Origin of the sequence: Sphingopyxis italica, assembly GCF_011926545.1 — a bacterium.
GTDB lineage: Bacteria > Pseudomonadota > Alphaproteobacteria > Sphingomonadales > Sphingomonadaceae > Sphingopyxis > Sphingopyxis italica.
Genome location: NZ_JAATIT010000001.1, coordinates 405,969 through 460,617 on the forward strand (window position 1 = coordinate 405,969; position 54,649 = coordinate 460,617).

Annotated in this window: 55 protein-coding genes and 1 pseudogene (1 of these 56 running past the window's edge); 26 read left to right on the forward strand and 30 right to left on the reverse strand. The window is 65.7% G+C overall.

Translation table 11 applies throughout. The features are described 5' to 3' along the window. A pseudogene (locus tag GGR90_RS19360) lies at window positions 1-327 on the reverse strand (hypothetical protein); the annotation flags it as partial. A gap of 141 nt (window positions 328-468) precedes the next feature. After that, window positions 469-993: a hypothetical protein gene (locus GGR90_RS01725; protein ID WP_167918895.1), complete on the reverse strand. Its 525-nt coding sequence runs from the start codon at window positions 991-993 to the stop codon at window positions 469-471. A gap of 523 nt (window positions 994-1,516) precedes the next feature. On the opposite strand from GGR90_RS01725, the gene GGR90_RS01730 reads away from it, so the two are divergent. Continuing rightward, on the forward strand, window positions 1,517-2,206 hold the full coding sequence (locus GGR90_RS01730) for a helix-turn-helix domain-containing protein (RefSeq protein WP_167918897.1): 690 nt from the start codon (window positions 1,517-1,519) through the stop codon (window positions 2,204-2,206). 12 nt (window positions 2,207-2,218) lie between these two features. On the opposite strand, the gene queA is transcribed toward GGR90_RS01730, so the two are convergent. The 5 genes from queA to GGR90_RS01755 all read right to left on the reverse strand — a co-directional run bounded on the left by queA (window position 2,219) and on the right by GGR90_RS01755 (window position 5,866). Further along, a complete protein-coding gene (gene queA, locus GGR90_RS01735; protein WP_167918899.1) occupies window positions 2,219-3,253 on the reverse strand; it encodes a tRNA preQ1(34) S-adenosylmethionine ribosyltransferase-isomerase QueA in 1,035 nt (344 codons plus the stop codon). Between the two features lie 25 nt (window positions 3,254-3,278). After that, complete coding sequence (locus tag GGR90_RS01740; RefSeq protein ID WP_381448605.1) at window positions 3,279-4,082, reverse strand: peptidylprolyl isomerase; 804 nt, start codon at window positions 4,080-4,082, stop codon at window positions 3,279-3,281. Between the two features lie 87 nt (window positions 4,083-4,169). Next, window positions 4,170-4,676: a pantetheine-phosphate adenylyltransferase gene (coaD, locus tag GGR90_RS01745; RefSeq protein WP_167918901.1), complete on the reverse strand. Its 507-nt coding sequence runs from the start codon at window positions 4,674-4,676 to the stop codon at window positions 4,170-4,172. After that, entirely contained in the window at window positions 4,676-5,596 is a 921-nt protein-coding gene (locus GGR90_RS01750; RefSeq protein WP_167918903.1) for a polyprenyl synthetase family protein, read from the reverse strand. The genes coaD and GGR90_RS01750 overlap by 1 nt, the downstream gene beginning before the upstream one ends. Before the next feature lie 6 nt (window positions 5,597-5,602). After that, a complete protein-coding gene (locus GGR90_RS01755; protein ID WP_167918906.1) occupies window positions 5,603-5,866 on the reverse strand; it encodes an exodeoxyribonuclease VII small subunit in 264 nt (87 codons plus the stop codon). A gap of 281 nt (window positions 5,867-6,147) precedes the next feature. On the opposite strand from GGR90_RS01755, the gene GGR90_RS01760 reads away from it, so the two are divergent. The 4 genes from GGR90_RS01760 (at window position 6,148) to GGR90_RS01775 (ending at window position 10,026) form a co-directional block, all read left to right on the forward strand. After that, window positions 6,148-6,444, forward strand: coding sequence for a hypothetical protein (locus tag GGR90_RS01760; protein ID WP_167918908.1), 297 nt, complete (start codon window positions 6,148-6,150; stop codon window positions 6,442-6,444). 83 nt (window positions 6,445-6,527) lie between these two features. After that, window positions 6,528-8,771 (forward strand): phosphoribosylformylglycinamidine synthase subunit PurL, encoded by a 2,244-nt coding sequence (gene purL, locus GGR90_RS01765; RefSeq protein WP_167918910.1) that lies wholly within the window; start codon window positions 6,528-6,530, stop codon window positions 8,769-8,771. A 102-nt stretch (window positions 8,772-8,873) separates the two neighbouring features. Next, window positions 8,874-9,608, forward strand: a complete 735-nt coding sequence (locus GGR90_RS01770) for a DUF72 domain-containing protein (RefSeq protein WP_167918913.1) — start codon at window positions 8,874-8,876, stop codon at window positions 9,606-9,608. Between the two features lie 118 nt (window positions 9,609-9,726). Further along, on the forward strand, window positions 9,727-10,026 hold the full coding sequence (locus tag GGR90_RS01775) for an endonuclease domain-containing protein (protein ID WP_167918915.1): 300 nt from the start codon (window positions 9,727-9,729) through the stop codon (window positions 10,024-10,026). A gap of 68 nt (window positions 10,027-10,094) precedes the next feature. Here GGR90_RS01775 and GGR90_RS01780 read toward each other — a convergent pair whose 3' ends face one another. Next, window positions 10,095-10,874: a Coq4 family protein gene (locus GGR90_RS01780; protein WP_167918917.1), complete on the reverse strand. Its 780-nt coding sequence runs from the start codon at window positions 10,872-10,874 to the stop codon at window positions 10,095-10,097. A gap of 129 nt (window positions 10,875-11,003) precedes the next feature. On the opposite strand from GGR90_RS01780, the gene GGR90_RS01785 reads away from it, so the two are divergent. After that, window positions 11,004-12,242: a DUF418 domain-containing protein gene (locus GGR90_RS01785; protein WP_245198355.1), complete on the forward strand. Its 1,239-nt coding sequence runs from the start codon at window positions 11,004-11,006 to the stop codon at window positions 12,240-12,242. Here GGR90_RS01785 and GGR90_RS01790 read toward each other — a convergent pair. The 6 genes from GGR90_RS01790 to panB all read right to left on the reverse strand — a co-directional run bounded on the left by GGR90_RS01790 (window position 12,236) and on the right by panB (window position 17,774). Continuing rightward, the gene (locus tag GGR90_RS01790) at window positions 12,236-12,640 is read right to left on the reverse strand and encodes an Hpt domain-containing protein (RefSeq protein ID WP_209023527.1); all 405 of its coding nucleotides are present in this window, start codon (window positions 12,638-12,640) and stop codon (window positions 12,236-12,238) included. The two genes, GGR90_RS01785 and GGR90_RS01790, sit on opposite strands and share 7 nt — an antisense overlap. A 382-nt stretch (window positions 12,641-13,022) precedes the next feature. Then, complete coding sequence (locus GGR90_RS01795; RefSeq protein ID WP_167918919.1) at window positions 13,023-13,250, reverse strand: sulfurtransferase TusA family protein; 228 nt, start codon at window positions 13,248-13,250, stop codon at window positions 13,023-13,025. After that, complete coding sequence (gene der, locus GGR90_RS01800) at window positions 13,240-14,625, reverse strand: ribosome biogenesis GTPase Der (protein ID WP_167918921.1); 1,386 nt, start codon at window positions 14,623-14,625, stop codon at window positions 13,240-13,242. Before der ends, GGR90_RS01795 begins: the two co-directional genes overlap by 11 nt. 48 nt (window positions 14,626-14,673) lie before the next feature. Further along, window positions 14,674-16,023, reverse strand: coding sequence for an outer membrane protein assembly factor BamB family protein (locus GGR90_RS01805; RefSeq protein WP_167918923.1), 1,350 nt, complete (start codon window positions 16,021-16,023; stop codon window positions 14,674-14,676). A gap of 1 nt (window position 16,024) precedes the next feature. After that, window positions 16,025-16,798, reverse strand: a complete 774-nt coding sequence (locus GGR90_RS01810) for a tetratricopeptide repeat protein (protein WP_167918925.1) — start codon at window positions 16,796-16,798, stop codon at window positions 16,025-16,027. Window positions 16,799-16,910: 112 nt separating this feature from the next. Then, window positions 16,911-17,774, reverse strand: coding sequence for a 3-methyl-2-oxobutanoate hydroxymethyltransferase (gene panB / locus GGR90_RS01815; RefSeq protein WP_167918929.1), 864 nt, complete (start codon window positions 17,772-17,774; stop codon window positions 16,911-16,913). Window positions 17,775-17,901: 127 nt separating this feature from the next. On the opposite strand from panB, the gene GGR90_RS01820 reads away from it, so the two are divergent. From GGR90_RS01820 to GGR90_RS01830, 3 genes are read left to right on the forward strand one after another with little or no spacing between them, the layout of a single operon-like run. Next, the gene (locus tag GGR90_RS01820) at window positions 17,902-18,324 is read left to right on the forward strand and encodes a hypothetical protein (RefSeq protein ID WP_167918932.1); all 423 of its coding nucleotides are present in this window, start codon (window positions 17,902-17,904) and stop codon (window positions 18,322-18,324) included. 38 nt (window positions 18,325-18,362) lie between these two features. Next, entirely contained in the window at window positions 18,363-18,788 is a 426-nt protein-coding gene (locus tag GGR90_RS01825) for a hypothetical protein (RefSeq protein WP_167918934.1), read from the forward strand. Beyond that, complete coding sequence (locus GGR90_RS01830; RefSeq protein WP_167918936.1) at window positions 18,781-19,002, forward strand: helix-turn-helix transcriptional regulator; 222 nt, start codon at window positions 18,781-18,783, stop codon at window positions 19,000-19,002. The genes GGR90_RS01825 and GGR90_RS01830 overlap by 8 nt, the downstream gene beginning before the upstream one ends. Window positions 19,003-19,060: 58 nt before the next feature. On the opposite strand, the gene GGR90_RS01835 is transcribed toward GGR90_RS01830, so the two are convergent. The 4 genes from GGR90_RS01835 to GGR90_RS01850 are packed head-to-tail and all read right to left on the reverse strand — an operon-like array spanning window position 19,061 to window position 22,155. Continuing rightward, on the reverse strand, window positions 19,061-19,990 hold the full coding sequence (locus GGR90_RS01835) for an aldo/keto reductase (protein WP_167918938.1): 930 nt from the start codon (window positions 19,988-19,990) through the stop codon (window positions 19,061-19,063). Then, the gene (locus tag GGR90_RS01840; RefSeq protein ID WP_167918940.1) at window positions 19,987-21,075 is read right to left on the reverse strand and encodes a glycerophosphodiester phosphodiesterase; all 1,089 of its coding nucleotides are present in this window, start codon (window positions 21,073-21,075) and stop codon (window positions 19,987-19,989) included. Before GGR90_RS01840 ends, GGR90_RS01835 begins: the two co-directional genes overlap by 4 nt. Beyond that, the gene (locus tag GGR90_RS01845; protein WP_209023528.1) at window positions 21,072-21,422 is read right to left on the reverse strand and encodes an ArsC family reductase; all 351 of its coding nucleotides are present in this window, start codon (window positions 21,420-21,422) and stop codon (window positions 21,072-21,074) included. The genes GGR90_RS01840 and GGR90_RS01845 overlap by 4 nt, the downstream gene beginning before the upstream one ends. Before the next feature lie 55 nt (window positions 21,423-21,477). Then, window positions 21,478-22,155 carry a Crp/Fnr family transcriptional regulator gene (locus tag GGR90_RS01850; protein WP_342449874.1) on the reverse strand — a complete coding sequence of 226 codons (678 nt, stop codon included), beginning with the start codon at window positions 22,153-22,155 and terminating at the stop codon, window positions 21,478-21,480. A gap of 268 nt (window positions 22,156-22,423) precedes the next feature. Here GGR90_RS01850 and GGR90_RS01855 point away from each other — a divergent pair, with 268 nt between their 5' ends. After that, the gene (locus GGR90_RS01855) at window positions 22,424-23,797 is read left to right on the forward strand and encodes a class II 3-deoxy-7-phosphoheptulonate synthase (protein ID WP_167918944.1); all 1,374 of its coding nucleotides are present in this window, start codon (window positions 22,424-22,426) and stop codon (window positions 23,795-23,797) included. 108 nt (window positions 23,798-23,905) lie between these two features. On the opposite strand, the gene GGR90_RS01860 is transcribed toward GGR90_RS01855, so the two are convergent. Continuing rightward, the gene (locus GGR90_RS01860) at window positions 23,906-25,417 is read right to left on the reverse strand and encodes a M28 family peptidase (RefSeq protein WP_245198356.1); all 1,512 of its coding nucleotides are present in this window, start codon (window positions 25,415-25,417) and stop codon (window positions 23,906-23,908) included. Between the two features lie 92 nt (window positions 25,418-25,509). Further along, entirely contained in the window at window positions 25,510-26,346 is an 837-nt protein-coding gene (locus tag GGR90_RS01865; protein WP_167918948.1) for an HpcH/HpaI aldolase/citrate lyase family protein, read from the reverse strand. An 81-nt stretch (window positions 26,347-26,427) separates the two neighbouring features. Here GGR90_RS01865 and GGR90_RS01870 point away from each other — a divergent pair, with 81 nt between their 5' ends. Beyond that, entirely contained in the window at window positions 26,428-27,339 is a 912-nt protein-coding gene (locus GGR90_RS01870; protein WP_167918950.1) for an SPFH domain-containing protein, read from the forward strand. A gap of 1 nt (window position 27,340) precedes the next feature. Further along, window positions 27,341-27,787, forward strand: coding sequence for an NfeD family protein (locus GGR90_RS01875; protein WP_167918952.1), 447 nt, complete (start codon window positions 27,341-27,343; stop codon window positions 27,785-27,787). Here the strand turns inward: GGR90_RS01875 and GGR90_RS01880 are convergent. From GGR90_RS01880 to GGR90_RS01890, 3 genes are all read right to left on the reverse strand, one after another. Then, entirely contained in the window at window positions 27,784-28,314 is a 531-nt protein-coding gene (locus GGR90_RS01880) for a GNAT family N-acetyltransferase (RefSeq protein ID WP_167918954.1), read from the reverse strand. The genes GGR90_RS01875 and GGR90_RS01880 overlap by 4 nt on opposite strands. 31 nt (window positions 28,315-28,345) lie before the next feature. Further along, window positions 28,346-28,906, reverse strand: coding sequence for a hypothetical protein (locus GGR90_RS01885; protein WP_167918956.1), 561 nt, complete (start codon window positions 28,904-28,906; stop codon window positions 28,346-28,348). 134 nt (window positions 28,907-29,040) lie between these two features. Next, a complete protein-coding gene (locus GGR90_RS01890) occupies window positions 29,041-29,931 on the reverse strand; it encodes a metal-dependent hydrolase (RefSeq protein WP_167918958.1) in 891 nt (296 codons plus the stop codon). A gap of 58 nt (window positions 29,932-29,989) precedes the next feature. Between GGR90_RS01890 and GGR90_RS01895 the strand changes: the two genes are divergently transcribed. The 3 genes from GGR90_RS01895 (at window position 29,990) to GGR90_RS01905 (ending at window position 32,749) form a co-directional block, all read left to right on the forward strand. Next, entirely contained in the window at window positions 29,990-30,598 is a 609-nt protein-coding gene (locus GGR90_RS01895) for a TetR/AcrR family transcriptional regulator (protein ID WP_167918960.1), read from the forward strand. Between the two features lie 172 nt (window positions 30,599-30,770). Then, window positions 30,771-31,811, forward strand: a complete 1,041-nt coding sequence (gene obgE / locus GGR90_RS01900) for a GTPase ObgE (protein WP_167918962.1) — start codon at window positions 30,771-30,773, stop codon at window positions 31,809-31,811. A 155-nt stretch (window positions 31,812-31,966) separates the two neighbouring features. Next, window positions 31,967-32,749 (forward strand): MipA/OmpV family protein, encoded by a 783-nt coding sequence (locus tag GGR90_RS01905; protein WP_167918964.1) that lies wholly within the window; start codon window positions 31,967-31,969, stop codon window positions 32,747-32,749. A gap of 28 nt (window positions 32,750-32,777) precedes the next feature. Here the strand turns inward: GGR90_RS01905 and GGR90_RS01910 are convergent, their stop codons facing one another. Continuing rightward, the gene (locus GGR90_RS01910) at window positions 32,778-33,941 is read right to left on the reverse strand and encodes a helix-turn-helix transcriptional regulator (RefSeq protein WP_167918966.1); all 1,164 of its coding nucleotides are present in this window, start codon (window positions 33,939-33,941) and stop codon (window positions 32,778-32,780) included. Window positions 33,942-34,484: 543 nt separating this feature from the next. On the opposite strand from GGR90_RS01910, the gene proB reads away from it, so the two are divergent. From proB to GGR90_RS01930, 4 genes are all read left to right on the forward strand, one after another. Then, window positions 34,485-35,591, forward strand: a complete 1,107-nt coding sequence (gene proB, locus GGR90_RS01915; RefSeq protein WP_167918968.1) for a glutamate 5-kinase — start codon at window positions 34,485-34,487, stop codon at window positions 35,589-35,591. Between the two features lie 17 nt (window positions 35,592-35,608). Continuing rightward, window positions 35,609-36,505 (forward strand): NAD-dependent epimerase/dehydratase family protein, encoded by an 897-nt coding sequence (locus GGR90_RS01920; RefSeq protein ID WP_167918970.1) that lies wholly within the window; start codon window positions 35,609-35,611, stop codon window positions 36,503-36,505. Window positions 36,506-36,688: 183 nt separating this feature from the next. Next, window positions 36,689-38,674, forward strand: a complete 1,986-nt coding sequence (sppA, locus tag GGR90_RS01925; RefSeq protein WP_167918973.1) for a signal peptide peptidase SppA — start codon at window positions 36,689-36,691, stop codon at window positions 38,672-38,674. Window positions 38,675-38,772: 98 nt separating this feature from the next. Further along, entirely contained in the window at window positions 38,773-39,618 is an 846-nt protein-coding gene (locus GGR90_RS01930) for an AAA family ATPase (RefSeq protein WP_056369114.1), read from the forward strand. Between the two features lie 128 nt (window positions 39,619-39,746). Here GGR90_RS01930 and GGR90_RS01935 read toward each other — a convergent pair whose 3' ends face one another. Beyond that, window positions 39,747-41,144 (reverse strand): methyl-accepting chemotaxis protein, encoded by a 1,398-nt coding sequence (locus GGR90_RS01935; RefSeq protein ID WP_167918975.1) that lies wholly within the window; start codon window positions 41,142-41,144, stop codon window positions 39,747-39,749. Window positions 41,145-41,273: 129 nt separating this feature from the next. Here GGR90_RS01935 and GGR90_RS01940 point away from each other — a divergent pair, with 129 nt between their 5' ends. The 3 genes from GGR90_RS01940 (at window position 41,274) to GGR90_RS01950 (ending at window position 44,256) form a co-directional block, all read left to right on the forward strand. Continuing rightward, window positions 41,274-42,452: a vWA domain-containing protein gene (locus GGR90_RS01940; protein WP_167918977.1), complete on the forward strand. Its 1,179-nt coding sequence runs from the start codon at window positions 41,274-41,276 to the stop codon at window positions 42,450-42,452. A gap of 156 nt (window positions 42,453-42,608) precedes the next feature. Next, complete coding sequence (locus GGR90_RS01945) at window positions 42,609-43,415, forward strand: lipid II flippase Amj family protein (RefSeq protein ID WP_167918979.1); 807 nt, start codon at window positions 42,609-42,611, stop codon at window positions 43,413-43,415. Then, a complete protein-coding gene (locus GGR90_RS01950; protein ID WP_167918981.1) occupies window positions 43,408-44,256 on the forward strand; it encodes a DUF817 domain-containing protein in 849 nt (282 codons plus the stop codon). The genes GGR90_RS01945 and GGR90_RS01950 overlap by 8 nt, the downstream gene beginning before the upstream one ends. Here the strand turns inward: GGR90_RS01950 and GGR90_RS01955 are convergent. The 4 genes from GGR90_RS01955 to GGR90_RS01970 are packed head-to-tail and all read right to left on the reverse strand — an operon-like array spanning window position 44,253 to window position 48,287. After that, window positions 44,253-45,497 carry a M24 family metallopeptidase gene (locus GGR90_RS01955; RefSeq protein WP_167918983.1) on the reverse strand — a complete coding sequence of 415 codons (1,245 nt, stop codon included), beginning with the start codon at window positions 45,495-45,497 and terminating at the stop codon, window positions 44,253-44,255. The genes GGR90_RS01950 and GGR90_RS01955 overlap by 4 nt on opposite strands. Window positions 45,498-45,513: 16 nt before the next feature. Continuing rightward, window positions 45,514-46,524: a hypothetical protein gene (locus GGR90_RS01960; RefSeq protein ID WP_167918985.1), complete on the reverse strand. Its 1,011-nt coding sequence runs from the start codon at window positions 46,522-46,524 to the stop codon at window positions 45,514-45,516. A gap of 12 nt (window positions 46,525-46,536) precedes the next feature. Continuing rightward, window positions 46,537-47,742, reverse strand: a complete 1,206-nt coding sequence (locus GGR90_RS01965) for an exo-beta-N-acetylmuramidase NamZ family protein (RefSeq protein ID WP_167918987.1) — start codon at window positions 47,740-47,742, stop codon at window positions 46,537-46,539. Continuing rightward, window positions 47,739-48,287, reverse strand: a complete 549-nt coding sequence (locus GGR90_RS01970; protein ID WP_167918989.1) for a DOMON-like domain-containing protein — start codon at window positions 48,285-48,287, stop codon at window positions 47,739-47,741. The genes GGR90_RS01965 and GGR90_RS01970 overlap by 4 nt, the downstream gene beginning before the upstream one ends. A 41-nt stretch (window positions 48,288-48,328) precedes the next feature. Here GGR90_RS01970 and tyrS point away from each other — a divergent pair, with 41 nt between their 5' ends. Together tyrS and GGR90_RS01980 are read left to right on the forward strand one after the other, a co-directional pair. Then, window positions 48,329-49,555: a tyrosine--tRNA ligase gene (gene tyrS, locus GGR90_RS01975; RefSeq protein ID WP_167918991.1), complete on the forward strand. Its 1,227-nt coding sequence runs from the start codon at window positions 48,329-48,331 to the stop codon at window positions 49,553-49,555. Window positions 49,556-49,630: 75 nt separating this feature from the next. Next, the gene (locus tag GGR90_RS01980; protein ID WP_167918994.1) at window positions 49,631-49,972 is read left to right on the forward strand and encodes a PilZ domain-containing protein; all 342 of its coding nucleotides are present in this window, start codon (window positions 49,631-49,633) and stop codon (window positions 49,970-49,972) included. Here the strand turns inward: GGR90_RS01980 and recG are convergent. Then, the gene (recG, locus tag GGR90_RS01985; protein WP_167918996.1) at window positions 49,969-52,035 is read right to left on the reverse strand and encodes an ATP-dependent DNA helicase RecG; all 2,067 of its coding nucleotides are present in this window, start codon (window positions 52,033-52,035) and stop codon (window positions 49,969-49,971) included. The genes GGR90_RS01980 and recG overlap by 4 nt on opposite strands. Window positions 52,036-52,268: 233 nt before the next feature. Between recG and GGR90_RS01990 the strand changes: the two genes are divergently transcribed. Together GGR90_RS01990 and mfd are read left to right on the forward strand one after the other, a co-directional pair. Continuing rightward, window positions 52,269-52,529, forward strand: a complete 261-nt coding sequence (locus GGR90_RS01990) for a succinate dehydrogenase assembly factor 2 (protein ID WP_167918998.1) — start codon at window positions 52,269-52,271, stop codon at window positions 52,527-52,529. Window positions 52,530-52,796: 267 nt separating this feature from the next. Further along, a protein-coding gene (gene mfd / locus GGR90_RS01995) for a transcription-repair coupling factor (RefSeq protein WP_209023529.1) crosses the window boundary here: on the forward strand, window positions 52,797-54,649 show its 5' portion. It continues 1,636 nt past the right edge of the window; 1,853 of the gene's 3,489 nt are visible here — the first part of the coding sequence; it begins with the start codon at window positions 52,797-52,799; the stop codon falls past the right edge of the window.

The window sequence follows — 54,649 nt, forward strand, 5'->3', positions numbered from 1 at the left end:
GTTGCCAGCGTAGAACGAGCAGTCGCGGTTGACGGTGCCGCTCAGCGAGAATTCGACGTTGACCGTCGGGGTCGCCGTTTCGCTGTCGCTCGGAGCGTCAGCCTGAGCGCGGTAGCGGGTGCCGACGTCGGCAGGGAGCACGTAGTTGTCATAGAGACCGGCAACAAAATTGCTCGGGTTGGTGTCCGTTCCGCTGATCGTAACCGGACCAAAGAAGGGAACGTTGACGGTGCCGGTACCGGCATAGTGACGCTCGTTGGTCTGGGCGACGGCCGGCGTCGCGATAAGCGCGATGGCGGCGACGGTGCCACTAAGGATCTTCTTCATAATCTTCTTCCCTCTATTTTACCGCCTCCCCCCATATGCCGGGTGACGATGTCATATTGCACCGGTTGGTCGGAGTGCCGGGAGAGCATCGGTGCCTGCCCTTCCGGCATAACTCCGCCCGCGCAACCGCAGGCGAATTGCTTAGATCGGAGAGACGGTGATCGTGATCGTCTCCGAATAGTCGCCGGCGAGCAGCCCGGCCTCGCCCGAAGGCTCGCCCAGTTCGACCGCCAGACGCATGCCGTCGGTGGCGATGCCGCCGTTGCTGGAAATGACGCCGCCGGCCAAAAGCTGACGGCTGTTGAAGGACCGGCTCATCACCTGCCGCGACGGGTATCGCACCGGCATTTCGACGGCCAGATTATAGGGGAGGACACCGCTGTACGGGCCCTGCCCGTTCGGCATCGTCGTGTGGGTCAGGCCGCCGCGAGCGCCCTTGATCGTCATCGTGAACGGGATATTGCAATCGAACGCAACGCGCGTTTCGATGCCCAATCCGCGGCGTTCGAGATTGCCGAAATCCATGTCGCCGATGCTGCCCATCGCGCAATGCTGGCGGATGGCACCGCTGACCGCGATGTCGAGCGACCGGACGTTCTGAATTTCTTTCGCGTTCGCAGGCACGGCGACAGCCGCCGCGGCGAGCGCAAAGAGCATGAATCTCATCTCAACCCCCAAAAACCAAAACGGTTTCCGGCCCCGCTTTGCGGATGACCTTTGGGCATCCCCCGATGCCCAGGGGAGTCGCGACCCGACTCACCCCCCTTCCGTTAAGAAAAACTTACTACAGAGCTTAAGTTAGGTTCACACCCATAAAATGGTGCCGATTGAAGAATCACACAGCGCCGATGCCGTTTAACTTCCACGGAAATACCGAATTTAGGCGGTTAGCGACGGTTAACTGCACCCCTGCGAAGGCGAGCCCGCGGCCGATAGCGTCCAAAATCGGGACAGTGCGCCGGAAAAGTTTAACTTCTCTATTCGATATAAGTTAAGTTTTAATGGGCAGTAAAGTGAAAATCGTTGAAAATCTGCGGCAACGTGGTGATTGACCGGTCGTAATCGGCGCACGGTTCGGCTCGCCCGCGCAGGATCGATCTTGCTGAGCCATATCCCGGGGCGCATGGCCCCGCAGTGTGCCCCCGCCATTAACCACTCCACAACCGATTGCCCCGCATAGGGCTGGCCCATGCCCATTCACGCGATGATCGAACAGGAAAAGGGTGCCGACGGCGCCCGCGCCGCCACGCGCGTGCACATGCGATTGGAAACCTCGGGGTCGCTGGGCGGCCGTCAGGGCTCCACCGTCTTGATCCACAATCTGTCGGCCACCGGCATGCTGATCGAAACCGCCTCCGATCTCGACATCGGTCAGCGGATCGCGGTGACCTTGCCCGAAGCGCCCGACTGCATGGCCACCATCGTGTGGCGCAGCGAGGCGCTTGCCGGCTGCCGTTTCGACCTTCCGCTCTCGCGCGCCGCGCTGAGCGCCGCGCAGCTGCGCAATCCGCTCCCCCAGGACGTCGATCCCGCCGGCGGCGCGGCGGACAGCGAGATGCTGGCCGAACGGCTGCTTCGATTGCGGCAGGAACGCGGCCTCAGCCGCGTCGAGCTGTCGAACCGTACGGGCTTCAGCAAGCCGAGCATCTGGGCTTGGGAAAACGGCAAGACGATGCCGCGGCGCAGCAACCTGATCGCGCTGGCCGACGCCTTTGGCATATCCGAACGCGAACTGCTCGTCGGCGAGCTCGCCGCCGCGTCCGCCGATCCGTCGTTGACGGCAAAGCGGCTGCACGCGCTGATCGAAACGAGCCGCGACGAAATCGCCCTGCTGGCTGGCGTAAATCCCGGCGCGGTCCGGATCACGATAGAATATTAGGGTTCTGGAGCCCTAATATCCCTTAGGCAGCAGCAGGCTCGCATCGCCATAGCTGTAGAAGCGATATTCCGCTTCGATGGCGTGGGCGTACGCCGCCTGCATCGTCTCCAATCCCATCAGCGCACTAACCAACATGAACAAGGTCGAGCGCGGCAGGTGGAAATTGGTCATCAGCCCGTCGATCGCCTTGAAGCGGTAGCCGGGGGTGATGAAGATCGCGGTATCGCCCGCGAAGGGCGCGATCGTGCCGTCGTCCTGCGCGGCGCTTTCGAGCAGGCGCAGGCTGGTGGTGCCGACCGCGATCACGCGGCCGCCCTTCGCACGCACCGCGTTCAGCCGCGCCGCGGTATCGGCGTCGATCCGCCCCCATTCGGCGTGCATGAGATGGTCGTCGGTGTCGTCGGCCTTGACCGGCAGGAAAGTGCCCGCGCCGACATGCAAGGTCAGCGTCTCGCTTCCGATCCCCGCCGCCGCCAGCGCATCGAGCAACCCGGGCGTGAAATGCAGCGCCGCGGTCGGCGCCGCGACCGCGCCGTCTTCGCGCGCGAACATCGTCTGATAATCGCTGCGGTCGTCCGCGTCGGTCGCCCGCTTGCCCGCGATATAGGGCGGCAGCGGCATCGTGCCGGCGCGTTCGAGCAGCAATTCGACCGGCTCGTCGCCGGCAAAGGCGAGGATGAAGCTGCCGTCGGCCAGCCGCTCTTCGGCGACCGCCACGACCCCCGCGCCGAAATCGACGCGCTCGCCCACGCGCAGCCGCTTCGCATTGCGGATAAAGGCCTGCCAGCGGCGGAGGTCGACGCGCTTGTGCAGCGTTGCGCCGATTTTCGCGTCGCCACGCCGCCCTTCGAGTTGCGCCGGAATGACGCGCGTGTCGTTGAAGACAAGGCAGTCGCCGGGGCGCAACCATCGGGGCAGATCAGCGACGCCGGCATCGACCATCTCGCCGCCGTCGACGACGAGCATCCGCGCGGCATCGCGCGGGCGCGCGGGGCGCAGCGCGATGCGTTCATTGGGTAAATCGAAATCGAAGGCGTCGACGCGCATGACGGTTCGCGCGCCTCCCCGGGGATTACTGGCTGATCGGCGCGTCGAGCTCGTCGACCGTCACGGTGGGCACCACGGCCGGCGCGGGCACCGTCTCGGTCAGCATTGATGCCGGGGGGATCGGCTTGTTGTCGGCGGCGACCGAGACCTGGACCATGCGCGACATAACTTCGGGCGGCTCGCCCTTATGGATCGCATCGACATATTGCATCCCCGACACGACGCGTCCGAACACCGTGTAGCGGCGGTCGAGCGAGAAGCGCGGCTGGAGCATGATGAAGAACTGGCTGTTCGCGCTGTCCTCGCTCTGCGCGCGCGCCATCGACAGCGTGCCGCGCAGATGCGGGGTCGGGTTGAATTCGGCCTTGAGGTCGGGAAGCTGCGACCCGCCCTGCCCGGTCGCGCTCGGGTCGCCCGTCTGCGCCATGAAGCCGTCGATCACGCGGTGGAACTTGATCCCGTCATAGAAGCCCGCGCGCGCGAGCTGCTTGACGCGCTCGACATGGTTCGGCGCGACGTTGGGATAGAGCTGGATCACCACGCGCCCGCCCGTCGAGAGGTCGAGGTTGAGCATATATTCGGGGACGCCCATATATTGCTCGGCCGGCATCGCGGGGGCCGCGGGCGCTTCGGCCGCCGGCGCTCCGTCCTCCGCCGCATCGCCTGCGGGCGGCGTTTCGACGGGCGCGGGCGGCGGCGTTTCGACCGGCGCCGGCTGGCTCGTTTCGGGATTCGGCGAGGGCGCGGGCGGCGCCTCCTGCGCCACGGCCGCCGTCGCAAGACCGAACGCCATCGCCGTGAGAATCATGGGGCGGAAGGAAAATTTCATGCTGGATCGGCCCTTGTGTAACATTCCGGAATTGCGCCCCGTCCGGCGCGCCCTAGCGGGAAAAAGCTGAACGCTCAATGGATGGTGTCACCCTTCGCCTTGGCGAAGGCCGCGTTCGGCGATGCGCGCCCTGACCGCATCGCGCACCGCGGGCGTCACGAATTTATGGATGTCACCGCCAAAGATCGCGATTTCCTTGACCAGCCGCGACGCGATCGGCTGCAGGCCCACGTCCGCCATCAGGAATATCGTCTCGATCCGGTCGTTGAGTTGCTGGTTCATCCCCGCCATCTGATATTCATATTCGAAGTCCGCGACGGCGCGCAGCCCGCGGACGATGACGCTCGCCCCCTCGCGCTCGGCAAAGTCCATCAGCAGCGAGTTGAAGCCGACGACGCGGATGTCGCCCTCGATCGACGCGACCTCGGCCTTCACCATCGCGATGCGTTCGTCATCGTCGAACATCGGCGACTTGGTGATGTTCGTCGTCACCCCGATGACCAGCCGGTCGACCAGCTTCGCCCCGCGCCGGATGATGTCCATATGCCCGAGCGTGATCGGGTCGAACGTCCCCGGATAAACCCCCACCCGCATCAACGGTCCCTTTCCACGACATAACGCGCGATCGCGCGCAAAAGTGCTGCCTCTTCGCCGAAGCTCGCCAGATGCTGGGTCGCCTGTTCGACGAGCAGCCCCGCCTGTTCGCGCGCACGTTCCAGCCCCATCAGCGTGACGAAGGTCGCCTTGCCCGCGGCGTCGTCCTTGTGCAGCGCCTTGCCGGCGCGTTCCTCATCGCCCTCGACGTCCATGATGTCGTCGGCGATCTGGAAGGCGAGCCCGATATCGCGCGCATAGCCGCGCAAGGGCCGGCGCCCCTCGGCCGGAATGCGCGCCAGGATCGCGCCTGCCTCGACCGAAAAGGCGATCAGCGCGCCGGTCTTCAATTGCTGGAGCCGCGTCACCGTCGGCAGATCGAAGTTCGACGTCTCGGCGGCGAGGTCCATCATCTGCCCGCCCGCCATGCCCGCCGGTCCCGCCGCGCGCGCGAGTTCGCAGCACAGCTCGCCGCGCACGAAGGGGTCGGCGCTCGTCACCGGGTCGCAGAGCCATTCGAACGCGAGGGCATGGAGCGAATCGCCCGCGAGCACCGCGGTCGCCTCGCCGAACGCCTTGTGCACCGTCGGCTTGCCGCGGCGCACATCGTCATCGTCCATGCACGGCAGATCGTCGTGGATCAGCGAATAGACGTGCATCGCCTCGACCGCCGCGCCGACGCGCAACGTCAGGTCGCGATCGACGTGGAACAGGTCGCCGGCGGCGCGGACGAGCAGCGGGCGCAGCCTTTTGCCGCCCGCGATCGCGGCGTGGCGCATCGCTTCATAGAGCGGCCCGCGCGGATCGGCGGGCACCGGCAGCAGCTGGTCGAAGAGCCGGTCGATCCCGGCGACGACCTCGGCCTGCGTCGTCAGCAGCAATTGTGTGCCCCGCGAAAGCTGATCGTCGGCAAGCGCCATGGCGGATCAGCTTTCGCCGAAGGGGGTGGTTCCCGTAGGCCGGCCGTCGGCGCCCAGGCTGACCTGCTCGATCCGTGCCTGCGCCGCCGCGAGCCGCGCTTCGCAATGGCCGCGCAGCGCATGGCCGCGTTCATAGAGCGCCACCGATTCCTCGAGGCTGACGTCGCCGCTTTCGAGCCGCCGCACGATCGTTTCGAGCTCGCCCATCGCGGCTTCGAAAGAGAGCGAGGCGATGTCCGCGGCGGCTGTGCTGTCGGGGGTATCCGTCATGGCCCCTGCTTTGGCCCCTTCGCCCCCTTGCGGTCAAGTGCGGTCGAGTTGTCGTCCCACGCGGTGACCGGTTCGGTCGTCTTTGCCGTTGCCGCAGTTGCGGCGGCTTTGGGGTGGGGAGCGGACGACGGCCGATTTCGGCCGGTGGCGGACATTCACCTCCGCGCAATCACGCTTCGGTTTTTTGCAATTGCCGCGCCCCGTCCCCGCACCCATGTTGCACCGCACAAGAAGAGAGGGGCTCGAAGGCAAGTTTTGTTCCATCGACAAGGACTTGCACCATGAAAAATTATATTCTCTCCGCCCTCGGCCTGCTCGCGCTGGCGCCGACCGCCGCGCTCGCCAAGGACGAACCGGTCAAGCGTTTCGAACATGAAGGCGCGACCTATAGCTATACCGTCACCAAGGTCGGCGACACCCGCGTGATCCACGGCGTCGAGGAGCGCACCGGCAAGCCGTTCACGCTCCGCGTCGGCGCGCGCCGCGTGCGCGGCACCGTCGGCTCGCAGCAGGTCAGCTTCACGCTGCGCGACGTCGAGCCGCTCCAGATCGAGACGGCCACCCTCGCCGCGCGCTGAACCCTCTCTCCGACCGCAGACCCCATGATGTTTTCGCATCATGGGGTCTGTTCGTTTTGAGCCTACCCGGCTAAAGGCGCGCCATGACTCAGACAGCGCCCGCCATCACCCCCGAAATCGTCACCGAGCATGGGCTTTCTCCGGAAGAATATGATCGCGTCCTCGCCGCGCTCGGGCGCGAGCCGAACCTTGTCGAACTCGGCATCTTCTCGGTCATGTGGTCCGAGCATTGCAGCTATAAAAGCTCGCGCCTCCACCTCAAGAAACTGCCCACCGAGGCGCCGTGGGTGATCTGTGGCCCCGGCGAAAATGCCGGCGTGATCGACATCGGCGAAGGCGAAGACGGCAAGAAGCTCGCGGCGATATTCAAGATGGAGAGCCACAACCACCCGTCGTACATCGAACCCTATCAGGGCGCGGCGACCGGGGTCGGCGGCATCCTGCGCGACGTCTTCACCATGGGCGCACGCCCGGTCGCGAACCTCAACGCGCTGCGCTTCGGCCGCCCCGACCACCCGAAGATGAAGCATCTCATCTCGGGCGTCGTCCACGGCATCGGCGGCTATGGCAATTGCGTTGGCGTGCCGACGGTCGGCGGCGAGGTCAATTTCCACAAAGCGTATGATGGCAATATCCTCGTCAACGCGATGACCGTCGGCGTCGCCGAACAGGACAAGATCTTCTATTCGGCCGCATCGGGCGTCGGCAATCCGATCGTCTATGTCGGCTCGAAGACCGGCCGCGACGGCATCCACGGCGCTACCATGGCGTCGGCCGACTTCGGCGAGGATGCCGAGGAAAAGCGCCCGACGGTGCAGGTCGGCGATCCCTTCACCGAGAAACTGCTGATCGAGGCGTGTCTCGAACTGATGGCGTCGGACGCGATCGTCGCGATCCAGGACATGGGCGCCGCGGGCCTCACCTCCTCGTCGGTCGAAATGGCGTCGAAGGGCGGCGTCGGCCTCCATCTCAAGATGGATGACGTGCCGCAGCGCGAGACCGGCATGACGGCGTATGAGATGATGCTGTCCGAATCGCAGGAACGCATGCTGATGGTGCTGAAGCCCGGCCGCGAGGATTTCGCCGCAGCGATCTTCCACAAATGGGAACTCGACTTCGCGGTCATCGGCACCGTCACCGACACGGGGCGCATGGTGCTCGAGCATAAGGGCGAGATCGTCTGCGACATCCCGCTCGCGCCCCTCGCCGACGACGCGCCGCTCTACGACCGCCCGCATGTGCCCACGCCGAAGCAGGCTGACCTCACGAACGTCCCCGAGACGAAGGACGTCGCCGCCGATCTCAAGACCTTGATGGGCACCCCCGATATCGCCAGCCGCCGCTGGATCTGGGAACAATATGACAGCCAGGTCGGCGCCGACACGGTGCAGACCGGCGGCGACGCCGCCCTCGTCCGCATCCACGGCACCAATCGCGCGCTCGCGATGAGCACCGACTGCACCCCGCGCTATTGCTACGCCGACCCCGTCGAAGGTGGGAAGCAGGCGGTCGCCGAGACTTGGCGGAACATCAGTGCGGTCGGCGCCACGCCCTTGGCGATCACCAACTGCCTCAATTTCGCCAACCCGCAGCGCCCCGAAATCATGGGGCAGATCACCGGCTGTCTCGACGGCATGGCGCAGGCGTGCCGCGCGCTCGACTATCCGATCGTGTCGGGCAACGTCAGCCTCTACAATGAATCGAAGGCGACCGGCGGCGGCAGCGCGATCCTGCCGACCCCCGCGATCGGCGGCGTCGGCGTGATCGAGGATTGGAACAAGGCGGTCGGCATCGGCTTCAAGCGCACCGGCGACATCGTCCTCGCGGTCGGCGAACGCGCCGGCCATCTCGGCCAGTCGGTGTGGTTGCGCGAAATCCATGGCCGCGAGGAAGGCCCGCCGCCGCCCGTCGATTTGAAGGCCGAGAAGCGCACCGGCGACTTCATCCGCAAGGCGATCAACGCGGGCTGGATCACCGCCTGCCACGACGTCTCCGACGGCGGCATGGCGGTGACGCTTGCCGAAATGGCGCTCAAGTCGAACATCGGCGTGCTCGTCAGCGAAGAACAGCCGTTCGGCGTCGCCGAAAGCTTCTTCGGCGAGGATCAGGGACTCTATCTCGTCACCGTCTGCGACACCTGCCTCGCCGACTTCCTCGACGCCGCGGGCCGCGCCGACGTGCCGGTCGACCCCGTCGGCCGCACGATCAAGGACCGCATCGTCTTCGAACTGCCGGGCAGCGACCATCAGGTGACGCTCACGGAACTCCGCGAGGCGCATGAAGGCTTCTTCCCGAACCTGATGGGCGCCGACGCGGCGCTCGCTTAACGCGCCCACCGTCATTCCGGCAAAGGCCGGGATCTCGCCGGTGCGGCGTTGCGCGACGATGAGATACCGGCCTCCGCCGGGATGACGGAAGGTGAGAGATCTATGAGCATCCATGTCGGAATCGGGGGTTGGACCTTCGAACCGTGGCGCGGCCCCTTCTACCCTGCCGGCCTCGCGCAAAAGCGCGAGCTCGAATATGCCGGCGAGCATCTGACTGGCATCGAGATCAACGGCACCTATTATGGCAGCCAGAAGCCCGAAACCTTTGCTAATTGGGCGGCCGCAGTGCCCGATGGCTTCCAGTTCAGCGTCAAGGCGTCACGCTTCACCACCAATCGCAAGGTGTTGAAGGAAGGCGCCGGGTCGATCGAGAAATTCCTGACGCAGGGGCTGACGCGACTCGGCGACCGGCTGGGTCCGATCCATTGGCAATTCATGGCGACGAAGAAGTTCGTGCCTGACGATTTCGCGGGCTTCCTCGACCTGCTTCCCGATACGCAGGACGGCCTGAAGTTGCGCCACGCGATCGAGGTGCGCGACGAAAGCTTCCGCGATCCGGCCTTTATCGACATGCTTCGCGAGCGGAACATGGCGGTCGTTTATGCCGACAGCGACGAGTTCCCGTGCATCGACGAACAGACCGCCGATTTCACCTATGCGCGGCTACAGCGATCGCAGGAGGATGTCGAAACCGGCTATGACGCCAAGGCGCTCGACGGCTGGGCAAAGCAAGCGCGCGACTGGGCGAAGGGCGACCGCGGCGTCTATCTCTTTTTCATATCGGGCGCAAAGGTCCGCAACCCGGCGGCGGCGCAGGCGCTGATCGCGAAGCTATGATAGATCCTCCCCTTCGCGCAGCGATGGGGAGGGGGACCGCCGCGAAGCGGTGGTGGAGGGGTCAAGCGTGCCGACAAGCAATCACGCCTATAAGAGCGCCCGACGGTTACGCCGCAAAATGTCGCTGCCCGAAGTGCTATTATGGCAAATCCTGAGGAAGCAACCCGGCTACGTCAAATTCCGGCGCCAGCACCCGATCGGGCGCTATGTGCTCGATTTCTATGTGCTGGAATTGAAGCTCGCGATCGAGATTGATGGCGTTGGCCACGACATGGGTGATCGCCCCGAGCGCGATGACTCACGCGATCAATGGCTCGAATCGCAAGGGATAAGGATGCTGCGTATCGCCGCGAAAGATGTTCTCGCCGACCCCGCCGGAGTCGCGGACAGCATAGTGCGGGTTTGCACCGAGAGGTAAAACCCCTCCACCACCGCTTCGCGGCGGTCCCCCTCCCCAACGCTTCGCGTTGAGGAGGATCTTGGGGATCACGCCATCGCAGCCTCAGCCGCGAGGAAGTTATACGGGTCGATCCCGCGGTTGCGGTAGGCGCGGTGCGCTTCCTTATAAAGCGTCGGCTCGCCGATCCCCAACCGCGCGCGCGCGGCCTCGAGCGGTTCGGCGAGCAGCGCGCGGATATCCTGCTCGATGATCGCCTTCGACGCCCTGCCGTGGCGCTGGCCTTGGCGGATCGCGCCGAACACCGGCGCGTCGCTCTTGACGCCGCGCTTCACTTCATAACCGCCGGCATAGGCGATGAAGGCGTTGCCGTAATTGCCCGTCTGGCCATAGGTGAAGCCGAGCACGCACTGTTCGCCGAGCGCGTCGCGGCCATAGCCGGTCAGGATGTGGAACAGGTCGTGCGTGTCGCGCAGGCGGTTCGAATACCATTGCACCTGATCGTCGAACTTGGGCCGGCCCATCTTGTCGCTTTCGGCGACGAGGCCCGCGGCCGAAAGGCCCTCGCGGCGCATGAAGGTGACATAGGCGTGGCCGACGCTGCCTTCGGGGAGCTGGTCGATCCAGGCGTGATCGTCGAGCAGATCGGGAAGATAAGGCTCGCTCGCCATCAGCCGCTGACCCTTCTCGCTTTCGACGAAGGCGCGCGCATCGTCCATGAAGCCCTTGCGCGGCAGATTTTCGAAGATGTGGAAGACCTGTTCGGTGTCCTCCTTGTCCTTGATCAGCTTGCGGAAGTGCTGGAACGCCTTGAATGGGCGGAACTTCTGGGGCTGGCGGTCGGGGTGGGAGAAGATGGTGGGGGTCATGGGTCGTTCCCGTTCGAATCATTTGATGATGCCGAAATAGCATTACTGACATCGATGTCAATAGTTGGTTAAAGCACTGGACGGATGATCGGCCCAACCGTTATAGGCGAATAATACAGTGGAGGGCATATGAACGAGACCTGCGAAGCCATGTCGAACCGCCTCGTCACCCTCGACGCGCTGCGCGGCTTCGCCGTGATGGGCATTTTGGCGATGAACATCGTCGCCTTTGCGATGCCCGAAATGGCCTATGTTTCACCGAAGGCCTATGGCGGCGAAACGCCATCGGACATCGCCGCCTGGGCGCTCGGCTTTGTTCTCTTCGACGGCAAGATGCGCGGGCTCTTCTCGATCCTGTTCGGCGCGAGCATGCTCCTGATCGTCGACCGCGCGGAGGCGGGAGGCCAAGACCCGGGGTCGATCCACTATCGCCGCATGGCGTGGCTCGCGCTGTTCGGGCTCAGCCATTATTTCTTCATCTGGTGGGGCGACATCCTCTTCCTCTACGCCGCCGTCGGCTGCATAGCCTTCCGCTTCCGCGCATGGGAAGCGCGCCGGTTGATCAAATGGGCGCTCGCCCTCTTCACGCTCGGCGTTGTCCTGACGTCGCTTTTCTTCGGAGCCCAACTCGCGGTTGGAAATGCGGCCGACAATCCCGCGTCGCCGATGGCCGAGACCGGACGCGAGGTTCGCGCCGAATATGCCAAGATCGACGGCGAAGTGACCGAGGAACTCGCGCTCTATCGCGGGCCCTATCTTCCCATCCTGAGCGCGCGGCTCGATACCGCGATCAATCCGTTCGTCGGCGTGCTGATGACGATGTTCGAGACGCTGCCGCTGATGATGCTCGGCATGGCGCTGTTTCGAAACGGCTTCCTGACGGGTGCGTGGGCGGCCGCCGATTACCGGCGGACGGCGTGGCGCTGGCTGCCGCCGGGCGTGCTGCTGACGCTGCTCGTCGGCTGGCTCCAATGGCGCTCGGGTTTCGATTATCTCGTTGCGGTCAATGCGTTCATGGGCTGGGCGGGACCGGGACGATTGATGATGACGGTCGCCTATGCCGCGCTGCTCATATTGCTGATCCGGCGCGCCGCCGCGAGCGCGTGGATCGTCCGCGTCGCCGCCACGGGGCGCGCGGCCTTTTCCAACTATCTTGGCACCAGCATCGTGATGACGACGATCTTCTACGGTTATGGGCTCGGCCTGTTCGGCGACGTCGATCGCTGGACGCTCTACCTAATCTGCGCCGGCATGTGGGCGGCCATGCTGCTATGGTCGAAACCCTGGCTCGACCGCTTCCTTTATGGTCCGCTCGAATGGCTGTGGCGCAGCCTTGCCCGAGGCAAGCCGCAACCGATGCGTCAATGACTGACGGCGCGGCCGAAGCTCGTCGGACGGCGCTGGACGAGCGGGTTCGCCTCGCGCTCCAGCGCGCTTAGCGTCTCTTCGAACAGCCGGCGCAGGTCGACGACGCGCGGCAGATATTCGTCGGGGCTGGTCTGGCTTTCAACGCAGGCCCGCGCGAACATCTCGATATCCTCGGCCAGCGCGCCGAGTTTCTCGCCGCCGAACTGGCGCGCTTCGCTCTTCAGCGTGTGGGCGGGCATGACGAGGCCGCGCGCGTCGCGGGCGCGCATCGCCTCTTCGATCGCGGCGACCGATTTGGTGCCGTCCTCGCGAAAATAGCCGAGAATCCGCACGAAAGCGGCGCCCAACTGGGTACGCGTCGCGCGAAACTCGTCCCAATCGACCAGGATTTCGTCCAATGCTTTAGTCCCTTGGTGTTTTAGGGTCAGGACCCGTTGATTGCGCGCTCGAGGCGTCGAAATGGCAAAGATATCGTCTTCGGGCGGCTGCCGCGGGTAGCATCGCTACCCGCAAGGTCACTCGGAGGCGAGATCGAAGCCATTTCGGCGTCCCTTCGGGATTTGATCGATTTTGTCCATGGTTGCGTCGGCAAGACTTGGAATATTTTCATATGCCTACGCCTTGCCTCCTAACCCTGAACAAAATCGCTTCAAACCTCGAACGTGCAATCAACGGGTCCTGACCCTCGTTCGGCCGTGGTCCCAGCCGGTCCATGCCCAACTTGGGTAAAAAAGACGTTACGGTGACAGAAATCGCGCGATCAAAACGCCCCGTTTTGGGTCAGCGCCGCCGCACGCGCCAGTGCCCCTCGCCGGCCGAAGCCGCATCGCCTTCGACCAGCCAGCCATGTTCGTCCGCCAAAGCATCGACTTCGCGCCCCGCCTGCGGATCGTCGGCGATCAGCAGCACCTCGCGCGCATCGCGCATCGCGCGGGCGAGGCGCAGCGCGGGCCAGGGACAGCGCATCCCGCGCGCATCGACCACGACGGCCGCAACCTCACTCGTCATAGGGGTTGCGCGAATTGCGGAAATTCAGCCGCACCGGCACGCCCTGGAACCCCAGTTCCTTGCGCATGCCATTGACCAGATAGCGTTCATAGCTTCCGGGCAAGCTATCGGTCCGCGAGCCGAAGACAACGAAGGTCGGCGGCCGCGTCCGTGCCTGCGTGATATAGCGCAGCTTGATGCGCTTGCCCCCCGGCGCCGGCGGCGGATTATTCTCGACCGCGCCTTCGAACCAGCGGTTGAGCCGCGCGGTCGACACGCGGTTCGTCCAGATTTCGCGCTGCTCGAACGCGGCGCGCACCAGCGTATCGATGCCCTTGCCCGTCGCGCCCGAAATGCTAAGCACGGGCACGCCCTTGACTTGGCTGAGCCCGTCGTCGAGCGCGTTGCGGACGCCGTTGAACAGCGCCGAGGGGTCCTCGGCGACATCCCATTTGTTGAGCGCGACGATCAGCGCGCGGCCTTCCTGCAATACCCGGTCGGCGATGCGCAGGTCCTGCGCCTCCAGCCCCTTGGTGGCATCGAGCAACAGCACGACGACTTCGGCGAAATCGACCGCGTGCAGCGCGTCCATCACCGACAATTTTTCCAGCTTGTCGACCACCTTGGCGCGCTTGCGCATGCCCGCGGTGTCGAACAGCTGGATTTCGTGGACCTCGCCGTCCTTTTCCCACTGCCAGTCGACGCGAATCGAATCGCGGGTAATTCCGGCCTCCGGCCCCGTGATCAGTCGGTCCTCGCCGATCATACGGTTGATCAGCGTCGACTTGCCCGCATTGGGGCGCCCGACGATCGCGAGCTTCATCGGGCCGAGCGGTGCGTCCTCATCCTCTTCGCTCTCGATCGGCGCAAGAGCTTCGGCTTCCTCGGCGTCATATCCCTCGACGATCGGGCGCAGCGCGTCGAACAGGTCGACGACGCCCTCGCCATGTTCGGCGCTGAGTGCGATCGGATTGTCGAAACCGAGCGAATAGCTCTCCATCAGGCCGTTTTCGCCCTGCTTCCCTTCCGCCTTGTTGACGAGGAGGATGATCGGCGTGTCCTCGCTGCGCAGCCAACGCGCGATTTCCTCGTCGAGCGGGGTCACCCCGGCGCGGCCGTCGATCATGAACAGCGCCGCGTCGGCCCCGCGCACCGCCTTTTCGGTCTGCACGCGCATCCGTCCGGGCAAGGTGGCCGCGTCATAATCCTCGAAACCCGCGGTATCGACGATGGTGAACTTCAGGCCGAGCAGCTCGCCGTCGCCCTCGCGCCGGTCGCGCGTCACCCCCGGTTGGTCGTCGACGAGCGCGAGGCGCTTGCCGACCAGCCGGTTAAACAGCGTCGACTTGCCCACATTGGGCCGGCCGACAATGGCGATCGTCGCGTGTCGCGACATTACATTATTCCCTGTATCCAATCGGGCCGCCTCGGCCCGGACGCCGTATCAGCGCCAGGCCGTGATCTTCCCGTCGTCCGACAATATATACAAAATATTGTTCGCGACGATCGGCGACTGCGACAGCGACGAATCGAATTCGGTCGATGCCAGCAGTGATCCGTCGGTCGGCGAATATTCCGCCAGCGTCCCTTCGCTGTTGACCGCGATCAGCCGGCCGCCGGCCAGGATCGGCCCGGTCCAGCGGATCGGGTCCTTCTTCTTCTTTTCGGTTTCGACGCGGAAACGCGCGAGCTGCTGGAGCCAGCGCACCTTGCCGCTACCACGCGCGACGCACAGCAGCTTGCCGTCGTCGGTCATCGCATAGACCCACTCGCCGACCACATAGGGGGTCGAGATACCGGCGATCGAGATTTCCCAGCTGCGCTGGCCGGTGACGAGCTCATAGCTCGCCATGCGGCCGCCCTGGCCGAGCGCGAAAACATGGCCGCGATCGATGACCGGATCGGCATCCACGTCGGTGAGCGTCGAAACCGACAGCGCCATCGACGTGCGCGCGAGCGCGTCTTCCCACAGGTCGCGGCCGTTCTCGTAGCGATAGGCCTGCACCTCGCCCGACGAGAAGCCGGCGACGATCGTCCCCTGCCCCGCTGCCGGCGACGCCGCGCCGAACACGCTGCCGGCCTCGGTCGATGCCGTCGCCTGCCACTGCACCGCGCCGCTCGCGGCGTTGAGCGCGTAAATCTGGTTGTCCTGGCTGATCACATAGACGCCGCCGAACGCGATCGTCGGCGCGCCGCGCAGCGGGCCGGTCGGCTTCACTTTCCAGATCACCGACCCGTCGGCGACGTTGAGCGCCGCGACGTCGCCGACGCCGCTCGTCGCATAGACGACATTGCCGTCGACCGCGGCCCCGCCGCCAAACAACGAATCCTCGAAATCCTTGCCGGTGCTGCCGATCGCCGCGCTCCACAGCTTCGCGCCGGTGTCGGCGGCAAAGGCCGACACCACCGCGTCGGTATCGACGACGAACAGCCGGTTGTCGGCGACCACCGGCGACGAGGCGAGGCGCTGCTTGTTGGTGCTTCCCGAGATGCTCGCTTCCCACAGCTTCGCGCGCGTCGCGCCGAGCGCCGGATGCCCCATCGATTTCGACGCATTGCCGCCCGATTGGGCCCAGGCGGCGTTCACCGCCGGCTCGGGCAGCACAACCGCGATCGCGGCGGTCGCGGGGTCGACCTTGATGCTGTTGTCGTTCGACAGGATCGACACGCGTTCGCCGATCGTCGGCGTCTTTGGCGGACCGTCCCCCTTGAACACCCCGCACGCCGCGAGCGGCAGCGCCAGCAGCGCCGCATAGAATCCGTAGCGCGCGCTGCGCAAATTATCTGGCCGCATATTAATTGGCTTCCTCAGTCTTGGCGGCTGCCGCTGCTTTTGGCGCGGCATTGCCTTTCTTTTCGGCGGCGGCGCTTTCCGCCGCCCGGTCGGTGACCGCATCGACGCCGAGCATGCCCGCCATCTGTACCGAGCGCGATTGCAGCGATCGCGGCACATCGGGCAATTTGGCGATGCGGCCATAGAGCGCGCCGGCCTGGTCGAACTGGCCCAGCTGATAATGCGCCGTCGCCGACAGCTCGGCGGCGCTCGCGAACCAGCTCGACGCCGGGTCCTTCGCATCGACCATCGGCTTCATCCGCGCGATCACCGCCTCGGGCTTCAGCGTGTCATATTCGAAGGCGGTCTGACGGATCAGCGCGAGGTCGCGCAGCGCCTGGTCGAGCTTGGTGTCGGCGGCGACCTTGGCCATCAGGGCGGCGGCGGCTTTCAGGTCGCCGGCCTGCGCCTTGATGTTCGCTTCCTGCATCTGCGCGACCGCGCGATAGGCGGGGCCGCCTTCGGCCGCGATCTTCTGCAATTCGGCGGTCGCGGCGCGCGGCTGGTTGGTGCCCAGCTTTTCGAACGCCGCGATCAGTTCCTCGGCCTGTTCGCCGCGTGCGGCATCCTGCCGGTGATCCCAGAACAGATAGCCGCCGAACGCCAGCAGCGCGGCGAAGAGGCCACCGATGATCCACCGGCCGTAACGCTGCATGATCGTGTCGAGCCGGTCCTTGCGGACGGCTTCGTCGACTTCCTGCAACAGCGCGGCGTCATTCGTCGGGCTCAGGGCCAATCAAACCTCCATAAACTCAAGTGCGGCGCTGGGCCGGCCCGCTTCCTTAGCGATGGCACAGGGAAAGGCCAAGCGTTTCACTTTGGGTCGCCGCCGCGCCGTCAGCCAGGGCTCAGCCTGCGTATGTCTGATCCTCGGTCGGGAATGAACGGGACCTGACTTCGTCGGCATAGTCCTTGACCGCGCTTTCGACGACGCCGGCCATGTTCCCGAAACGCTTCACGAATTTCGGGACGCGTTCGAACATGCCGAGCATGTCGTCGGTCACCAGCACCTGGCCGTCGCACTGCGCCGAAGCGCCGATGCCGATCGTCGGGCAATCGACCTTGTTCGTGATCTCGATCGCGATCGATTCGAGCACGCCCTCGATCACGATCGAAAAGGCGCCGGCCTGCGCGACGGCGACCGCATCCTCGACGATCGAGCGCGCTTCTTCGGCGCTCTTGCCGCGCACGCCATAGCCGCCGAGGATGTTCACCGCCTGCGGCGTCAGCCCGACATGGCCCATCACCGGAATGCCGCGCTGGGTCAGGAATTCGATCGTCGGGGCGAGCACCTTGCCGCCCTCGACCTTCACCGCCGCGGCGCCGGTTTCCTTGAGCAGCCGCGCGGCGTTGTCGAACGCCTGCTGCGGGCTGCCCTCATAGCTGCCGAACGGCATGTCGACGATCACCGCGGCGTGATAGCTGCCGCGCACGACCGCGGCGCCGTGCAGCGCCATCATGTCCATCGTCACCCCGACGGTGTGCGGCAGGCCATAGATCACCTGCGCCAGCGAATCGCCGACGAGCAGCATGTCGCAATGCGGATCGAGCAGCTGCGCCATGCGGACGGTGTAAGCGGTCAGCATGACGATCGGCTCGCCGCCCTTGCGCTGGCGGATGCGCGGAACCGTCAGGCGTTTCATCGGCTGCGGCGTCGGGTTCGCGCGGCTGGTCGATGTGTCGAGGGTGAGCGTTTTGGGGAGCGTGGACATGGCGCGGTGGCTTAGCGGCTAAAGGTCGGGCGCGAAAGCGGCAAAGCCTCTCGATGTTACCTAGAATTGACTCTATGTTAAAAATATCTGACATAGAGTTCGAAACACATGACATGGAGCGCGACGAATGTCCTTTCGGGAAAAGATTCACTGGGCGACGCTGGTGACGATGATTCTGGCCTTCGGCTGGTATTTCCTCGTTTATCCGTGGCGGATCGTCGGAAGCCCGGCGGGGGTGATGGCCTCCGCCGGCATGCTGGTGCCCGTGACTATCGCGATCATCGTGGCGATGACCGTGGCGACCGCTTTTCTGGCGATCCGCAGCCCGCGCGAGGCCGACGCGCGCGAGGATGAACGCGATCGCAGCTTCCATATGCGCGGCACGCACTTCGGCTATTATCCGCTCGTCGTCGGCATCTGGATCAACATCCTCCTGATCTTCTGGGGGATCGGCCAAACCGCGCAGCTCAATTTGATGATCGCGACGCTCGTCGTCGCCGAGATCGTGCGGATCGGCACCCAGCTCTATCTTTATCGCCGGGGCCATTGACCATGGCCTATCTCATCGCCGATGCCGGAGACCACCAAATGAATTTCCGTGAAAAGACCGCCTGGCTGAACGTCATCGCCATGGTCGCCGCCTACAGCCTCTATTTCGGGCTTCTCCTCTTCGGGCATCCCGCCGGGCGCGAAGTGTTTCCGATGCTGTGGCTGTTCGGATCGATCGCCGTGGCGCATGCGCTCACCGTCATCGTCGGCACCGTCATCCTGTCGGCGCAGGCACCGAAGTCGGAGCGTGCGCGCGCCGACGAGCGCGACCGGGCGATCCGTCGCCGCGGCGCGACAATGGCCTATTATGTCCTGCTGGTGGGGATGATGGTCGTCGGCGTCTACATGCCCTTCATCGAGAGCGGGGTGCCGCTCGCGAATGCCGGCCTGTTCGCGATCGTCGCCGCCGAGCTGGTGAACAGCGCCGTCGTGCTCGTCAGCTACCGGAGGGGCTGGCATGGCTAGGCCGCCCTTCACCAACGACATCCGCACCCTGCGCTTTCTGGCCGGCGAAATGACGCAGGGCGATCTCGGCGACCGCGTCGGCGTCACCCGTCAGACGATCGCGGCGATCGAGCAGGGCAAATATTCGCCGTCGCTCGAGGTCGCCTTCCGCATCGCGCACGTCTTCGGCAAGCCGCTCGAGACGGTCTTTCAGTGGGAGGGCAACGGAGATTGAGACAGCGCGGCCGCGCGGCCCGGACCGGCGCCTCCCCCCGGTGGCGCCGGTCCGCGCTTCAGGCTTGGCTCAGCGCCGCGAGTTGCTCGTCGTTGAGGTCGAGATCGAGACTGTCCATCAGCTCGTCGAGCTGTTCGACCGTCGTCGCGCTGGCGATCGGCGCGGTGACGCCGGGCTGTGCAGCGACCCACGCGAGCGCGATTTGCGATAATGTGGCGCCGGTTTCGGCGGCAATGCCATCCATCACCGCAAGCACCGCCGGCCCCCTTCCTTCCAGATAGGGTTTGACCCGCGCGCCCCGCGGGCTCTTGCCGAGGTCGTCGGCACTTCGATATTTGCCCGACAGATACCCCGAGGCGAGGCTGAAATAGGTGACGACTCCCAGCCCCTCGGCGATGCACAGCTCCTGCAACGCGCCTTCATATTGGTCGCGGTCGAGCAGGTTGAGTTCGGGCTGCATCGCGGTGAAACGCGGCAGGCCCTTTTCGTCCGCCACCCGCAGCGCCTCGGCCAGCCGTTCGGCCGAATAGTTGGACGCGCCGATCGCGCGCACGATGCCTGCATCGACGAGTTCGGCCAAAGCGCCCAGCACTTCATCGAGCGGCACGTCGGGATCGTCCTTGTGGGCGAAATAAAGGTCGATGACGTCGGTGCCGAGCCGCTCGAGCGAACCTTGAGCCGCGTCGCGGATGCGGTCGGGCTTGAGGCCGCCGGGCATCATGCCGACTTTGGTCGCGATCAGAACCCGGTCGCGCGCGCCGCTTTCCTTCAGCCACGCGCCGATCATGCTTTCGGACTCGCCGCCCTTGTGCCCCGGAACCCACGCCGAATAGACGTCGGCGGTGTCGACCATCCCGCCGCCCAGCTCGACGAAGCGGTCGAGAACCGCGAAGCTCGCCTCACGATCCGCCGTCATGCCGAAGACGTTGCCGCCGAGGACGAAAGGCCGGATCGACAGGCCGCTTTGGCCCAGAGCATGTTCGGTCATTTCGAAGCTCCTTTTGCAACCGCGACGACCGCCTCGCGCGGGTTGTCGCTGAACAGGCCGTCGACGCCGGCGGCAATATAGGCCTCGATCTCGCCCGCCAAATCGCCATGGCCCGCAGGATTGATACTGCCCTTCTCGCCGAGCGGGAGGAAGTAATTTTCGCGGCGAAACGTCCAGGGATGCACTTTGAGCCCGGCGGCGTGGGCGTCGCGCACCAGCGCGGTGGGCTTGCCGAGCCGGCCGAGCGTTCCCCGCGGGATCACCATCGCCTTGTTCGGACCGATGCCGTCGGCATAGCCGGCGATCATCTTGAGCCCCGCGGGCGACGCCATGGCGGCATAGCTGGTGCCGGGCCGGTCGGCGGGCCCGCCGCCCGCGTCCATCAACTGGATCAGCGGCAGGTCGCTCTTGGCGCGCAGGTCGATCAGATTGCCGACCTCGAAGCTCTGGATGAACACCGGCGCGCTGCGGCCGCGATAGCCGAAGCGGCCCAGCAGCGCCAGCAAAGGCGCCTCGTGCGGCAGGCCGATCGATACGAAATAGCCCGGATGCTTGGTTTCGGGATAGACGCCGACGGGCTTTTCGCCCGCCCCTTTGCGGCCCTTGTTCACTTCGGCGAGCAGCGTCAAAATCTCCTCGAAGGTCGGGATTTCGAACCGCCCGTCATAGTCGGTACTGCGCAGCCGCGGCAGCCGTTCGCGCGCGCGCAGCGTCTTCAATTCGGCGAGGGTGAAATCCTCGGTGAACCAGCCCTCGACCTCCTGTCCGTCAATCGTCTTCTCCGTCTTGCGGCCCGCGAACTCGGGATGATCGGCGACGTCGGTGGTCTCCGAAATCTCATTCTCGTGCCGCGCGACGAGCACGCCGTCCTTGGTCAGCACGAGGTCGGGCTCGATGAAGTCGGCGCCCTGCTCGATCGCGAGCCGGTAGCTCGCCAGCGTATGTTCGGGCCGCTCGCCCGATGCGCCGCGATGCGCGATCACGATCGGCGGCCGCCCGTCGACGGTGGGCTGCGCGGTCACGTCGTCAGCCGTACAGCCAGCGGACAGCATCAGCGCCGCCGCCGCCAGAATCGACCGGATCATGCCGCAAAACGCGCCTGCCAGTCCGCGGCCGAAAAGCCGACGCTGATAATATCGCCCGCTTCGACCACCGGGCGGCGGATCATCGCCGGCTGATCCAGCATCATCGCCTTTGCCGACGCCGCATCAAGCCCCTGCTTCTGCTCCTCGGGCAGCTTGCGAAAGGTCGTCCCCGCCTTGTTGAGCAGCTTTTCCCAGCCGAGCGCGTCGACCCAGCCCTGCAGCCGCGCGGCGTCGAGCCCGTCCTTGCGAACGTCGTGAAAGCGATAGGCGACACCCTGCTCGTCGAGCCAGCGCCGCGCCTTCTTCACCGTGTCGCAGTTCGAAATGCCATAGAGAATCATCGCCATAGATCGAAGCCTAGCAGGCACGGCTTACAGATTCGAGGCCGCGCAGCAGCCGCGCTCAAGAAATCGGCGGCGGGTCCGCGATGCGCGTGTTGGCACTGGCCAGCTTGCCGCGCAGCGCGCGCGCGAAGCCCTCGTGAAGCGCGCCCGCGATCGCCGGATTGGCGGCGAGATAGGCGCGCAGCGCCGCCGCCGGGACGAACCACAGCCGCGCATTGCTGCCCAGCACGACCGTTCCCGTCGCATGGGCACCGTCGAGCGCGGTCGCTTCGCCGATCAGCGCGCCGCCCGATAATTTTCCGACCTCGATGCCGTCGCGCAGCACCGCCGCCTGTCCCTCGGCAAGATAGAAAAGGCTCGGTGCCGCCTGATTCTCGCGAATGAGTATTTCGCCGCGCTTCGCCGAAATCCAGTGCCCCTGATCGATCAGGTCGCGCGCCGCCACCGCTCCCAGCCCGGCGAAGTGCTCGCGGCGCAGCGCCTCTTCCTCGGCCGAAAACCGTATCTTCGTCCCGCGCAGCCACAGGCGCGCCAATATGCCGATATTGACCGCCAGAATCGCGAGCACGAGCAGGCTATAAATGAGGTCGGATCCACGAAAGAGCGTCAGCGGCAGCGCGACGAGCGCCGCGGCGGCAAGGCCGATGCGCGCATAGTCGATGCGCACGACGAAGCTCGTCGCCAAAAGGAGCAACAGCGCCCCATAGAGGAACCAGGCGGAATCGAAATTCGTCACAGCCAATCGCTCGCATCCCGACCCGCCCCGCTCGTTGGGGCCTCGGTCACTGGGTGGTTGACGTTACCGATAGCCAAAAACCTTGAAAACGCGCGCCCATCGCCGCTCCAAGGTTCGCAATAAACTATCAGTTCCTGGCCCTGAAGAAAAGCATAGGTGCGCAAATGTCACGATAATGCTAATTTTCGGGATCGCTCGTGCCGGAAACATTGCTTCGGGCGGGCATCCGCGCCATGGGGCGCAGGATTCGAACCGAGAAGACAGGCAGATGACGAAAAATTGGCAACCGCATAGCTGGCGTTCGCACGAGGCCCGCCAGCTGCCCACCTACCGCGACGCGGCCGCGCTCGCGGCCGCCGAACGCGAACTCAGCAATTATCCGCCGCTCGTCTTCGCGGGTGAAGCGCGCGAGCTGACGAGCGAACTCGGCCGCGTGGCGGAGGGCAAGGCCTTCCTGCTCCAGGGTGGCGACTGCGCCGAAAGCTTTGCCGAATTCCATCCGAACAATATCCGCGACACCTTCCGCGTCCTGCTTCAGATGGCCGTGGTGCTGACTTTCGCGTCGAAGATGCCCGTGGTGAAGCTCGGCCGCATGGCGGGCCAGTTCGCCAAGCCACGCTCGGCCGACCTGGAAGACGTCGATGGCGTGTCGCTGCCGAGCTATCGCGGCGACATCATCAACGACATCGCGTTCGAGGAAGCGGGCCGCGAGCCCGACCCGCAGCGCATGGTCAAGGCGTATAACCAGTCGGCGGCGACGCTCAACCTGCTGCGTGCCTTCGCGAACGGCGGCTATGCGAATCTGCAACAGGTCAACGCCTGGACGCATGATTTCATGGACCGCAGCCCGTGGGCCAAGAAATATCAGGAAACCGCCGCGCGGATCTCCGAAGCGCTCGCCTTCATGGAAGCGTGCGGCGTCACCCCGGAAACCGTCCCGCAGATCAAGGGCACGAGCTTCTACACCAGTCACGAGGCGCTGCTGCTCCCCTATGAGCAGGCGCTCACCCGTCAGGACAGCCTGACCGGCGGCTGGTACGACACCTCGGGCCATTTCCTGTGGGTCGGCGATCGCACCCGCTTCGAAGGCTCGGCGCATATCGAATATCTCCGCGGCATCGGCAATCCGGTCGGGATGAAGTGCGGCCCCAGCCTCGAGCCCGACGCGCTGCTGCGCCTGCTCGACACGCTCAACCCGAACCATGTCGCGGGCCGCATGACGCTGATCACGCGCTATGGCCACGACAAGATCGAGGCGCATCTGCCTAGGCTGGTGCGTGCGGTGAAGGAATCGGGCCATCCGGTCGTCTGGTCGTGCGATCCGATGCACGGCAATGTCATCAAGACGCCCAACGGCTACAAGACGCGTCCGTTCGATCGCATCCTCGCCGAAGTGCGCGGCTTCTTCGCCGTCCACCGCGCCGAGGGCACGCATGGCGGCGGCATCCATATCGAAATGACCGGCCAGAATGTCACCGAATGCACCGGCGGCGCGATGGACGTGACCCAGATGGACCTCGCCGACCGCTATCACACGCACTGCGATCCGCGTCTGAACGCGGGGCAATCGCTGGAACTGGCGTTTCTGCTCGCCGAGATGCTCAATCAGGAAATGGCGGATCGGGCGAAGCAGGCGGCTTGACTAGCTAAAGGATCGTGGTCCCCGCGAAGGCGGGGACCCATCACATGCCGCTGAAATCCGAAACCACCGGAGATGGGTTCCCGCCTTCGCGGGAACACACGTTCCTTTTTATTCGGGTTCGCCCTTCCACCGCTTCGTATCGGCAAACGCCCGCCCCAGCGCGACATGCAGGTCGGCATCCTCCGCCGCGCCGCCAAGCGGGATATTGTCGGAGAAATTGTCCGCCGGGCGATGATAATCGCTGCCGAGGAAGGCTTCGAGCAGCTTCATATCCGAGAAGCTGCCGCCGACCATCAGCGAGGTGACGCCCTTCGCCCCCAGCGCCCAGCCGTCCTGCCGCTGGATGAAGGCATCGGCCTCGCCATCCTCGTCGAGCGTGCGGCCGAGCTTGGTCGCCACGTCACGCACCACCGCGTCATAGGCGGGCTTGCCGCGCCCGATCGTCGCGACCGGCGTGCCGCGCGGCGAAATCGCGATTGTGTCGACATTGAGCGCGACGGTGATGTCGGACAGCGGCACGACCGGATGATCGGCGAAATAACGCGCGCCGAGCAGGCCCTTTTCCTCCGCCGTCGTCGCCATGAAATAAATGTCGCGATCGGGCCGTGCCCCCTTGCCCAGCCGCTTCGCGACCTCGATCAGCACCGCGATCCCGCTCGCATTGTCGACCGCGCCGTTGCAGATGCGGTCGGTCTCGCCCTCGGGCGCGCAGATGCCGAGATGGTCCCAATGGCCGAGGAAGAGCACCGCCTTGCCGTCGGGCTTGGCACCCGGCAGCTTGCCGATGATATTGTGGCTGGCAAAGGGGCGGACGGACGACCCTGCGGTGAAGTCCGCGGTCACCGGCAGCGCGGCACCCTTATAGTCGGGCGATTTGGCGGCCTCGCGCAGCGCGGCGCCATCCTGTCCCGCCGCCTTGAGCAGCGCATCGCCGGCTTCGGGCGAGAGGAAGCCGCTGACCGGCGCGCCCGACTTTGCGCTGGCGAGGCGCACATATTTGCCGCCGAGGCTTTCGCGCAGCGCCGGCCACGGCACCGCACCGTTGGAAATCACCAGCACCGCCGACGCACCCGCATCGGCGAGCATCTGCCGCCGCTCGCGATAGCGCGGCAGCTTGTCGCCGAAGGGTGCATTGTCGAACAACATGATGGCAAGCTTGCCCCTGACGTCGGCATTGACCTTGCCGGCGCCGTCGATGCCATAGCCGACAAAGAGCGCGGGCACGTCGGCGAGCGCGACCGACGCATCGCGTCCGGTCACGATGATGCCCTCGTCACCGCCCAGCGCGAGATCGCGGCCCGCTGCCCGGAACTTCGCGGTGCCGCCGGTCGCCTGCGTCTCGACGAAAGGCACCGGCTGAAGCCACGGCGTCATGCTCTCCGGCACGGGTTCGAGCCCGGCCTTCGCCCATTCGCCGACGACATAGGCGATCGTGCGGTCCTCACCATCAGTGCCCGGAGCGCGTCCTTCGAACGCGTCGTCCGCCAGTATCTTGATATGCGCGGCCAGCTCGGCCTCGGTGACCGGGGCATCGCCCTTGGCGGGCGCGGCCGCGACGGCGGGGGCGAAGGAAAGCAGGGCGACAGCCGCGATCGCGGCGCGGAAGGAGGCGGTTCTCATGGACGCGCCGCATGGCATGTCCGCGACATCCCGGCAAGGCGGTTCGTCGAACGACGAACGGCGGGTCCCCTCCCGCAAGCGGGAGGGGAGATTCAAGCGCGCCCCGCCCGCTCGAGCAAAGCCCGCGCCGCCGCGACGTGCATATCCTCGATCATCCGCCCTTCGTGCCGCTGCGCGCCGCCGGTTGCCGCGGCGACGAGCGCCTCGGCCGCCGCGATCTCGCGCGCCGATGGCGCGAAGGCGGTATTGCACGGACCCACCTGCGACGGGTGAATCAGCGTCTTGCCGTCGAAGCCGAGCCGCCGCCCTTCGGCGGCTTCATTCGCGAAACCCGCACCGTCGTCGATCGTATTGTAAACGCCGTCGAAGCACCACACCCCGCCCGCGCGCGCCGCGAGTATGATCGCCTGGATCGCATGGCTCATCGCGCCGCGGTCCATGCCGTCGGGCAGCTTCAACTCGTGCGCCAAGTCATTGAGCCCGGCGATCAGCCCCGCCACCGCCGTGTCGGCGGCGATCTCACGCGCCGCATAAATAGCCGCCGGCGTCTCGATCATCGCGAGGACCGGCAGGCCAAGGCCGCGCAGCGGGTCGAGATCGGACGGCGCATCGACCTTCGGCAGCACCACGGCGTCGAGCGTCAGGCCGGCAATCGCCGCGACATCGTCCGCCTGCTCGGCGCTGCCCGTCGCATTCACCCGCACCGCGACGCGCTTGCCGGGAAAGCCCGCAGTCACCGCCGCGCGCATCGCCGCGCGCATCGCCGCGCGCGCCTCCGTCTTGCGGTCGGCTGGCACGGCATCTTCCAGGTCGATGATCAGCATGTCGGCGGCAAGCCCGCCCGCCTTTTCGAGCGCACGCGCGTTCGATCCGGGAACATACAGCAGCGAGCGCGGCGCATAGCCGGCTGGATAGTCACTTGGGGTCATGCGCTTTTCTGTGGCGCAACCCCGCCGTTGCCGCAATAAGGAAGCGGGTTTGCAAAGATGCAATTGCAGAGGGGATGATCGATGGAATTCGCACTCGCACTGGTGGTTCTGGCGCTGGTGTTCCTGATCTGGGCGCTGACGCCCGTGCGGCAGGGCTTTGCCTATACGATCGAACGCTTCGGCCGCTACACGCACACCGCGCAGCCCGGGCTCAACTTCATCATGCCGATCTTCGACCGCGTCGGTCGCAAGGTGAACATGATGGAACAGGTGCTCGACATCCCGGGGCAGGAAATCATCACCAAGGACAATGCGATGGTCGCGGTCGACGGCGTCGTCTTTTTCCAGGTGCTCGACGCCGCGAAAGCCGCCTATGAGGTCAGCGATCTCTATCTCGCGATTATGAACCTGACGACCACCAACCTGCGCACCGTGATGGGGTCGATGGACCTCGACGAAACGCTGTCGAAACGCGACGAGATCAACACGCGGCTGCTCCACGTCGTCGACGATGCGACGACGCCATGGGGGGTCAAGATCACCCGCGTCGAGATCAAGGACATCCGTCCGCCCGCCGATATTTCGAACGCGATGGCGCGCCAGATGAAGGCCGAGCGCGAGAAGCGCGCCAACATCCTCGAAGCCGAAGGCATGCGCGCCTCCGAAATCCTGCGCGCCGAGGGCGAGAAGCAGGGCCAGATCCTGCAGGCCGAGGGCCGCCGCGAGGCCGCGTTCCGCGACGCCGAAGCCCGCGAACGCGAAGCCGAGGCCGAAGCCAAGGCGACGCAGATGGTGTCGGACGCGATCGCGAGCGGCAACGCGCAGGCGATCAATTACTTCATCGCGCAAAAATATGTCGAAGCGGTCAGCCAGTTCGCGACCAGCCCGAACGCGAAGACGATCCTCTTCCCGGTCGAGGCGACGCAGTTGATCGGCACGCTGGGCGGCATCGGCGAACTCGCCAGGGACGCGCTCGAACGCAAGGGAGCCTGACATGCCCGACTGGCTGGCCAACATGGAACCGCATTGGGCGTGGCTGTCGCTCGGCGTGCTGCTTGCGGCGGCCGAGATCGTCGCGCCGGGCTTCTTCCTCATCTGGGTCGGCGCCGCGGCGGTCGTCACCGGCGTCATCGCGTGGGTCGTGCCGCTCAGCGTCCCGCTCCAGCTCGGCATTTTCGCGGCGCTGTCCTTCGTTGCGCTCTATGGCGGGCGCCGCTGGCTGAAAGCGAATCCGATCACGACGACCGACCCGCACCTCAATCAGCGCGGCGGCCGCCTCGTCGGCGAGGTGCTGACGGTGACCAAAGCGATCGAGGACGGCCGCGGCCGCGCCAAGGTCGGCGACGGCGAATGGCCGGTGCGCGGCCCCGACGTGGCCGAAGGCACCAAGGTCCGCGTCGTCAGCGCCGACGGCGGCGTGCTGGTGGTCGAGCCGGCCTAGCCACCCCGCGGCCGCGAATAGATCGCCACCACATGCCCCAGCGCGTCGCTGTCGCCGATGCGCCGGAAACCGAGCTTCGCCGCCACCCGCTCCGACGCGTCATTGCCGAGGTCGATGATGCAGCGCACGTCGCCCGCATCGAGGTTCGCATCGGCCCAGCCGAGCGCCGCGGTCATCGCCTCGGTCGCATAGCCCGCGCCCCAGTGATCGGCGTCGAACGCCCAGCCCGCCTCGGGTCGCCCTTCGAGTTCGGGGATGCCGCGGCAGAAATAGCTGAGCCCCCCCATGCCGATCAGCGCGTCGCTCGCCCGGTCGGCGAACACCCAGTAACCGAACCCCATCACCGGCCACAGCCCCGCCGAGCTCAGGAACTTGCCCCAGCTGACATCGGGCGCGCGCGGTTCGCCGCCGATGAAGCGCGTGACGCGCGCGTCGGCCCACATCGCGATATGAACGTCCTTGTCGGCAAGGCGTCCGGGGCGCAGGCGCAGGCGGTCGGTTTCGATTGTGGGAGGTGCGGTGAACATCGCCCCGCTGTGCCGAAGCGCGGCAAGCCGGTCAATCGGGGTCGAGATAATGATCGAACAGGTCGTGCAGAACCGCTGTGCCGTCGACCTGCCGCTTCGCGCGCAAAACGCCCAGCCCGTCGACTCGCGCCAGCACCTCCACATGGCGCAGTATGGCATGATAATGCGGCTCGCTGTTGAAATCGCGGAACAGGAAGACGCAGTCGGGCTTGCAGTGAATGATCGCCTGCAACAGGCAGGCGACCCGGAAACGCCCGGCGATCGACACCGCGTCGGGGCTGCCGCCCATGCCGCGCCAGATATGGCTGTGATAGCGCGGCCAGTCGCGGATGCGGCTTTCGCCGGCGGGATAGCCCCCCTCGCCCACCGGTCCGACGTCGATGTGGACGGGGGTGAATTCGACCGCTTCGCGCGCCACCTCGGCCTGTATCCGGCCGAGCCGGGCGGGATCGCCATCGACGCTGACGATCCGCCGCACCTGCCGCGCCGCGACCAGCGTGGCTTCGCCGCAACCGAATTCGAGCAGCGAAGCCAGCCCCGCAAGCTGCAGCTCGATCTGCGCGATTTCGGCGGCGGTTAGATGTGGTCGCATGGTCCCCTCCCCACGCGCTCAGCGATATGGGACGGGCGCCGCGGCGTCCAGCCGCGATCGACACATTATCGCCGCGAAGGCGGGCTCCCGGAGAGGGGAGAGAGAAGACCGCTCCGGGCGCCCGCCTTCGCGGGTCAGGCTGCCGCAGCAGCCAGCTCGGGTTTCGATGAATGCGCCGGCATGATCGCGTCGGCATAGTCGCTTTCATATTTGCCGATCAGCGCCCGGTCGTCGTGGTTCCACGGATGAAAGCCCGGCATGAAATAGGAAAGCCAGGGAAAGAAGCTCTTGCGCAGCACGCCCGGCGTGCCGAGCAGATACCACCAGATGCGCGCCGTGACGCGCCAGCCGGTCAGCCCGTCCTGTTTGAGCAGCGCCTTCATCCCCTTGACGCGCTTGGGCCAGAAACGCGAGGTGACGAGCAGCATCATCACCGCCTTGGCGCGCCAGCGCCGGAAGCGGCTCCAGTCCTTCGTCGCGTGCAGCCAGGTGTCGTAAGCGACGCCCTTATGCTCGATCTCCTCGATCGCGTGCCATTTCCACAAGGCGGCCCATTCGGGCTCGGCGCCCGCGTACATGCTGTCTTCGCGCAGCATCACCGCCGCCATCATCGCGGTATAATGTTCGAGCGCGATCGTCGCCATCAGGTTGACGATCTGCGGCCGCGTCTTGATCAGGTCGAGCACCTGATTGACGTCATCCTCGAGTTCCGAAAGATCATAGCCCGCCTCGGCCGCCTTCTTGTTGAAGACGACATGCTCGCGGCTGTGGATCACTTCCTGCTGGGTAAAGGCCCGGATTTCGCGCGCCAGCTTTTCGGGAACGCCGTCGCGGTGCGCCTTCACCGCCTCGATGAACATCGCCTCGCCGCGCGGAAAGGTCACCGACAAGGCGGTGTGAAAGGTCGAGGCGATCGGATCGCCGTTCAGCCACCAGCGCCCCTGCCGGTCGTCGCGGCCGAAACGCATATCGCGCGGGGTGATCGAAAGATCGGCGGGGGTCGGCGACCGGGAAAGGCTGGACATATGGTTCATACCGTCGAAAAGGGTTGCTGGGGCCAGAAAATAGGGTTTACTTACACATATGTCAATAGTGAAGAAGCGTTTGAGTCCCGAGGAAAGCCGGTCGGCGGCGCTCGAGGCCGCGCGTCACATCCTCATCGAAATGGGGCCGGCGGCGGTGACTTTGAAAGCCGTCGCGGCGCGGATCGACCGCACCCACGCCAACCTGCTCCACCATTTCGGCAGCGCCGCCGGGCTGCAAAAGGCGCTCGCCGCCTATCAGGCCGAAACCGTGTGCGCGACGATCGGCCGGAAAATGGCCGAATCGCCGCCCGGCGAACGCAACGTCCGCGAGATCGTCGATTTGGCCTTCGACGCCTTTAATGAGGGCGGCGCGGGGGCGCTCGCGACCTGGATGGCGGCGACCGGCAATGACGATGCGCTCGACCCGATCGTCGATGCGATCCACCGCCTGATCGACGGTATGGCCCCCGACGCGCATGAAAAACGCCTGATGCACGAAGACACGCTCGCGCTCGTGCTGATGGCATTGGGCGACGCCCAACTCGGCGGACCGATGGCCGAGGCGCTCGGCCTGCCGCGCGACACCTCGCGCGTGCTCGCGACCGAACTCATCACCGGGCGCATCGCGAAATTCTGGGCCGAACATGGCGGAAAGCCAGGCGCCTAAGCCGCTGGCAATTTTATTGCGCACACGCTAAGACGCCGCCTTCCCCAAGCTCCGTTCGCATCGAGCGAAGTCGAGATGCCCCTCGGCCGTGCACCCCGATGGGTGTCTCGACTTCGCTCGACACGAACGGAACTTGATGTGTAATCAAGTTTACGCCCTAAAGGCCCCCGCCATGCACTTTCTCGACCAAGCCAAGATTTTCATCAAGTCCGGCGACGGCGGCCCCGGCGCGGTGTCGTTCCGGCGTGAGAAATATATCGAATATGGCGGCCCCGACGGCGGCAACGGCGGCAAGGGCGGCGACATCATTTTCGAAGCGGTCGCGGGTCTCAACACGCTGATCGACTTTCGCTACACCCAGCATTTCAAGGCGAAGCGCGGCACCCCCGGCGCGGGTCGCGATCGCACCGGCGCGGGCGGCCCCGATCTCGTCATTCAGGTGCCGATCGGCACCCAGATCCTCGACGATGACGAGGAGCGCAGCCTGCTCGCCGACCTCACCAAGGAAGGCGAGCGGCTCGTCTTCCTGCGCGGCGGCGACGGCGGGCGCGGCAACGCCAGCTACAAGACTTCGACCAACCGCGCGCCGCGCCAGCACGGCCCCGGCTGGCCGGGCGAGGAAATGTGGGTGTGGCTGCGGCTGAAACTGCTCGCCGACGCCGGTCTCGTCGGCCTGCCCAACGCCGGCAAGTCGACCTTCATCAACGGCGTGAGCAACGCGCAGGCCAAGGTCGGCGCCTATGCCTTCACAACGCTCCGCCCCCAGCTCGGCGTCGTCAGCCACAAGGGGCATGAATTCGTCGTCGCCGACATCCCGGGGTTGATCGCGGGCGCCGCCGAAGGTGCCGGGGTCGGCGACCGCTTCCTCGGCCATATCGAGCGTTGCCGCGTCCTCCTCCACCTCGTCGACGCCAATGACGAGGATGTCGCGACCAGCTATCGCATCGTCCGCGACGAGCTCGAAGCCTATGGCGCCGACCTCCTCGACAAGCCGGTGATCGTCGCGCTCAACAAGATCGACACGCTCGACGACGAATTGATCGCGGCGCTCTCCGCCGAGCTCGAAGCCGAAAGCGGCCGTCCGGTGATGGCGCTGTCGGGCGCGAGCGGCGCGGGCGTGCCCGCGGTGCTCGACACGCTGCTCGAGGCGATCGGCCATCCCGAACCCGGCGCGGACGAAGGCGACGAAGCGAGCGGCTGGTCGCCGGTTTGATACTTCCGTCATCCCGGCGAAAGCCGGGATCTCGCCGGTGCGTTATCCCGACAGGGTGAAATCCCGGCCTTCGCCGCGATGACCGGGAATTCAGGTTCGATACGAGGAACGAACAGCGCCGCAGAGAATTTCATGCGGAACAACAAGGATTTCGCATGACCGAACGCAACCGGCTTCCCGCCCTGCTCCTCATCGCGCTCGCCGCTGCCGCCGTCCCGGCGAATGCGCAGGAAGGCGGAGAAACCGCCGAGAAACGCACCCGCATCATCCTCGGCCCACAGCTGTCGCCGTCGTGGCCGGGCGCGGACAAGTTCGGCGTCGGTCCCTATATCGACGTCTCGCGCACCCGCGAAGGCGCGTTCGAATATGAAGCGCCCGACGAAAGCTTCGGCCAGCCGCTCGTTCATGCCGGCAACTTCGCTTTCGGCCCCGCCTTCGGCTTCATCGGCAAGCGCAAGGCGTCGGACATCGGCGCCGACCTGCCCAAGGTCGGTTTCACCGTCGAAGCGGGCGGCTTTGCGCAAGCCTACCTGACGCCTTCGCTCCGCGTCCGCGCCGAAGGACGCAAGGGCCTCAGCGGTCACAAGGGCTGGGTCGGCGAAATCAGCGCCGACTATATCGCACGGCAAGGCGACGACTGGCTCTTCTCGATCGGCCCGCGCGTCACGCTCGGCGACGCCAAATACCATCGCGCCTATTTCGGCGTGACGCCTGCGTCCGCGACCACCTCGGGTCTCGCCGCTTACGACCCCGGCGGCGGCGTCCAGTCGGTCGGCGTCACCGCCGGCTACCACCGCATGCTCGGCAAAAATTGGGGCATCGCACTCTATGGCCGCTACGACCGGCTCGTCGGCGATGCGGCGGATTCGCCGATCACGCGCGAACTCGGCTCGCGCAGCCAGCCGTCGGCGGGCATCGCGCTCAGCTACACCTTCTGAGGCGCCCGCCAGTTAACGGGAAGCGGCCCTAACCGTCGCCCGGTGCCGGCAGCCTGGCGAGCAGCGCCACGAGCTGCGCCTGGCTGTTCGCGCCGGTCTTGCGGAAAATACCTTTCAAAAGAAAGCGCACGGCATTCAGGCTGACGGCGCGCAACGCGGCATAATCCTGCAACGTATCGCCCGCGGCGAGCGCGACCGCGAGCCGCGCTTCGGCCGGGGTGAGGCCGAACCATTGCGCGACGCGATCGATCTCGACCACCGGGGTTTCGCCGGGCGAGCTGCCGAGCGTGACGATCAGCGACGCGCCGAGGCGGACGCCGCCGAGTTGCTGCGCCGACTGCCGCGTCACCCGCGCGACGAGCACCGGGCACTCGCGGTCCGCATCACCCACCGCCTGGAAGGCGAGACCGGCAGGCTCAGGACTTTTGACGAGGTCGAGCAGCCGTTTCTGGCTCGGCGGATGGGTGAGGGCGAAGCGGTTCTGCGCGGTGCGGATGAATCCCGCGCGTTCATAGCGCCCGGCCCGCGCGTTGGCGGCGAGGATATTGAGCTGGTCGTCGAGGCTGAAGATCGCGAAGGGGGCGGCATCGGCTGCGATGCGCGCGGCGCCGGTGGCGAGTTCGAGCGTCGCGATCCGGTCGCTGATCCGCATCGCGCGCTGCATATGCGGCGCGAGGACGCGCAGCCCGCGCTTCAACCGTTCGACGTCGCGATCGCCCGGGCCGGGCAGCATCAGCCCCAGCCGCTCGCCCCCGCGCCGATCGAGCAGCACCGCGACCAGCCGGTCGATTCCCCAAGGTTGCAGGAAGTTGCGAAAGAATTCGGTTTCGGCGAATTCCCCGCGCGCCATGATGTCGAAACTGTCGACGACGCTGCCATTGCCATAGCGCATCAGCTTGCGCGACCAGGCATGGTGGCCGGCATAGACCGCCGCATAGATTTCCTGCACCCCCGCGGCGAGGCCCGTTGCGGCGACGAAGCGCGCGCTCGGCGGATTGCTGCTTTCCCAGAGGATGAAAGCGGCCTCCCAGCTCAAGGGACAAAGCGTGCCGGTGATGCGCGCGAGGGTTTCGTTCCAGCTTTCGGGATGCAGCACCGAATCATAGATTTCGCCGATCAGCGCGTTGAGCACTTCCCATTCGGCGGGTGCATTATGGTCGGTCGGAAAGTTCGGTCGCGGGTCGCTCTGCATGCACTTCCCCCAAAGAAGATACGCAGCGTCCGCATTTGACGGGACCACAACCGCGATGGCAAGCGCAATGCGACAAAATGAAAAAATCGGCTCCCTACCCGAATGGGTAGCGAAACAATGGAGCGAATCGGCGATGAAGGACCCGCGACCCGAGGAAGGTGGAACCAAGGCCATCTTGCTCTCTTGAAGTCCGCCGGCTTGCCGGCGGACTTCATTTTTGGGGGTCAACGGATTGGCCGGATTCGGCCGGTAGCGGCCATCCTCTTCATCGCAAGCTAACGTCGTCGATCCACCCCGAAACCGACATCCACGTTCAGCCAAAAAAAATCGCTGTCCTACATTATCGCGCGCGCATAACCTTCGCCTCGCCATGCACGCTCGACGCCCAGCCGCACCGCACGTCCGCCCGATCACCCGATCGCCAACAGGTATCATTATACCGAAGGGGAACGACAAGTTTGACAACTTCGGAATAAAATTGCGCGAACGCGGCCGCGGACATTCGCATTGGCGGCGCGCGCGCATCGCGCTATCGGCGGCGCCATGAGCCTGTTTCCGCCCGCCACCTGTCCCCGGCTGATCGTCAAGATCGGATCGGCGCTGCTCGTCGATCCGTCGGGCGCGGTGCGGCGCGACTGGCTCGCCGGGATCGCCGCCGACATCGGCGAACGCACGCGCGCGGGCCAGCAGGTCGCGGTCGTCTCGTCGGGCGCGATCGCGCTCGGTGCGCGGCGGCTGGGGCTTGCGAAAGGAGGCCGCGGGACGCTCGAGGATGCGCAGGCCGCCGCGGCGACCGGGCAGATCGCGCTGAGCCAGGTCTGGGCCGAGGTGCTCGGCGCCGAAGGGCTGACCGCGGCGCAGATGCTCGTGACGCTGGACGATCTCGAACATCGCCGCCGCTACCTCAATGCCGCCGCGACGCTCGACCGGTTGCTCAGTCTCGGCGTCGTGCCGATCATCAACGAGAATGACAGCGTCGCGACCGAGGAAATCCGCTTCGGCGACAACGACCGCCTCGCCGCGCGCGTCGCGCAGGCCGCGGCGGCGGGCGGCGTCATCCTGCTCTCCGACATCGACGGCCTCTACGACCGCAACCCGGCGCAGGACGGCGCCGTTCACATCGCACGCGTCGAACGCATCGACGCCGCCGTCGAGGCGATGGCCGACGCCGGTTCGGCGTCGGGCATGGGATCGGGCGGCATGGTATCGAAGATCGCGGCGGCGCGCATCGCCAATGCGGCTGGCGCGCATCTCGCGATCGCGTCGGGGCGGATCGACCGGCCGCTATCGACCGAAGCACGGCACACGCTGTTCGCTGCCGAACGCGGCGCGAGCGCGCGCAAGGCATGGCTCGCGGGCGGGCTGACCGCGAAGGGCCGGGTCGAGATCGACGCCGGCGCCGCCAAGGCGCTGCAGGGCGGCGCGAGCCTGCTCGCGGCGGGCGTGACCGCGCTCAGCGGCAGCTTCGCGCGCGGCGACATCCTCGACATCGCGGGGCCCGACGGGCGCGTCATCGCGCGCGGCCTCTCCGAATATCCGGGCGCCGACGCCGCGAACATCGTCGGCCTCGGCCGCGACGCGCAGGAAGCGGCGCTCGGCTATGCCCCCAGAAGCGCAATGGTCCACCGCGACCATATGGTGCTCCTCTGACCTCGCCCATCCTTGCCATGACCGGCGCGACCGGCTTCGTCGGCGGCGCGACGATGCGGCAAGCGGTCGCTGCGGGCTGGCACGTCCGCGCCCTCACCCGCCGGCCGCAACCCGAACGCGGCGGCGTGACGTGGATCGCGGGGGCGCTCGACGACAAGGACAGCCTGGCGGAGATGGCGAAAGGCGCCGACGCCGTCATGCACATCGCGGGCGTCGTCAACGTGCCCACCCGCGCCGCTTTCGAGGCGGGGAACGCCACCGCGACCGCCCATGTCATCGATGCCGCACGCGGCGCCGGCGTGACGCGCTTCGTCCACGTCTCCTCGCTCGCGGCGCGCGAACCCGGCCTCTCCAACTATGGCTGGTCGAAGGAACGCGCCGAGGCCGTCGTGAAGGACAGCGGGCTCGACTGGACGATCGTGCGCCCGCCCGCGGTCTTCGGCCCCGGCGATACCGAAATGCTCGACCTGTTCCGCATGGCGCGGCGCGGCATCGCGCTGGTGCCGAACGGGCGCATGTCGGCGATCTACGTCGACGAACTCGCGCGGCTGCTCGTCACGCTCGCCGCCGACCGCACCGTCAGCATCGGGCAGATTTACGAGCCCGACGACGGCAAGCCCACCGGCTGGTCACACCGCGGCTTTGCCCGCGCCGTCGCGCGCGCCGTCGGGCGGCAGCGGCTGTCGACGCTCGCCACCCCGGCATTGCTGCTCAAAGCGGGCGGGCGGCTCGACACGTTCGTCCGCCGCGGCCGCGCCAAGCTGACCCCCGACCGCGCGCGCTATATCGCGCACCCCGACTGGGTCGCGACCGAAGGCAAATGCCCCCCCGCCGAGCTGTGGCGTCCCGAACTGGATGCCGACGAGGCGCTCGCCGAAACGGTGCGCTGGTATCGCCGCAAGGGGTGGCTGTGACACACCCAAGTTCCGTTCGCATCGAGCGAAGTCGAGACACCCCCGACGGCAAGCGCCTAGCCGATGGGCATCTCGACTTCGCTCGATGCGAATGGATTGTTGTGACGCCATCCATGGATGTCCATCGCCCGCCCGTCGAAGCGTGCATTGCCAAGGGCGAGGCGCGTCCCTAGGTTTGCGGGCATGACCGATAGCACCGCGACCACGCCCAACGACCCCGCCGGCCCCTGGGCCATCCCCGTGCGCCGCCCGCTGCCCGGCGACGACAAGCGCAAATCCACGACCAGCTTTCCGCGCAAGGTCTGGCACCTGCTCGTCGGGATCAAGGACGCGCTCGCGCTGATCTGTCTGCTGCTCTTCTTCGTGGCGCTGTTCGGCCTGCTCGCCGGGCGCCCCAATGCGGGCCTTCCGGTCAGCAAGGGCGCGCTCGTCATCGAACTCGACGGCATCGTCAGCGAACAGCCCGCCGAAGTCGACCCGGTCGCGGCGCTGTCGGGCGGCGCCCGGCTCAAGGAGGTCCGCGTTCGCGACGTCGTCCACGCGCTGGAAGTCGCCGCCGACGACAGCCGTGTGACCTCGGTCGTGCTCGACCTCGACCGCTTCCTCGGCGGCGGGCAGGTCTCGCTCGCCGAGATCGGCGCCGCGATCGACAAGGTGCGCGCGAAGAAAAAGCCCGTGCTCGCCTTCGCCACCGCCTATACCACCGACAGCTATCAGATCGCGTCGCACGCGAGCGAAATCTGGGCCGACGGCATCGGCGGCGTCGCGATCGCGGGCCCGGGCGGGTCGCGCCTCTATTACAAGGGGCTGATCGACCGGCTCGGCGTCACCGCGCACATCTATCGCGTCGGCACCTTCAAGAGCGCGGTCGAACCCTTCCTGCGCAGCGACCAGTCGCCCGAAGCCAAAGAGGCGAACCTCGCCTACGCCGGCGTCCTCTGGGAAAACTGGCTGACCGACGTCAAGAAGGCGCGCCCCGCCGCCAAGATCGATGCCTTCATCGCCGACACCGCGGGCGCGGTGAAGGCGGCGGGCAATGATCTGTCGAAAGCGTCGCTCGACGCCGGCCTGATCGACAAGCTCGGCAGCCGCATGGCGTTCAATCGCCGCGTCGCCGAAATCAGCGGCACTGCGGACGAAAGCAAGCCGTGGGAATATAATGCGATCCCGCTCGAAAACTGGGTCGCCGCCAATCCGCCCGAAACGAATGGCAGCGCGATCGCGGTCGTCCCCGTCGTCGGCGAGATCGTCGATGGCGAGGCGCCGAGCGGCGTCGCGGGCGGCGAAACCATCGCGCAGCACATCCTCGACGCAGCCGCCGACAGCAGCATCAAGGCGATCGTGCTGCGCGTCGATTCGCCCGGCGGGTCGGTGCTCGCGTCGGAGGAAATCCGTCAGGCGCTGCTCGCCGCCAAGGCGAAGAAGCTGCCGATCGTCGTCTCGATGGCGAATGTCGCGGCGTCGGGCGGCTATTGGGTCTCGACCCCCGCCGACCGCATCTTCGCCGAGCCCGAGACGATCACCGGTTCGATCGGCGTGTTCGGCATCCTGCCGAGCTTCGATCAGGCGCTCGCCAAGATCGGCGTCACCGCCGACGGCATCGCGACGACGCCGCTGTCGGGCCAGCCCGACGTGTTCGGCGGGGTGAACGACGAGTTCAACGCGCTGGCGCAGGCAAGCGTCGAGGACATTTACGCGCGCTTCACCGGCCTTGTCGCCAAGAGCCGCAAGCAGCCGCTCGACAAGATATTACCCATCGCCGAAGGGCGCGTCTGGGCCGGCGGCACCGCGCGCCAGATCGGCCTCGTCGACCAGTTCGGCGGCCTCCCCGACGCGCTCGCCGCCGCGGCGAAGCTCGCCAAGATCGACGGCGATTTCCACGCCAAATATTTCGAGGACGAGCCGAGCGAATTTTCGAAGCTGCTCGCGAGCTGGTCGGGCACCGAAGAGGAGCAGGCGGCGGCGCTCCCGCGCGGCTGGTTCGGCATCGCGGCGATGAACCGCCAGCTTACCGAACGGCGGCTGGTGCAGGATCTGACGATGCTGACGCGGACGGGTTCGGTGCAGGCCTCGTGCCTCGACTGCCGCGCCTACCTCCCCGCCGTGCCACGGCCAGGAACGGCCGAGGCGAAGGGTTTCCTCGCAACGATGGCGATGCTGCTCCGCTGACCCGCCCCTCCCGCTTGCGGGAGGGGAGACACGCTTGCACCCATCCCCCGCCCCCGCTATGCCCGCTTGACGTTCACGTTAAGGGAAGGCAGCAGCCGATGCGTTTCGAAGGCACCAGCGCCTATATCGCCACCGACGACCTGAAGGTCGCGGTTAACGCCGCGACCTTGCTGCGCCGTCCCTTGCTCGTGAAGGGCGAACCCGGCACAGGCAAGACCGTGCTGGCCGAGGAAATCGCCAAGGCGTTCGACGCGCCGCTGATCACCTGGAACATCAAGTCGACCACCAAGGCGCAGCAGGGCCTCTATGAATATGACGCGGTCGCGCGCCTGCGCGACGGCCAGCTCGGCGAAGAGCGCGTCCACGACATCCGCAACTATATCCGCAAGGGCAAATTGTGGGAGGCGTTCACCTCGCCCAAGCTCCCCGTCCTCCTGATCGACGAGATCGACAAGGCCGACATCGAATTCCCGAACGACCTGCTCCAGGAACTCGATCGCATGGCGTTCCATGTCTATGAGACCGACGAGACGGTGACCGCCAAGGAACGCCCGATCGTCGTCATAACCTCGAACAATGAAAAGGAACTGCCCGACGCTTTCCTGCGCCGCTGTTTCTTCCATTATATCAAATTCCCCGACCGCGACACGATGGCCGAGATCGTCGAGGTCCACTTTCCCGGCATCCAGAAGACGCTCGTCAGCCGCGCGATGGACATCTTCTACGAAGTCCGCGAAGTGCCGGGGCTCAAGAAAAAGCCCTCGACGAGCGAGCTGATCGACTGGCTCAAGCTGCTGCTCAACGAGGACATGCCGCTCGAAGTGCTCCAGAACCGCGACGTCGGCAAGGCGATCCCGCCGCTCCATGGCGCATTGCTCAAGAATGAGCAGGATGTGATGCTGTTCGAAAAGCTGGCGTTCATGGCGCGGCGGCAGGGTAGCTGAAGCTAACAACCGCTCTATTTAATCCCGTTCGCATCGAGCGAAGTCGAGATGCCCCTCGGCTGGGCGCGCTGTCGATGGGTGTCTCGACTTCGCTCGACACGAACGGAGAGACGAGAGGACCGATCCGCCTATAACTGATACGCCACCTCGACGTCGCCCCAGCGGCGGCCGCCGATCACCGCGGGCATATAGACGTTGCGCACGGTGACATAATTGATCCCGTCGCCTTCCTGGCGATAGACGGTCATGAAGAAGGGCGCGGTGCTGCGCTTCGCCGCCATGTCGGTATCGTCGAGCAGGACGCGCCCGTTGCGGCAATGCGCGGTGTCATGTTCGAGGTCGCCGGTCGGCGCGCGCGAACAGTCGGTGATGTGCGTCGGCAGGAATCCGTTCATGTCGCCCGCCGAGGACATCTTGATCTCCGGCTGCTGCGCGACGACGCGGTCGAACAGCGGGCGCCAGTTGGCGTCCGCCCAGTCGCAGAGGCTGGTGCGGAAGCGTTCGGGGTTCGAGTTCGGCACGCGAACATAGTTGGAGTCGAAAAGCTGCTCCATCGTCAGATCGCCGCGCGCGATCGCCTTTTCGGCAAGGCTCACGAATTCGTCGCGCACCTTCGCCGCCAGGGCGACGATCGCCGAATCCTGCGGGCTCACGCCCGCCGAAATCACCGCGTTGAACATGCGGTTCGACACATGCTCCATCGACAGGATCGATGTGCGTGTGCCGATCAGCGTCGAACTATTGTCGCGGACCGACGTCACCACCAGATCGAGCGCCTCGCGCACCTTCGCGCCGTTGGCATGCACCATTGCGCTCGACTGCGCGATGCGGTCGCTCTGATCGTCGAGCAAGGCGACGAGATGCGTCGCGTCGTGCAGCGCGTCGGTGATCGTCTCGAACTGCGCTTCGGCGCGGCTCGACTGTTCGACCCCCGACTGGATTTCGGCGACGAGCCCGCTCGCTTCGGCGGCGAGGCTGCCGATGCTGCGGCGGATTTCATCGGTGGCGCCGCGCGTGTTCTGCGCCAGCTTCTTCACTTCGGCCGCAACGACGGCGAAGGTGCGCCCGGCATCGCCGGCACGCTCGGCTTCGATCGCGGCGTTGAGCGCCAGCATGTTCGTCGTCTTGGCGATCGCTTCGATCGACTGGCTGACCTGCTGCACCTGCTCCATCACCGCGGCGAAATTGGTGACATGCGTGCCGAGCCGCGCGACGAGGTCGATGACCGAGCGGAATTCGGTGACCGCCGCGTTGACGCGCTCGGCGCCGGTATCGAGCTGTTCGCACGCACGCGCCGACAGCAATTTCGCCTCGTCGGTCGAATCGGCGATCTGACGCTGATCGGCCTCGAGGCTAACGACATAGTCCTCGAGCCGGCCGAGTTCGCCGATCTGCCGTTCCATCTGGTCGGTCGCGCGCTTGATCCGCCCCGCGGCGTCGCTGCAGCCAACGGCGAGTTCGCCGCAATCGCTCGCCACCGACTGGTCGAGGATCGGCTCCGCCGGGTTGATCGGATCATATTTCATTGGCTTGCCCACGTCCCTGAATGATCGAGAAGCTATGCCGGAGATTGGTTAACGGGGCGTCAATCCCGCCGCACTTTCCGTAAACGTAAAGTGATTGCGCCCGCCGCCGCGAGAGGATAATCCTGCCCTATGTTTTTCGGCTTTCTCGACGAGCTTCGCGCCGCGGGCATTCCCGCCAGCCTGAAAGAGCATCTGATGCTGCTGGAGGCGCTCGACCGCGAGGTGATCGATCGCAGCCCCGAGCAATTCTATTATCTCAGCCGCGCCATTTACGTGAAAGACGAAGGCCTTCTCGACCGCTTCGACCAAGTGTTCAACAAGGTCTTCAAGGGCATCATTTCCGATTACGGCCAGAACCCGGTCGACGTCCCCGCCGACTGGCTGAAGGCGGTCGCCGAGAAATTCCTGACGCCCGAGGAGATGGCCGCGATCGAATCGCTCGGCGACTGGGACAAGATCATGGAGACGCTGAAAGAGCGGCTCGAGGAACAGCAGAAGCGCCATGAGGGCGGCAGCAAGTGGATCGGCACCGGCGGGACGAGCCCGTTCGGCAATTCGGGTTACAATCCCGAGGGCGTGCGGATCGGCGGCGAGAGCAAGCACAAGAGGGCTTTGAAGGTCTGGGAAAAGCGCGAGTTTCAGAATCTCGACAACACCAAGGAACTCGGCACCCGCAACATCAAGATCGCGCTCCGCCGCCTGCGCAAATTCGCGCGCGAGGGCGCGGCCGACGAGCTCGACATTCCGGGGACGATCGACGGCACCGCGCGGCAGGGCTGGCTCGACATCCAGATGCGTCCCGAGCGGCGCAATGCGGTGAAGCTGCTGCTGTTCCTCGACGTCGGCGGGTCGATGGATCCGTTCATCAAGCTCTGCGAAGAACTCTTCAGCGCCGCGACGACCGAGTTCAAGAATCTCGAATTCTTCTATTTCCACAACTGCCCGTACGAGGGCGTGTGGAAGGACAATAAACGCCGCTGGTCCGAACGCCACCAGATGTGGGACATCCTCCACAAATATGGCCATGATTATAAAGTCATCTTCGTCGGCGACGCGTCGATGAGCGCTTATGAAATCACCCATCCGGGCGGCAGCGTCGAACATTTCAACGAAGAGTCCGGCGCGGTCTGGCTTGGGCGGATCACCAAAGTCTATCCCGCCGCGGTGTGGCTCAATCCGGTGCCCGAGGCGCATTGGGGCTACACCCAGTCGGTCAAGCTGATCAAACAGCTGATGAACGACCGCATGTATCCGCTCAGCCTTGCCGGGCTGGACGATGCGATGCGCGAGCTGACGCGCAAGCATTGACGGCGGCACGGCCACTTAGGCCGTGACGATTTCCTCGCAACCCCCTAATCCCGTTCGCATCGAGCGAAGTCGAGATGCCCATCGGTCGTGCGCGCCTTAGGGGTGTCTCGACTTCGCTCGACACGAACGGATTTCAAAAGTTCCGCTAGGCCCGCCATGATCGACCTCCCCCTCGTCACCATCCTGCTCCTCACCGGCTTCATCAACCTCATCGGCGCGCTCGCCTATGCTGCGCGCATCGCCGGGGTGCGGACGCGGCGCATCGCGATGTCGTTCGCGCTGTTCAACATCCTCGTGCTCTTCTCGCGCACCTCGAACAGCTTTTTGGGCCCCTTCCTCGCCAAACGGATCGAGACGCGCATCCACGACGGCAGCGGCGCATCGCTGTTCATCGACATGCAGTTGGTGCTCGCGGCGGCGAGCGTCGCGACGCTGGTGGGCATCCTTCTCGTTCCGACCGGGCAACGCATGTTCGCGGCCGCGATCGGCTGGTATCAGAACAATCGCTCGACGACGAAACTGGCGCTCAAGGCCGCAAGCCCCGGCGGCCTCAGGACACTGGGCCGCTCGCTCACCGTCCCCAGCCTGTCGCATCTCAAGGACTGGCGGATGCCGAAGGGGATCGGCTGGGGCGTGCTGATCGCCAACTGCCTCGCGCAGTCGCTGCTCGCCGTGGGTGTCGTCGCGTCGCTCTATGCCGGCTATCTCGCCCCCGAATTCCGGGTCACCGCGTCGCAGCTCTCGGCGCTGATCAACGGTTTCGCGACGATCCTCCTGTTCGCCTTCATCGACCCGCAACTGTCGGTAATGACCGACGACGCGGTCGAGGGAAAGGTCGACGAGGCCGATTTTCGCCGCGCGATCACCTTCATCTCGCTGAGCCGCCTCGCCGGCACCATTCTCGCGCAAGCACTGCTCCTTCCCGCCGCGATGCTGATCGCCTGGGTCGCCGTCCATGTCTGAACGGGCGTGCGGTCACAGCCGCTTCCATGCCGTCCGCTCGCGGCTCGAAGCGATCGCGGTCGAGCCCGGGCCGCGCGGCTGGTGCCTCGAATTTCTCGTCTTCGGCTTCAAACAGGGCTGGGCGTGCCTGTTCGGCGGGCTGATGCTCGCGCTGCTGCTCGGCACGCACCTCTTCTGGCCCGGCGATGCGCCGCTCCACCGCTATGACGCCATCACGATCGGCGCGGTGCTGATCCAGCTCGGCATGCTCGCCTTCCGCCTCGAAACGCCGAAGGAAGCGCTCGTCATCCTGATCTTTCACATCGTCGGCACGGTGATGGAGCTGTTCAAGACCGCCGCCGGATCGTGGCAATATCCCGAGGCGAGCCTGCTCCATATCGGCGCGGTCCCGCTCTTCTCGGGCTTCATGTACGCCGCGGTCGGGAGCTATATCGCGCGCGTCTGGCGCATCTTCGACTTCCGCTATTCGGGCTATCCGCCGGTCTGGGCGAGCTACGCGCTCGCCGCCGCGATCTACGTCAATTTCTTCGCGCATCATTGGCTCTACGACATCCGCTGGTTCCTGTTCGCCGCGACGGCTTTGCTCTTCTGGCGCTGTCAGGTGTGGTTCCGCCCGCTGCACGTCCATCGCCGCATGCCCTTGCTCCTCGGCTGGGGCCTCGTCGCGCTCTTCATCTGGTTCGCCGAGAATATCGGCACCTTCGCGCGCGCCTGGACCTATCCGAGCCAGAACGACGGCTGGCACATGGTCGGGGTCGAGAAGCTCGGGAGCTGGTATCTGCTGATGATCATCTCGTTCGTGCTCGTCAGTTTGGTCCAGCGTCCGAAGGCGCCGGACTAGCCGAACGGCTTGTCGATCGACGGCGGCGGCTCGCTGAACCACTTCGGACCGCTGTCGGTCATATAGAAACAATCCTCCAAGCGAATGCCGAACTCGCCCGGAATGTAGATGCCGGGTTCGTTCGAGAAACACATGCCGGGCGCAAGCTTCGTCGTTTCGCCGCGCACGAGGTTGACCGGCTCGTGCCCGTCGAGCCCGATGCCGTGGCCGGTACGGTGCGAGGTGCCGGGAAGCTTGTAGCCCGGCCCCCAGCCGAGGCTCTCGTAATAAGCGCGCACCGCGTCATCGACGTGGCCCGCCGGGGTGCCGAGCTTCGCCGCGGCGAAGGCGACGTCCTGCCCCTTGCGCATCTGATCCCACACCTGCCGCTGGCGCGGGGTCGCCTTGCCGTAGACGAAGCTGCGCGAGATGTCGGACTGATAACCATGCACTGTCGCGCCGCAGTCCATGAGCACGACCTCGCCGTTCTTCACCGCCTGCGGCTTGCCCGATCCATGCGGATAGGCGCTCGCCTCGCCCAGCAGAATCAGCTCGAATTCGCTCTTGCCGCCAAGCGCTATGGTCGCGGCCGCCATGATCGCGCCGATGTCGGCGGGCGTCATCCCCGCTTCGATGCGCGGCGCGGTGTGGCGATAGGCGGCAAGCGTGATGTCGGCGGCGATCTGCATCAGCGCGACTTCGGCGGGCGACTTGTGCATCCGGCACCCGCGCACGACGGGCGCGCCATTGACGACGGTCGCCTGCGGCATCGCCTTTTCGAGCCCGTCGACCGCGAAATAGCGCACCGTCTCCTCGACGCCGATCTTGCCCTTGGCCAGCCCGCGCTTGCCGAGCCACGCCGCGACCGCGGCGAGCGGATTCTCATCCTCGTTCCACGTCAGCACCTCGGCGTCGATCGCGAGACTTTCGCGCACCGATGGCTCCTCGAAAAAGGGCGTGACGACCGCGATCTCGCCTTCGCGCGTCAGCACCGCGGCGGTCAGCCGCTCGCTGCGCGACCAGCGCACCCCGGTGAAATAGATGAGGCTCGATCCAGGTTCGATCAGCAGCGCGCCGATATCGTTCGCGCGCATCAGCTCCTTCGCCTTGGCAATCCGCGCAATGCGTTCGGCCTTCCCGATCGGGACGGCTTTCGCGGCGAGATTCGGCAGGGCTGCCGTGTCGGCCGCGAGCACGGGGACGGGCAAAGCCGCCGCCAGCCCGCCGATTGCGGCAGTGCCTAGAAAGTGCCGTCGGTGCATCATTGCTTTCTCTCCGTCAGTTTCGGGGCGTCATGGGTATCGATTGGATGGTAGGCAGCGGCAATTTTTCATCGACGCGCCGCATCTCGTCCCTACGGCGATCGCTATATTGCTTCATCAGGTCTTGGCAGAACTGCCGGGTGACCTGCGTCCCGAGCAGGCCAGGCTCTGCCACGATGTCGGCCCATGACAATCCATCGGCAACGCACATCAGGTCTTGGGAGTCCCCCGCGTAAATTCTGTCGGAAAAATAGGCAAATAATCGGCCGCGCCGCGTCGCTACGACCGATGCGGCCCAGTTTTCGTCGATCAACGGTATCGCCCACGTCACATCATCCCCGGCTTTCATCATCTTCGTCGAAGCGGCGACGGGATCGAAAGGGCGATATGCCGAAACTTTCGGCCGAACTTCCCGGATCAGCGTAACGCTGACCTCACCCGCCGAGACCTTGTCTTCCACGACATAGTCCGGCTTTGCTTTGCGGCCTTTCCACTCATCCAGCATGGCCAATTGGTCGGCTGGCGGCGGCTTGCAACCGAGGTCCGACATATACATGCCCGCCCAGTTGAGTCCGGGCGCGATCGGTCCGCCCGGAAGCCGGTCCCATTGCATTTCCATCCGGCAGAGGTCGATCTTGTCCTTCCGCTCGATCCGGCCATTTTTGTAATCATCGAGCGATGAATAATGACCTAAAGGCATGGCGTAGAATACGCCCGTGCGGGGGGTCACTGCGCCAATGATGATCCGCGGGCGCGATGAGTCGATGGGAAAAATGGAATAAACGCCGACCTGAGGCTGATATTCCGTGTCGCGCGCTTCTTCTGCTGCCCGTTTCCGCAGTAAGGCAACAACATCACGATGAGATTGCTTCAGACGTTCGATAACGATCCCGCCGGGGAACGGCAACGTAATGACCTCGCGCTCGACAACGGATGCGGCTGAGGGCTCAACCGCGCAGCTTGCCATCGGAAATGCAAGCGCGATGCTGATCGCAGCAGCTACGCTTCGCCGCCATATCGTCGGCATTCCTTTGCCCCCTCAGTAAATCAGCAAATCCGCGATCTCCTCGCGCCAGCCCGCCTCGTCGGGCAGCGCGAGCGCGTCGAGATCGCCCGGCGCCGCGCCCGCATCGTCGACCCATAAGCGCAGGCCCGGGCCGCCGTTGATCACGTCGATCGCGAGCACATCGTCGGTATACTCATATTTGAAATCCTTGCCGCGCCAGATCGGATAGTCCGGATAGAGGCTGCGGATCGCCTTGAAGCCCAGCGCCTGCACGCGCCAAGGCTGGAACGCGTCGTCGTCGTACCACGGCCCGTCGGCGTGGATATGGACGCCGTTATTGAGCTGCCCGACATGCTTGTGAAAGGTCGGCTGGAACCATATATCGCGCAGCTTGCATCCGCCGAGCCATTGCGGCGCGAGCCGCTGCATCTCGGCGATCACCGCCTTGGCGTCGATATCCGGGGCGCCGAACAGTTCGAGCGGGCGCGTCGTGCCCCTGCCCTCGCTCAGCGTCGCGCCTTCGACCATCACCGTGCCAGCATAGGCGCGCGCCATGTTGACGTTCGCGGCGTTGGGGCTCGGGTTGATCCATACCCGCTCCGTCGGCCAGCCGAAGCCGGGGCCTTCGGGCTCCCACCCCTCCATTTCGATCACGCGATAGTCGACGTCGAGGACGAAGTGGCGGATGAACCAATGCCCCATCTCGCCCATCGTGAGGCCGTGGCGCATCACCATCGGGCCCGCGCCGACGAAGCTTTCCCATCCTGGCAGAAGCCGCGTGCCCTCGACCGGGCGTCCCGCCGGGTTGGGCCGGTCGAGCACCCACACCGCCTTGCCATGCTGCGCCGCGGCTTCGAGGATGTAGAGCAGGGTCGTCACATAGGTGTAGATGCGGCAGCCAAGGTCCTGCAGGTCGACAAGCATCACGTCGAACGTCTGCATCGACTGCCCCGACGGCCGGCGGACTTCGCCATAAAGGCTGAACACCGGCATGCCATAGGTCGGATCGGTGAAGTCGGGCGACTCCATCATATTGTCCTGAAGGTCGCCGCGCACGCCATGCTGCGGCCCGAATACCGCGCTGACATGGACCCCGGCGGCGACGAGCGCGTCGAGACTGTGGGTCAGGTCGGCGGTGACCGAGGCGGGATGCGCGAGCAGCGCGACGCGCTTGCCTTCGAGCGGTTTGCGAAGCGCCGGGTCGGCGAGCAGGCGGTCGATACCGAAAAGCGTCGTCATGCCCGCCCGCGTGCCTCAAGCGTCAGGGCAAAGCAATCGGGATGATGGAAGTCGGGCTTGCCCGGCGGGTGCGCGAGCGCCCAATAGCTTTTGGTGCCGTCGAGCTCCTCGATCACCGCGGACAGCGCCAGTTTCGCACCGATGTCGGGAAAGATACCGGGCTCGACGCGCAAGCCATAGCTTTGCTCGCCGCGCTCAGCGACCATTTCCCACGGCGCGAGTTCGTCGGAACGCAGCAGCGAGCGATAATCGTCGAACTGATAGCAGGCCCAGCGCCCGTCGGGGCCGTAATTGAATTCGGTATAGTCGGGCTGTCCTTCTTCGGTCAGGAACGCTTCGAAGCAGGTGCTTTCCCACAGGCCGTCGGTCGCGCTGTCGGCGATGACCAGTTCGCCCTCGCCATGCGGCAGCACAAGATCGGCGATCACGCCGCCCACGATATAGCGCAGCGCGAAACCGTCCTCGAACGACAGGCTGACCTCGACCGCGACCGTGCGCACGGCTTTGCCCGGCGTATCGGGATGGCAGATCAGCTCCTTGCGCATGCTATCCAAATATCAAACCCCATGTTATGCGCCCGCCCGCTATGACGAACTACAAATCCGACCTGCTGCGCCTGCTCGACGAGCGAGGCTATATCCATCAGACGACCGACGCGGAAGGGCTCGATGCGCTTGCGGCGAAACAGATCGTCCCCGGATATATCGGTTTCGACGCAACCGCGCCCTCGCTGCACATCGGCAGCCTCGTCCAGATCATGATGTTGCGCCGGCTGCAACAGACGGGGCACAAGCCCGTGGTGCTGATGGGCGGCGGAACGACGCGGATTGGCGACCCGACCGGCCGCGACGAAAGCCGCAAGATGCTGTCCGACGAGGTGATCGCCGCGAACATCGCGTCGATCTTCAGCATCTTCCAGCGGTATCTGACTTTCGGCGACGGCCCGACCGACGCGGTGATGGTCGACAATCAGGACTGGCTCGGCCAGCTCGGCTACATCGAGTTGCTTCAGGAGGTCGGCACGCACTTCACGATCAACCGCATGATGACCTTCGATTCGGTCAAGCTGCGGCTCGAGCGCGAACAGCCGATGACCTTCCTCGAGTTCAACTACATGATTCTCCAGGGCTACGACTTCCGGCACCTGTCGAAGGATATGGACGTCCGTCTCCAGATGGGCGGGTCGGACCAGTGGGGCAATATCGTCAACGGTATGGAGCTTGGCCGCCGGATGGACGGTGCCGACCTCTATGGTCTCACGACTCCGCTGCTGACCACCGCGGCGGGCGCCAAAATGGGCAAAACTGCCGCGGGCGCGGTGTGGCTTAATCCCGAACAACTGTCCCATTTTGACTATTGGCAATATTGGCGCAACTGCGACGACCGCGACGTCGGCAAGTTCCTGAAGCTCTTCACCGACCTGCCGCTCGAAGAGATCGCGCGGCTCGAGGCGCTCGAGGGCGCCGAGATCAACGAGGCGAAGAAGATCCTCGCCAACGAAGCGACCGCGATGTGCCGCGGCGAAGAGGCCGCAAAGACCGCTTCGGACACCGCCGCGCAAACCTTTGAAAAGGGACAGATTGGCGGCGACCTTCCGCAGGCCGTCGCGCCGGCCGAGGGGATCAGCGTCGTCGATGCGCTGCGCGAACTCGGGTTCGCAGGCTCGAACAAGGAAGCCCGCCGCAAGCTCGACGAGGGCGCGGTGAAGGTCGACGGCGCGGTCGTTCGCGACCCGCAGCACCGGATCCAGCCCGGCGCCGACCCCGTTCCGCTCAGCCTCGGGTCAAAAAAACATGGCCTTGTGACCCGGTAACGCGCACAAACGCATTTACCACTTCTTCAGCAATCGGATGGATCGTTCATGGCCAAATCAACAAGGTCCACGAATATGCGCAAGATCGACACCAGCAAGGCCCATTATGTCGGCCTCGACCAGCGGATCGCTCCGCGTAGCGACGTCTATTGCCGTCTCCCCTTCGTCATGCCCGACGGACGGCAGGAAATGTGCACCTGCGTCAACATCAGCGCCGACGGTATGTTGATGCGCTTCGAGCGCGGGCTGGAGATCGGCGACCTCGTCGTGTTCCGCATGCCGATCATCGGCCGCACCGCCGCGAAAGTCGTCTGGTCGCTCGGCGGCAAGACCGGTGTCCAGTTCGAAAAATCGATCTCGGTCGAGGATTATCTGCCGATGATCCGCGCGATGGGCGCGCGCGGCGACGTGAACTAACCGCTTCTGAGCAGCGGCACTGCCGAATCGCGCTCGAACAGATATAGGCAGAGACGCACAGCCTCCGCCCGCGCCCCTTCCATCCCGCCGTCGCGCTCGACGAACAGCCGCGCATCGTCGTGCGCGACCGGTAGCAGCCGCACGAGCTGTTCGGGGGTCGCGAGCCGGTAGTCGGCGTCGCCCGACTGCTTGAGCCCGAGCAGTTCGCCGCCGCCGCGCAGTTCCAGATCCTTCTCCGCGATCACGAAACCGTCGTTCGTTTCGCGCATCAGCGCCAGCCGCTCGCGCGCGGTTTCGGAGAGAGTCTGCGAACGCAGCAGCAAACACACCGACTTCGCGGTCCCGCGCCCGACGCGTCCGCGGAGCTGGTGGAGCTGCGCAAGGCCGAAATTCTCGGCATGTTCGACGATCATCAGGCTGGCGGCGGGCACGTCGACTCCGACCTCGATCACCGTCGTCGCGACGAGGACACCGATCTCGCCCGCCTGGAAGCGCGCCATGACCTCGTCCTTTTCGGGACCTTTCATCCGACCATGAACGAGCCCGACCCGGCCGGCGCCCAGTCGTCCGCGCAGCAATGCCGCACGGCCTTCGGCCGCAGCCAGCTCGCTCCCCTCGCTCTCGGCGACGAGCGGGCACACCCAATAGGCTTGCGCCCCCGTAGCAAGGTGCCGGTCGAGCCCGCCCACCACCTCGTCGAGCCGGTCGACCGAGACGACGCGCGTGTCGATCGGTGTGCGTCCCGGCGGCATCTCGTCGATCTGCGACACGTCCATTTCGCCATGGTTGGCAAGCTGCAACGTACGCGGGATCGGGGTCGCGGTCATCACCACCAGGTGCGGCGGACGATTGCCCTTCGCGGTCAGCATCAGCCGCTGCGCGACGCCAAAGCGATGCTGTTCGTCGACGACGACGAGCGACAGATCCCGGTACGCCACCGCCTCCTGAAAGATCGCATGAGTACCGACGAGGATGTCGATACTGCCGTCGGCGAGACCCATCAGCGTCGATTCGCGAATCTTGCCCTTGTCGCGGCCGGTCAGGATCGCAAGATTGACGGGCAGACCGCCGAGCATGCGTTGCAGCGTCGCAAAATGCTGGCGCGCCAAAATCTCGGTCGGCGCGAGCAGCGCCGCCTGCGTTCCCGCCTCGACCGCGGCCAGCATCGCGCGCAACGCGACGAGCGTCTTGCCCGACCCGACATCGCCCTGCAGCATGCGCAGCATCGGCCGGTCCTGCGCCATGTCGCCCGCAATCTCGCGCCCGACGCGCTCCTGCGCACCGGTCAACCCGAACGGCAGCTGAAGCGCATCGGTCAGCCGGCCATCGCCGACGATCGCCCTGCCCTTGCGCGCCCGAAGTCCTTCGCGGATCAGCATCAGCGCGACCTGGCTCGCAAAAATCTCGTCATAGGCGAGCCGGTCGCGCGCCGCCTCGTCGCGCGGGCTGGCGTGCGCCCGTTCCATCGCCTCGTTCCATGCAGGCCAGGACCGGCTCGCCAGCAGTGGCGCGTCGATCCATTCGGCCAGCTCGGGCCGCCGTTCGAGCGCGACTTGCCCCAGCTGCGACAGCCGCGCGTTGGTCAGCCCTTCGGTTAACGGGTAAACCGGTTCATGCTCCGCAATTCCGGTTTCGTCCCCCGGCTCGACGACCTGATCGGGGTGCACGATCTGGCGCATCTCGCCGTAGAAATCGAGCCGGCCCGACACGCGGCGCTTTTCGCCGAGCGGGAACAATTTTCGCGCCAGCCCCGACGTTCGCCCGAAATAGACGAGCCGGACATGATCGCCCGCATCGTCGAACGCTTCGACCCCGAACGGCGCGCGCGGCGATCGACCGGGACGGTAATCCTGTGCGGTGAGCTCGACGATGATCGTCTGTCCGGCCTGCGCCTGATCGAGCCGTTCGACCGGGAAACGCGAAATCAGACCCGTCGGCAAATGGAAGAGCACATCGACGACGCGCTCCAGCCCTAGTCGCGTCAGCGGCTTGGCAAGCTGCGGCCCGACGCCTTTCAGGTCGGTCAGCGCGGCAAAGAGCGGATTGAGTATCTCGGGTCGCATCGGTGATCTCGTCTAGCGCGGACGGCACGAACTTGCACCTCCCCTCTCCCCTTGCGGGAGAGGGCAGCGAGAATTACGAGCTTGCTCGTTAGTCGCAGCGGGTGAGGGGTTGCGCTTGCAAAGCAAGCGCGTGCTCGCCATGCGAGCACTCACCCTCATCCAACTTCGCCTAGCCGCAAAGCGGCAAGGCTTCGTATCCTTCTCCCGTCAAGGGAGAAGGGAAAGAGAAACAGATGCAAGACCGCCTCAAACGCCTGAAATTCCGCGCATGGCATCGCGGCACGCGCGAGGCCGATTATATGATCGGCGGCTTTTTCGATCGCTATTCCAGTGAATGGGGCGAAGCGGAACTCGGCTGGTACGAAGCCGTTGTCGAGGAAGATGACGTCGACATCATGGCCTGGGCACTCGGCACCGGCCAGCCGCCCGCGCATCTGGATCGACCGGAGATGATCGCAGCGATGCGCCGACTGGATTATATTCCGCTGCCATGATCAGGGTCAGAATCCATCAAATACACGTTCGAGGTTTGAAGCAATTTTGTTCAGTGCGAGGCGGCCAGCGCAGGAAATATGTCGATATTTCCCAGCTTGCCAACGAAGCAATGGACAAAATTGGTCAAATCCCGAAGGGACGTCAAAATGGCTTCGATCTCGGGCCAAAGTCCCCTTGGCAACAGAACCACTGTTCCCGGCGGGTCCTTTGGCCCGATATCTTCGCCATTTTGACGCCTCGGACGTGCATTTGATGGATTCTGACCCTTGACCGCCGCCGATATTTTCGCCGCCATCGCGTCGGCGCCCACGCCGCTGACGCTGGCGCGCGCGGCCGACGGCTTCCTGCCGCTGCTCCTCGCCGATCTGGCGCGCGCCAGCGACAAAAGACTCGTCTATGTCGCGACCGACGATGCGGCGATGCAGGCGATTGCCGACGCGGCGCCATTCTTCGCGCCCGACCTCACCGTTCATCGTTTCCCCGCATGGGACTGCCTGCCGTATGACCGCGCGGGGCCGTCGATGCGCGTCAGCGCCGACCGGCTTGCGACGCTCTCGGCGCTGCAGCTTCCCCCCAAACGCGGCGAGCTGGTTCTCACGACCGTCGCCGCGATCACCCAGCGCACCCTCACGCCCTTCCGCATCCGCCAGCTCGCGACGACGCTCGCGGCGGGGCAGCGGATCGACCGCGACGCGCTCGCCGAGCTGCTCGTCGCGAACGGGTTCAGCCGCGTCGATACCGTCGCCGACCAAGGCGAGTTTGCTGTGCGCGGCGGCATCCTCGACCTGTTTCCCGCCGGCGAGGAAACCGGGCTGCGCGTCGATTTCTTCGGCGACGAGATCGAGAGCATCCGCCGCTTCGATCCCGCCGACCAGCGCAGCCTTGGCCCAGCCAAGGCCTTGCAACTGCTCCCCGCCAGCGAAACCCTGCTCGACGAAGCGACGATCAAGCGTTTCCGCTTGGCCTATCGCGACCTGTTCGGCGGCCAGTCGACCGGCGATCCGCTCTATCAGGCGGTGAGCGACGGGCGGCGGCAGGCGGGCATGGACCATTGGCTGCCGCTGTTCGAGGAACGGCTGGCGACGCTGTTCGACCATATCGATCCGGCGACCCCGGTGCTGCGCGGCCACCGCACCGAGGCGACCGCCGAGACGCGCTTTGCCGCGATCGCCGACTATCATGCAAACCGCGTCGCCGCCGAACGCGAATCGCCCGGCAGCTATCGCCCGCTCGCGCCCGAGACGCTGTACCTGGCGGAGGATGAGTGGGCCGGAGCGGCCAAAGCGCGCCCGATCCATATCGTCACGCCTTTCGACGTTCCTCCGGCCGCAACGGTGGTCGATCTCGAAACCTTCGCCGCACGCGATTTCACTCCCGAACGCACTGCCGATCTCAACGTCTACGACAAGGTCGCCGACCATCTATCGGACGAGCGCCGCAAGGGCCGGCGCACGATCATCGCCAGCTATTCGGGCGGCGCGCGCGAACGCCTGTCGGGGCTGCTCCGCGATCATGGCGTTACGTCGCTCGCGCCCGCCGACAGCTGGCAGGATGCGCTCGGTACCGCCTCAGCCGATGCCGGAGGCGCAACCGCGATGGTCGTCCTGCCGCTCGACCACGGCTTCGCCTCCGACGCGATCAGCCTGCTCACCGAACAGGATATCCTCGGCGAGCGCCTCGTCCGGCGGCAGAAGCGCCGCAAGAGCGCCGACGCCTTCCTCGCCGAACTTGCAACGCTCAGCGTCGGCGACCTCGTCGTCCACCTCGATCACGGCATCGGCCGTTATGAGGGGCTGACCCAGATCCCCGTCGGCAGCAGCCCGCACGACTGCGTCGCGCTGACTTACGCCGGCGGCGACAAGCTTTATGTCCCCGTCGAAAATCTCGACGTCCTCTCACGCTATGGCGGCGAAAGCGACGGCGTCGCACTCGACCGGCTCGGCGGCGAAGCGTGGCAGCGGCGCAAGGCGCGGATGAAGGAGCGCATCCGCGAGATCGCGGGCGAATTGCTCGCGACCGCGGCGCAGCGCGCCTTGCGCTCGGGCGAATTGCTCGCGCAGGATGCCGCCTATCCGGCCTTCGCCGACCGCTTCCCCTATCAGGAAACCGACGATCAGGA

Excerpts from the sequence above, each read along its gene's own strand:
- GGR90_RS01725 (WP_167918895.1), bottom strand. The coding sequence starts at position 993 with ATGAGATTCATGCTCTTTGCGCTCGCCGCGGCGGCTGTCGCCGTGCCT.
- GGR90_RS01730 (WP_167918897.1), top strand. The coding sequence starts at position 1,517 with ATGCCCATTCACGCGATGATCGAACAGGAAAAGGGTGCCGACGGCGCC.
- queA (WP_167918899.1), bottom strand. The coding sequence starts at position 3,253 with ATGCGCGTCGACGCCTTCGATTTCGATTTACCCAATGAACGCATCGCG.
- GGR90_RS01740 (WP_381448605.1), bottom strand. The coding sequence starts at position 4,082 with ATGAAATTTTCCTTCCGCCCCATGATTCTCACGGCGATGGCGTTCGGT.
- coaD (WP_167918901.1), bottom strand. The coding sequence starts at position 4,676 with ATGCGGGTGGGGGTTTATCCGGGGACGTTCGACCCGATCACGCTCGGG.
- GGR90_RS01750 (WP_167918903.1), bottom strand. The coding sequence starts at position 5,596 with ATGGCGCTTGCCGACGATCAGCTTTCGCGGGGCACACAATTGCTGCTG.
- GGR90_RS01755 (WP_167918906.1), bottom strand. The coding sequence starts at position 5,866 with ATGACGGATACCCCCGACAGCACAGCCGCCGCGGACATCGCCTCGCTC.
- GGR90_RS01760 (WP_167918908.1), top strand. The coding sequence starts at position 6,148 with ATGAAAAATTATATTCTCTCCGCCCTCGGCCTGCTCGCGCTGGCGCCG.
- purL (WP_167918910.1), top strand. The coding sequence starts at position 6,528 with ATGACTCAGACAGCGCCCGCCATCACCCCCGAAATCGTCACCGAGCAT.
- GGR90_RS01770 (WP_167918913.1), top strand. The coding sequence starts at position 8,874 with ATGAGCATCCATGTCGGAATCGGGGGTTGGACCTTCGAACCGTGGCGC.
- GGR90_RS01775 (WP_167918915.1), top strand. The coding sequence starts at position 9,727 with ATGTCGCTGCCCGAAGTGCTATTATGGCAAATCCTGAGGAAGCAACCC.
- GGR90_RS01780 (WP_167918917.1), bottom strand. The coding sequence starts at position 10,874 with ATGACCCCCACCATCTTCTCCCACCCCGACCGCCAGCCCCAGAAGTTC.
- GGR90_RS01785 (WP_245198355.1), top strand. The coding sequence starts at position 11,004 with ATGAACGAGACCTGCGAAGCCATGTCGAACCGCCTCGTCACCCTCGAC.
- GGR90_RS01795 (WP_167918919.1), bottom strand. The coding sequence starts at position 13,250 with ATGACGAGTGAGGTTGCGGCCGTCGTGGTCGATGCGCGCGGGATGCGC.
- der (WP_167918921.1), bottom strand. The coding sequence starts at position 14,625 with ATGTCGCGACACGCGACGATCGCCATTGTCGGCCGGCCCAATGTGGGC.
- GGR90_RS01805 (WP_167918923.1), bottom strand. The coding sequence starts at position 16,023 with ATGCGGCCAGATAATTTGCGCAGCGCGCGCTACGGATTCTATGCGGCG.
- panB (WP_167918929.1), bottom strand. The coding sequence starts at position 17,774 with ATGTCCACGCTCCCCAAAACGCTCACCCTCGACACATCGACCAGCCGC.
- GGR90_RS01820 (WP_167918932.1), top strand. The coding sequence starts at position 17,902 with ATGTCCTTTCGGGAAAAGATTCACTGGGCGACGCTGGTGACGATGATT.
- GGR90_RS01825 (WP_167918934.1), top strand. The coding sequence starts at position 18,363 with ATGAATTTCCGTGAAAAGACCGCCTGGCTGAACGTCATCGCCATGGTC.
- GGR90_RS01830 (WP_167918936.1), top strand. The coding sequence starts at position 18,781 with ATGGCTAGGCCGCCCTTCACCAACGACATCCGCACCCTGCGCTTTCTG.
- GGR90_RS01835 (WP_167918938.1), bottom strand. The coding sequence starts at position 19,990 with ATGACCGAACATGCTCTGGGCCAAAGCGGCCTGTCGATCCGGCCTTTC.
- GGR90_RS01840 (WP_167918940.1), bottom strand. The coding sequence starts at position 21,075 with ATGATCCGGTCGATTCTGGCGGCGGCGGCGCTGATGCTGTCCGCTGGC.
- GGR90_RS01845 (WP_209023528.1), bottom strand. The coding sequence starts at position 21,422 with ATGGCGATGATTCTCTATGGCATTTCGAACTGCGACACGGTGAAGAAG.
- GGR90_RS01855 (WP_167918944.1), top strand. The coding sequence starts at position 22,424 with ATGACGAAAAATTGGCAACCGCATAGCTGGCGTTCGCACGAGGCCCGC.
- GGR90_RS01860 (WP_245198356.1), bottom strand. The coding sequence starts at position 25,417 with ATGAGAACCGCCTCCTTCCGCGCCGCGATCGCGGCTGTCGCCCTGCTT.
- GGR90_RS01865 (WP_167918948.1), bottom strand. The coding sequence starts at position 26,346 with ATGACCCCAAGTGACTATCCAGCCGGCTATGCGCCGCGCTCGCTGCTG.
- GGR90_RS01870 (WP_167918950.1), top strand. The coding sequence starts at position 26,428 with ATGGAATTCGCACTCGCACTGGTGGTTCTGGCGCTGGTGTTCCTGATC.
- GGR90_RS01875 (WP_167918952.1), top strand. The coding sequence starts at position 27,341 with ATGCCCGACTGGCTGGCCAACATGGAACCGCATTGGGCGTGGCTGTCG.
- GGR90_RS01880 (WP_167918954.1), bottom strand. The coding sequence starts at position 28,314 with ATGTTCACCGCACCTCCCACAATCGAAACCGACCGCCTGCGCCTGCGC.
- GGR90_RS01885 (WP_167918956.1), bottom strand. The coding sequence starts at position 28,906 with ATGCGACCACATCTAACCGCCGCCGAAATCGCGCAGATCGAGCTGCAG.
- GGR90_RS01890 (WP_167918958.1), bottom strand. The coding sequence starts at position 29,931 with ATGTCCAGCCTTTCCCGGTCGCCGACCCCCGCCGATCTTTCGATCACC.
- GGR90_RS01895 (WP_167918960.1), top strand. The coding sequence starts at position 29,990 with ATGTCAATAGTGAAGAAGCGTTTGAGTCCCGAGGAAAGCCGGTCGGCG.
- obgE (WP_167918962.1), top strand. The coding sequence starts at position 30,771 with ATGCACTTTCTCGACCAAGCCAAGATTTTCATCAAGTCCGGCGACGGC.
- GGR90_RS01905 (WP_167918964.1), top strand. The coding sequence starts at position 31,967 with ATGACCGAACGCAACCGGCTTCCCGCCCTGCTCCTCATCGCGCTCGCC.
- GGR90_RS01910 (WP_167918966.1), bottom strand. The coding sequence starts at position 33,941 with ATGCAGAGCGACCCGCGACCGAACTTTCCGACCGACCATAATGCACCC.
- proB (WP_167918968.1), top strand. The coding sequence starts at position 34,485 with ATGAGCCTGTTTCCGCCCGCCACCTGTCCCCGGCTGATCGTCAAGATC.
- GGR90_RS01920 (WP_167918970.1), top strand. The coding sequence starts at position 35,609 with ATGACCGGCGCGACCGGCTTCGTCGGCGGCGCGACGATGCGGCAAGCG.
- sppA (WP_167918973.1), top strand. The coding sequence starts at position 36,689 with ATGACCGATAGCACCGCGACCACGCCCAACGACCCCGCCGGCCCCTGG.
- GGR90_RS01930 (WP_056369114.1), top strand. The coding sequence starts at position 38,773 with ATGCGTTTCGAAGGCACCAGCGCCTATATCGCCACCGACGACCTGAAG.
- GGR90_RS01935 (WP_167918975.1), bottom strand. The coding sequence starts at position 41,144 with ATGAAATATGATCCGATCAACCCGGCGGAGCCGATCCTCGACCAGTCG.
- GGR90_RS01940 (WP_167918977.1), top strand. The coding sequence starts at position 41,274 with ATGTTTTTCGGCTTTCTCGACGAGCTTCGCGCCGCGGGCATTCCCGCC.
- GGR90_RS01945 (WP_167918979.1), top strand. The coding sequence starts at position 42,609 with ATGATCGACCTCCCCCTCGTCACCATCCTGCTCCTCACCGGCTTCATC.
- GGR90_RS01950 (WP_167918981.1), top strand. The coding sequence starts at position 43,408 with ATGTCTGAACGGGCGTGCGGTCACAGCCGCTTCCATGCCGTCCGCTCG.
- GGR90_RS01955 (WP_167918983.1), bottom strand. The coding sequence starts at position 45,497 with ATGCACCGACGGCACTTTCTAGGCACTGCCGCAATCGGCGGGCTGGCG.
- GGR90_RS01960 (WP_167918985.1), bottom strand. The coding sequence starts at position 46,524 with ATGCCGACGATATGGCGGCGAAGCGTAGCTGCTGCGATCAGCATCGCG.
- GGR90_RS01965 (WP_167918987.1), bottom strand. The coding sequence starts at position 47,742 with ATGACGACGCTTTTCGGTATCGACCGCCTGCTCGCCGACCCGGCGCTT.
- GGR90_RS01970 (WP_167918989.1), bottom strand. The coding sequence starts at position 48,287 with ATGCGCAAGGAGCTGATCTGCCATCCCGATACGCCGGGCAAAGCCGTG.
- tyrS (WP_167918991.1), top strand. The coding sequence starts at position 48,329 with ATGACGAACTACAAATCCGACCTGCTGCGCCTGCTCGACGAGCGAGGC.
- GGR90_RS01980 (WP_167918994.1), top strand. The coding sequence starts at position 49,631 with ATGCGCAAGATCGACACCAGCAAGGCCCATTATGTCGGCCTCGACCAG.
- recG (WP_167918996.1), bottom strand. The coding sequence starts at position 52,035 with ATGCGACCCGAGATACTCAATCCGCTCTTTGCCGCGCTGACCGACCTG.
- GGR90_RS01990 (WP_167918998.1), top strand. The coding sequence starts at position 52,269 with ATGCAAGACCGCCTCAAACGCCTGAAATTCCGCGCATGGCATCGCGGC.